This window comes from Labrenzia sp. 011, assembly GCF_003075075.1.
In the GTDB taxonomy this organism is placed as follows: Bacteria; Pseudomonadota; Alphaproteobacteria; order Rhizobiales; family Stappiaceae; genus Roseibium.
The window spans coordinates 56,839-113,632 of record NZ_QCYM01000001.1 but is presented as its reverse complement, the minus strand read 5'-3'; the positions used below and the strand labels follow the sequence as shown (position 1 = coordinate 113,632).

Annotated in this window: 51 protein-coding genes and 2 tRNA genes (1 of these 53 cut by a window edge); 31 read left to right on the top strand and 22 right to left on the bottom strand. The window is 61.2% G+C overall.

The window, feature by feature from the left end; translation table 11 throughout:
• Nucleotides 1-232 precede the first annotated feature (232 nt).
• The gene (locus DCO57_RS00540) at nt 233-1,615 is read right to left on the bottom strand and encodes a 3-deoxy-7-phosphoheptulonate synthase class II (protein ID WP_116696911.1); all 1,383 of its coding nucleotides are present in this window, start codon (nt 1,613-1,615) and stop codon (nt 233-235) included.
• Between the two features lie 313 nt (nt 1,616-1,928).
• On the opposite strand from DCO57_RS00540, the gene DCO57_RS00530 reads away from it, so the two are divergent.
• Nucleotides 1,929-2,660, top strand: coding sequence for a VIT1/CCC1 transporter family protein (locus DCO57_RS00530; RefSeq protein ID WP_116696909.1), 732 nt, complete (start codon nt 1,929-1,931; stop codon nt 2,658-2,660).
• A 1-nt stretch (nt 2,661) separates the two neighbouring features.
• Here the strand turns inward: DCO57_RS00530 and DCO57_RS00525 are convergent, their stop codons facing one another.
• Nucleotides 2,662-3,291, bottom strand: coding sequence for a gamma-glutamylcyclotransferase family protein (locus DCO57_RS00525; RefSeq protein ID WP_116696908.1), 630 nt, complete (start codon nt 3,289-3,291; stop codon nt 2,662-2,664).
• 55 nt (nt 3,292-3,346) lie between these two features.
• Between DCO57_RS00525 and DCO57_RS00520 the strand changes: the two genes are divergently transcribed.
• Together DCO57_RS00520 and DCO57_RS00515 are read left to right on the top strand one after the other, a co-directional pair.
• Complete coding sequence (locus tag DCO57_RS00520) at nt 3,347-4,540, top strand: aminotransferase class V-fold PLP-dependent enzyme (RefSeq protein WP_116696907.1); 1,194 nt, start codon at nt 3,347-3,349, stop codon at nt 4,538-4,540.
• 320 nt (nt 4,541-4,860) lie between these two features.
• Nucleotides 4,861-6,405, top strand: coding sequence for a diguanylate cyclase (locus DCO57_RS00515; RefSeq protein WP_208977709.1), 1,545 nt, complete (start codon nt 4,861-4,863; stop codon nt 6,403-6,405).
• Nucleotides 6,406-6,455: 50 nt separating this feature from the next.
• On the opposite strand, the gene gor is transcribed toward DCO57_RS00515, so the two are convergent.
• The 3 genes from gor to rpiA form a co-directional block, all read right to left on the bottom strand.
• Nucleotides 6,456-7,832 carry a glutathione-disulfide reductase gene (gene gor, locus DCO57_RS00510; RefSeq protein WP_116696905.1) on the bottom strand — a complete coding sequence of 459 codons (1,377 nt, stop codon included), beginning with the start codon at nt 7,830-7,832 and terminating at the stop codon, nt 6,456-6,458.
• A gap of 260 nt (nt 7,833-8,092) precedes the next feature.
• A complete protein-coding gene (locus tag DCO57_RS00505; protein WP_208977708.1) occupies nt 8,093-8,608 on the bottom strand; it encodes a DUF2059 domain-containing protein in 516 nt (171 codons plus the stop codon).
• A 45-nt stretch (nt 8,609-8,653) separates the two neighbouring features.
• Nucleotides 8,654-9,355: a ribose-5-phosphate isomerase RpiA gene (gene rpiA, locus DCO57_RS00500; protein WP_116696903.1), complete on the bottom strand. Its 702-nt coding sequence runs from the start codon at nt 9,353-9,355 to the stop codon at nt 8,654-8,656.
• A gap of 411 nt (nt 9,356-9,766) precedes the next feature.
• Here rpiA and DCO57_RS24040 point away from each other — a divergent pair, with 411 nt between their 5' ends.
• Together DCO57_RS24040 and DCO57_RS00490 are read left to right on the top strand one after the other, a co-directional pair.
• A complete protein-coding gene (locus tag DCO57_RS24040; RefSeq protein WP_279629123.1) occupies nt 9,767-11,410 on the top strand; it encodes a methyl-accepting chemotaxis protein in 1,644 nt (547 codons plus the stop codon).
• Between the two features lie 86 nt (nt 11,411-11,496).
• On the top strand, nt 11,497-12,168 hold the full coding sequence (locus DCO57_RS00490; RefSeq protein WP_116696901.1) for an HAD family hydrolase: 672 nt from the start codon (nt 11,497-11,499) through the stop codon (nt 12,166-12,168).
• A gap of 52 nt (nt 12,169-12,220) precedes the next feature.
• Here DCO57_RS00490 and DCO57_RS00485 read toward each other — a convergent pair whose 3' ends face one another.
• Nucleotides 12,221-14,203, bottom strand: a complete 1,983-nt coding sequence (locus tag DCO57_RS00485; RefSeq protein WP_165814590.1) for a DUF4139 domain-containing protein — start codon at nt 14,201-14,203, stop codon at nt 12,221-12,223.
• A gap of 211 nt (nt 14,204-14,414) precedes the next feature.
• On the opposite strand from DCO57_RS00485, the gene DCO57_RS00480 reads away from it, so the two are divergent.
• Nucleotides 14,415-14,489: transfer RNA gene (locus DCO57_RS00480), tRNA-Val, on the top strand.
• 197 nt (nt 14,490-14,686) lie between these two features.
• Nucleotides 14,687-16,540 (top strand): tetratricopeptide repeat protein, encoded by a 1,854-nt coding sequence (locus DCO57_RS00475; RefSeq protein ID WP_116696899.1) that lies wholly within the window; start codon nt 14,687-14,689, stop codon nt 16,538-16,540.
• Between the two features lie 76 nt (nt 16,541-16,616).
• Here the strand turns inward: DCO57_RS00475 and DCO57_RS00470 are convergent, their stop codons facing one another.
• From DCO57_RS00470 to DCO57_RS23435, 6 genes are all read right to left on the bottom strand, one after another.
• A complete protein-coding gene (locus DCO57_RS00470; protein ID WP_116696898.1) occupies nt 16,617-17,495 on the bottom strand; it encodes a class I SAM-dependent methyltransferase in 879 nt (292 codons plus the stop codon).
• Between the two features lie 116 nt (nt 17,496-17,611).
• The gene (locus DCO57_RS00465; RefSeq protein WP_116696897.1) at nt 17,612-18,343 is read right to left on the bottom strand and encodes an acylneuraminate cytidylyltransferase family protein; all 732 of its coding nucleotides are present in this window, start codon (nt 18,341-18,343) and stop codon (nt 17,612-17,614) included.
• A 20-nt stretch (nt 18,344-18,363) separates the two neighbouring features.
• Nucleotides 18,364-19,395, bottom strand: coding sequence for a GDP-mannose 4,6-dehydratase (locus DCO57_RS00460; protein ID WP_116696896.1), 1,032 nt, complete (start codon nt 19,393-19,395; stop codon nt 18,364-18,366).
• Nucleotides 19,388-21,211: an N-acetylneuraminate synthase family protein gene (locus DCO57_RS00455; protein ID WP_133192603.1), complete on the bottom strand. Its 1,824-nt coding sequence runs from the start codon at nt 21,209-21,211 to the stop codon at nt 19,388-19,390. Before DCO57_RS00455 ends, DCO57_RS00460 begins: the two co-directional genes overlap by 8 nt.
• Before the next feature lie 289 nt (nt 21,212-21,500).
• On the bottom strand, nt 21,501-22,313 hold the full coding sequence (locus DCO57_RS00450; protein WP_116696894.1) for a ferredoxin--NADP reductase: 813 nt from the start codon (nt 22,311-22,313) through the stop codon (nt 21,501-21,503).
• A gap of 275 nt (nt 22,314-22,588) precedes the next feature.
• A complete protein-coding gene (locus DCO57_RS23435; protein ID WP_165814584.1) occupies nt 22,589-22,918 on the bottom strand; it encodes a hypothetical protein in 330 nt (109 codons plus the stop codon).
• Between DCO57_RS23435 and DCO57_RS00445 the strand changes: the two genes are divergently transcribed.
• The 3 genes from DCO57_RS00445 to DCO57_RS00435 all read left to right on the top strand — a co-directional run bounded on the left by DCO57_RS00445 (nt 22,830) and on the right by DCO57_RS00435 (nt 25,580).
• Entirely contained in the window at nt 22,830-23,864 is a 1,035-nt protein-coding gene (locus tag DCO57_RS00445) for a GlxA family transcriptional regulator (protein ID WP_116696893.1), read from the top strand. The genes DCO57_RS23435 and DCO57_RS00445 overlap by 89 nt on opposite strands.
• 220 nt (nt 23,865-24,084) lie before the next feature.
• The gene (locus tag DCO57_RS00440) at nt 24,085-25,293 is read left to right on the top strand and encodes a crosslink repair DNA glycosylase YcaQ family protein (RefSeq protein ID WP_116696892.1); all 1,209 of its coding nucleotides are present in this window, start codon (nt 24,085-24,087) and stop codon (nt 25,291-25,293) included.
• 83 nt (nt 25,294-25,376) lie between these two features.
• Nucleotides 25,377-25,580 (top strand): DUF2892 domain-containing protein, encoded by a 204-nt coding sequence (locus tag DCO57_RS00435; RefSeq protein ID WP_116696891.1) that lies wholly within the window; start codon nt 25,377-25,379, stop codon nt 25,578-25,580.
• Nucleotides 25,581-25,774: 194 nt separating this feature from the next.
• Here DCO57_RS00435 and tdh read toward each other — a convergent pair whose 3' ends face one another.
• The 3 genes from tdh to DCO57_RS00420 form a co-directional block, all read right to left on the bottom strand.
• Nucleotides 25,775-26,815, bottom strand: a complete 1,041-nt coding sequence (gene tdh / locus DCO57_RS00430; protein ID WP_116696890.1) for an L-threonine 3-dehydrogenase — start codon at nt 26,813-26,815, stop codon at nt 25,775-25,777.
• Nucleotides 26,812-27,999: a glycine C-acetyltransferase gene (locus DCO57_RS00425; RefSeq protein ID WP_116696889.1), complete on the bottom strand. Its 1,188-nt coding sequence runs from the start codon at nt 27,997-27,999 to the stop codon at nt 26,812-26,814. Before DCO57_RS00425 ends, tdh begins: the two co-directional genes overlap by 4 nt.
• Before the next feature lie 107 nt (nt 28,000-28,106).
• Complete coding sequence (locus DCO57_RS00420; protein ID WP_116696888.1) at nt 28,107-28,667, bottom strand: XRE family transcriptional regulator; 561 nt, start codon at nt 28,665-28,667, stop codon at nt 28,107-28,109.
• 140 nt (nt 28,668-28,807) lie between these two features.
• On the opposite strand from DCO57_RS00420, the gene DCO57_RS00415 reads away from it, so the two are divergent.
• Both DCO57_RS00415 and DCO57_RS00410 read left to right on the top strand, forming a co-directional pair.
• Entirely contained in the window at nt 28,808-29,176 is a 369-nt protein-coding gene (locus tag DCO57_RS00415; protein WP_116696887.1) for a hypothetical protein, read from the top strand.
• Nucleotides 29,177-29,414: 238 nt separating this feature from the next.
• On the top strand, nt 29,415-31,085 hold the full coding sequence (locus tag DCO57_RS00410) for a formate--tetrahydrofolate ligase (protein WP_116696886.1): 1,671 nt from the start codon (nt 29,415-29,417) through the stop codon (nt 31,083-31,085).
• 37 nt (nt 31,086-31,122) lie between these two features.
• On the opposite strand, the gene DCO57_RS00405 is transcribed toward DCO57_RS00410, so the two are convergent.
• The gene (locus tag DCO57_RS00405) at nt 31,123-31,644 is read right to left on the bottom strand and encodes a hypothetical protein (RefSeq protein ID WP_116696885.1); all 522 of its coding nucleotides are present in this window, start codon (nt 31,642-31,644) and stop codon (nt 31,123-31,125) included.
• Between the two features lie 191 nt (nt 31,645-31,835).
• Here DCO57_RS00405 and DCO57_RS00400 point away from each other — a divergent pair, with 191 nt between their 5' ends.
• The 6 genes from DCO57_RS00400 (at nt 31,836) to DCO57_RS00375 (ending at nt 37,640) form a co-directional block, all read left to right on the top strand.
• Nucleotides 31,836-32,537: a B12-binding domain-containing protein gene (locus tag DCO57_RS00400; RefSeq protein ID WP_116696884.1), complete on the top strand. Its 702-nt coding sequence runs from the start codon at nt 31,836-31,838 to the stop codon at nt 32,535-32,537.
• Nucleotides 32,538-32,542: 5 nt separating this feature from the next.
• Complete coding sequence (locus DCO57_RS00395; protein ID WP_116696883.1) at nt 32,543-33,211, top strand: DUF1638 domain-containing protein; 669 nt, start codon at nt 32,543-32,545, stop codon at nt 33,209-33,211.
• A gap of 113 nt (nt 33,212-33,324) precedes the next feature.
• Entirely contained in the window at nt 33,325-33,627 is a 303-nt protein-coding gene (locus tag DCO57_RS00390; RefSeq protein WP_116696882.1) for a virulence factor, read from the top strand.
• Nucleotides 33,620-34,513, top strand: coding sequence for a methylenetetrahydrofolate reductase (locus tag DCO57_RS00385; RefSeq protein ID WP_116696881.1), 894 nt, complete (start codon nt 33,620-33,622; stop codon nt 34,511-34,513). The genes DCO57_RS00390 and DCO57_RS00385 overlap by 8 nt, the downstream gene beginning before the upstream one ends.
• Complete coding sequence (locus DCO57_RS00380; protein WP_116696880.1) at nt 34,514-35,470, top strand: methyltetrahydrofolate cobalamin methyltransferase; 957 nt, start codon at nt 34,514-34,516, stop codon at nt 35,468-35,470.
• A 124-nt stretch (nt 35,471-35,594) separates the two neighbouring features.
• A complete protein-coding gene (locus tag DCO57_RS00375) occupies nt 35,595-37,640 on the top strand; it encodes an ASKHA domain-containing protein (protein ID WP_116696879.1) in 2,046 nt (681 codons plus the stop codon).
• 9 nt (nt 37,641-37,649) lie between these two features.
• On the opposite strand, the gene DCO57_RS00370 is transcribed toward DCO57_RS00375, so the two are convergent.
• A complete protein-coding gene (locus DCO57_RS00370; RefSeq protein WP_116696878.1) occupies nt 37,650-38,477 on the bottom strand; it encodes a DUF1194 domain-containing protein in 828 nt (275 codons plus the stop codon).
• 162 nt (nt 38,478-38,639) lie between these two features.
• Here DCO57_RS00370 and DCO57_RS00365 point away from each other — a divergent pair, with 162 nt between their 5' ends.
• The 4 genes from DCO57_RS00365 to DCO57_RS00350 all read left to right on the top strand — a co-directional run bounded on the left by DCO57_RS00365 (nt 38,640) and on the right by DCO57_RS00350 (nt 42,356).
• Entirely contained in the window at nt 38,640-39,461 is an 822-nt protein-coding gene (locus tag DCO57_RS00365) for an enoyl-CoA hydratase (protein ID WP_116696877.1), read from the top strand.
• 316 nt (nt 39,462-39,777) lie between these two features.
• On the top strand, nt 39,778-40,308 hold the full coding sequence (locus DCO57_RS00360) for a CoA-binding protein (protein ID WP_116696876.1): 531 nt from the start codon (nt 39,778-39,780) through the stop codon (nt 40,306-40,308).
• Nucleotides 40,309-40,409: 101 nt separating this feature from the next.
• Nucleotides 40,410-40,610, top strand: a complete 201-nt coding sequence (locus DCO57_RS00355; RefSeq protein WP_116696875.1) for a hypothetical protein — start codon at nt 40,410-40,412, stop codon at nt 40,608-40,610.
• A gap of 465 nt (nt 40,611-41,075) precedes the next feature.
• Nucleotides 41,076-42,356 carry an O-acetylhomoserine aminocarboxypropyltransferase gene (locus DCO57_RS00350; RefSeq protein ID WP_116696874.1) on the top strand — a complete coding sequence of 427 codons (1,281 nt, stop codon included), beginning with the start codon at nt 41,076-41,078 and terminating at the stop codon, nt 42,354-42,356.
• A 141-nt stretch (nt 42,357-42,497) separates the two neighbouring features.
• Here DCO57_RS00350 and DCO57_RS00345 read toward each other — a convergent pair whose 3' ends face one another.
• Nucleotides 42,498-43,595: a COX15/CtaA family protein gene (locus tag DCO57_RS00345; protein WP_116696873.1), complete on the bottom strand. Its 1,098-nt coding sequence runs from the start codon at nt 43,593-43,595 to the stop codon at nt 42,498-42,500.
• Nucleotides 43,596-44,000: 405 nt separating this feature from the next.
• On the opposite strand from DCO57_RS00345, the gene DCO57_RS00340 reads away from it, so the two are divergent.
• Nucleotides 44,001-44,216 (top strand): DUF2842 domain-containing protein, encoded by a 216-nt coding sequence (locus DCO57_RS00340; protein ID WP_116697306.1) that lies wholly within the window; start codon nt 44,001-44,003, stop codon nt 44,214-44,216.
• Here DCO57_RS00340 and DCO57_RS00335 read toward each other — a convergent pair.
• Nucleotides 44,176-45,276: a polysaccharide deacetylase family protein gene (locus DCO57_RS00335; protein WP_116696872.1), complete on the bottom strand. Its 1,101-nt coding sequence runs from the start codon at nt 45,274-45,276 to the stop codon at nt 44,176-44,178. The genes DCO57_RS00340 and DCO57_RS00335 overlap by 41 nt on opposite strands.
• 191 nt (nt 45,277-45,467) lie before the next feature.
• Here DCO57_RS00335 and DCO57_RS00330 point away from each other — a divergent pair, with 191 nt between their 5' ends.
• A complete protein-coding gene (locus DCO57_RS00330; RefSeq protein ID WP_165814589.1) occupies nt 45,468-46,613 on the top strand; it encodes a GNAT family N-acetyltransferase in 1,146 nt (381 codons plus the stop codon).
• Nucleotides 46,614-46,628: 15 nt separating this feature from the next.
• Here the strand turns inward: DCO57_RS00330 and DCO57_RS00325 are convergent, their stop codons facing one another.
• Nucleotides 46,629-49,067 carry an exopolysaccharide transport family protein gene (locus tag DCO57_RS00325; protein WP_116696870.1) on the bottom strand — a complete coding sequence of 813 codons (2,439 nt, stop codon included), beginning with the start codon at nt 49,065-49,067 and terminating at the stop codon, nt 46,629-46,631.
• A 194-nt stretch (nt 49,068-49,261) separates the two neighbouring features.
• Between DCO57_RS00325 and DCO57_RS00320 the strand changes: the two genes are divergently transcribed.
• From DCO57_RS00320 to DCO57_RS00290, 7 genes are all read left to right on the top strand, one after another.
• Complete coding sequence (locus DCO57_RS00320) at nt 49,262-49,819, top strand: polysaccharide biosynthesis/export family protein (protein WP_116696869.1); 558 nt, start codon at nt 49,262-49,264, stop codon at nt 49,817-49,819.
• A 105-nt stretch (nt 49,820-49,924) separates the two neighbouring features.
• Nucleotides 49,925-51,157 carry a glycosyltransferase gene (locus DCO57_RS00315; protein ID WP_165814588.1) on the top strand — a complete coding sequence of 411 codons (1,233 nt, stop codon included), beginning with the start codon at nt 49,925-49,927 and terminating at the stop codon, nt 51,155-51,157.
• A complete protein-coding gene (locus DCO57_RS00310; protein WP_116696868.1) occupies nt 51,154-52,761 on the top strand; it encodes an undecaprenyl-phosphate glucose phosphotransferase in 1,608 nt (535 codons plus the stop codon). Before DCO57_RS00315 ends, DCO57_RS00310 begins: the two co-directional genes overlap by 4 nt.
• Nucleotides 52,758-54,047 carry an O-antigen ligase family protein gene (locus DCO57_RS00305; RefSeq protein ID WP_116696867.1) on the top strand — a complete coding sequence of 430 codons (1,290 nt, stop codon included), beginning with the start codon at nt 52,758-52,760 and terminating at the stop codon, nt 54,045-54,047. The genes DCO57_RS00310 and DCO57_RS00305 overlap by 4 nt, the downstream gene beginning before the upstream one ends.
• A 50-nt stretch (nt 54,048-54,097) precedes the next feature.
• Nucleotides 54,098-54,174, top strand: a tRNA-Pro gene (locus DCO57_RS00300).
• Between the two features lie 292 nt (nt 54,175-54,466).
• The gene (locus DCO57_RS23430; protein WP_165814583.1) at nt 54,467-54,805 is read left to right on the top strand and encodes a hypothetical protein; all 339 of its coding nucleotides are present in this window, start codon (nt 54,467-54,469) and stop codon (nt 54,803-54,805) included.
• A 77-nt stretch (nt 54,806-54,882) separates the two neighbouring features.
• Nucleotides 54,883-55,620: a lysophospholipid acyltransferase family protein gene (locus DCO57_RS00290; protein ID WP_244287862.1), complete on the top strand. Its 738-nt coding sequence runs from the start codon at nt 54,883-54,885 to the stop codon at nt 55,618-55,620.
• A 371-nt stretch (nt 55,621-55,991) separates the two neighbouring features.
• Here DCO57_RS00290 and DCO57_RS00285 read toward each other — a convergent pair whose 3' ends face one another.
• The gene (locus tag DCO57_RS00285; protein WP_116696864.1) at nt 55,992-56,537 is read right to left on the bottom strand and encodes a nucleoside-diphosphate kinase; all 546 of its coding nucleotides are present in this window, start codon (nt 56,535-56,537) and stop codon (nt 55,992-55,994) included.
• A 145-nt stretch (nt 56,538-56,682) separates the two neighbouring features.
• Nucleotides 56,683-56,794: the end of a nucleoside diphosphate kinase regulator gene (gene rnk, locus DCO57_RS00280; RefSeq protein WP_116696863.1), read on the bottom strand. It continues 335 nt past the right edge of the window; only the last 112 of its 447 coding nucleotides appear in the window; its start codon lies beyond the right edge, outside the window — the gene reads right to left on this strand; its stop codon occupies nt 56,683-56,685.

The window sequence follows — 56,794 nt, the reverse complement described above, 5'->3', positions numbered from 1 at the left end:
TGCCGCCACCAGGTAGGGAGGTAGCACCCCGGTTGTTAAACGAGCCTTACCGAATGGCCGGAATTTCAGAAAAATTCTACCCTTGCGTGCAGTCGCTCACCGCTCTCGATTGCATTCCACCGGTCAGGACTCTTTCCCGACCCCGGGAAATCCGCCTCTCGGCGAGGTCTGCGCGACACAAAAGGGCGGCCCCGAGGCCGCCCTTTTCCTATTGCACAAATTTCATTCACCCTTACGCGTTGGCGGCAAGGGGATCCGACTGACGGCCGTCGCGCTCCGTCTTCAGGTTCTCGGCGATCAGGAAGGCAAGCTCCAGCGCCTGATCCGCGTTCAGGCGCGGATCGCAATGGGTGTGGTACCGGTCGCCGAGCTGATCAGCCGTCAGCGCGCGGGCACCGCCGGTGCATTCCGTGACGTTCCGGCCGGTCATTTCGACATGCACACCGCCCGCATGGCTGCCCTCGGCCCGATGGACCTCGAAGAAGGCTTCCACTTCCTTGAGGATACGGTCGAACGGACGGGTCTTGTAGCCACCGGCCGTGATCGTGTTGCCATGCATGGGATCACAGGACCAGACGACGGTCTTGCCTTCGCGCTCGACGGCGCGGATCAGCTGCGGCAGATGATCGAAGACCTTGTCGGCACCGAAGCGGGCGATCAGGGTGAGACGGCCCGGCTCATTGTCCGGGTTCAGAATGTCGATCAGCTCCAGCAGTCCGTCCGGGCTGAGAGAAGGTCCGCATTTCAGACCGAGGGGGTTCTTGATGCCGCGGCAGAATTCCACATGGGCATGGTCCGGCTGACGGGTCCGGTCGCCGATCCAGATCATGTGGCCGGAGGTCGCATACCATTCACCGGAGGTGGAATCGACGCGCGTCAGCGCCTCCTCGTAGCCCAGAAGGAGCGCTTCGTGGCTGGTGAAGAAATCCGTCGAGCGCAACTGCGGGACGCTGTCGGCATTGATGCCGCAGGCCTTCATGAAGTTCAGCGCCTCGGAGATCCGGTCGGCCAGTTCCTGGTAACGGTGGCCCTGGGGGCTGTCGGAAATGAAGCCGAGCATCCAGCGGTGCACTTGGTCCAGATTGGCGAAACCGCCCTGGGCGAAGGCACGCAGCAGGTTCAGGGTCGCCGCGGACTGGCGGTAGGCCATGGCCATGCGGCTCGGATCGGGAACACGGCTTTCCGGCGTGAAATGGATGTCATTGATGATGTCGCCGCGATAGCTCGGCAGCTCCACATCGTCCTTTTTCTCGAAATTGGACGAGCGCGGCTTGGCGAACTGACCGGCGATACGGCCGACCTTGACCACCGGCTGGCTGGCCGCATAGGTCAGGACAACAGCCATCTGCAGGAACACGCGGAAGAAATCGCGGATGTGATCGGGATGATGCTCGGCAAAGCTTTCGGCGCAGTCGCCGCCCTGGAGCAGAAAACCGTTGCCCTGGGCGATATTCGCGAGCTGGTTTTTCAGCGCCCGTGCCTCACCAGCAAAAACGAGCGGCGGATATGTCGACAGGCGTTGTTCAACATCCGCCACAGCCTCTAGATCCGGGTATTCCGGGACCTGAAGGATCGGTTTAGACCTCCAGCTGTCCGGGCTCCACTTGTCCGCCATACTTCCTACTCCTCACTGGACCCGCAGGCTGTTTTCCGATCCGTCCGCGTTGCCGGGAACGCGTCATTCAGCCGGTCGCGGTGCCGCGGTCCGCGGTGTCCTTGTTCGCAAAAGCTTGCTCACACAGAGCAAACGTGCGGCCTTATACACCCCGATAGCTGTTAAGGCCACCGCTCAGTCCCGCAATTATACTTCGAAATGCAGCCGTCGCATCCCGGTTGCTCCATTAGCGGAAAGCGGACGTTTTGAGGCTGGTCAAGGTGAGGTATGCTTTTCGCGGATTATACCCGGACATATTCGACAGGACACAGCCATGCCACGCCAAAGACTGGAACACAGCCACCGTCCGGCCGACATTGCCACCCGACTGGCCTCGGGACCGGATGCGAGCTATCTGCGCGACTGGATCTACGGCGGTATTGACGGCGCCGTCACCACCTTTGCCGTTGTCGCCGGCTCGCTGGGCGCCGACCTTTCCTCAAAAGTCATCCTGATCCTCGGGGTCGCCAATCTTCTGGCGGACGGATTTTCCATGGCTGCGGCCAATTACAGCGGCTCGGAATCCGAAAATGAGGACTATACCCGGCTCAAGGCGGTGGAAGAGAAGCATATCGCGGTCGCGCCGGAGGGGGAAAGAGAGGAAATCCGCCAGATCTTCCTGTCGAAGGGCTTCAAGGGCGATGATCTGGAAGCGATCGTGCGGCTGATCACCTCCAACAGGGCAACCTGGATCGAAACCATGATGCAGGGAGAATACGGAATGACGTATGCCTCCCGCACCCCCATGAAAGCTGCGCTCTACACGTTCGCCGCTTTCATCGTGTTCGGCTCGATCCCGCTCCTGCCCTTCGTCCTGGCCCTTCCGGCCAGCGCCATCACGGCGACCTCCCTGACGGCCCTGGCCTTTTTCACCATCGGTTCCCTGCGCGCGAGCTGGTCGCAAAGGCACTGGATTTCCTGCGGTCTGGAAACGACGGCCATCGGCATGCTGGCGGCGGGCATCGCCTATGCGGCCGGGCACGGGCTGCAGACCCTGCTTGGTTAGGTCACGAACGCATTTCCGAAACGGTCTCCCGACGCTGATCTTCCGCCGTCAGATATCTGACGGCGAGCGCTGCCAGTTTCCGGTCGATCAGGCATGCCAGGTCCGGGTCCGGAACGATCTTCCTCGGGTAACGCGGGCTGTCCCGGTCCTGCAGCACCGGAACGTGCCAGCCGTCCGTGGTCCGGATGAAGTGGTCGATCCCCTCCTCGCCCCAGATCCGGTAATATCCGGCAAGAACGCAGTCCAGATAGCTCTGCAGGATCGGATGGCTATCCGTTCCCCAACGATGGTGATCGGGCGACGCCCTGAAGAGAAACATGTCCCCTGCCCCCGGCTGGTGCGCCGCGTCACAGCGAAATGCCGCTCCGATCCCTTCCACCTTGTGGTAGCGCTGCTCCCGCAGCTCGAGCTTCTTCAGGCCGGCGCGCGGTTCCCGGGCCATCACGCCGCGAATTTCACTGCCCTCGTCCTCCCGCACGGACAGGGCACAGCGGCCCAGACCATCCTCGCCCTCGCCGCAAACCTTCCATTCGCGCCTCCACCCGTGCAGGACACCAGGAACGACCTGCGTGGCAGCGGGAATGGTATCGATGTTGACGAGTGAACCGTAGCCGAAATATGTGATCGTCATGTTGCGCTAAACGTGATTGTGTAAATTTCAACCCGCACGAAGCCCCGGGGGCCCCATGACCGTTCCTTCCCTCTCCCAGCACGACGTCGACCTTTTGAGGAAAGACACTCCCGGTGTAAGCCAGCTGATCCACTTTAACAATGCCGGCACGGGTCTTGCCCCGGCACCGGTTCTTGATGCGGTCAAGCAGCATCTGGATCTCGAGGCCCGGCTGGGTGGCTATGAAGCCGCGGCCCATGCGAGCACGGACATGGAGGCCTTTTACACCGGCCTCGCTGCGCTGATCGGCTGCAAGCCCCATGAAATCGCCTATGTGGAAAATGCCACACGCGCCTGGGACATGGCGTTCTACGGTATCGATTTCCGCGAGGGGGACCGGATCGTGACAGGCCGGGCGGAATATGTTTCCAACTATGTTGCCTTCCTGCAGATGAAGCGCCGTAAAGGCATCGAAATCGACATTGTCGAGGACGACGCGAGCGGACAGATCGACCCGAAAGGCGTCAAGGCCGCCATCGGGGCGCGCACGCGTCTGATCGCCCTGACTCATATTCCGACCTTTTCCGGACTGATCAACCCGGCGGAAGACATCGGCGAAATCGCACGATCGGCCAAGGTCCTCTACCTGCTGGATGCCTGCCAGTCCGCGGGGCAGATACCGGTCGATGTCGGCGAGATCGGCTGCGACATGCTCTCCGGCACCGGCCGGAAATATCTGCGCGGGCCGCGCGGCACGGGTTTCCTGTATGTCAGTGACGACGTCCTCGACCAGATCGACCCGCCCTTTGTCGATCTCCAGGCCGCCAACTGGATCGACGAATTCACCTATGAACTCGTCCCCCACGCGCAACGCTTCGAAACCTGGGAGCGCTATGTCGCCGGCCAGATCGGCCTCGGCGTTGGCGTCAACTACGCAATCGGCTTCGGAATGGAGCAGATCGGCAACAGGGTCTGTGCCCTAGGAGACCAGTTGAGATCGGAGCTTTCCCGCCTGGATGGTGTTGGCGTGCACGACAAGGGCCAGAGAAAGGGCGGCATCGTGACTTTCACCCTTGACGGCGAGACGCCAGCCCAGACGAAAGCCCGCCTCTCGGCGGCGCAAATCAACGTGTCGGTGAGCAACGCAAGCTCTGCCCGCATCGACCTGCCCCATCGTGATCTGGAAGCCGTCGTGCGCGCCTCCGTGCATGCCTTCAATACGGAAACCGAGATAGAGACATTCGTCAAAGTGCTCGCAGACCAAACCTGAATCCGCGATTTTGCGCAGCAAGAGCATATGGCCGCACATCGGACCGGCACACGACAGCCAGCCGACAGAAGATGTAAACCCACGCTCGACAACTTACGCATGCGCCGCACACATAGACAAACCGCCCTCTCTCGATATATTTCGCATACCGAGAATTGGAATTAGTTAAAATTTTACTGATCAAACTTTGAGATAGATATGTAAATTACCTATGTAATACCACCGATTCTCTCATAAATTATTTCTCCATATATTCCCCATTACATAGGAAATGGATGAGAGAGTCCGCTAAGCAGCGCAGACTCCAACAGGGTTTCAGATTGACCGAATTCCGGCGGAGATACAGTGATCAGCCCGTTCCCGTAACGCGGCACCATATTTCGCGGCTTGCATTTCTTCTTGCCGGTCTCCTGATTGCTGTCACCTCCGCTTCCCTGCTGTTCGTCGGTCTCATCGCCTCGCAGGCCTCGACCGAGCAGGCAATTGCCAATGAGCAGCGATTGTTCCGCAATACGCTGGCGGAGCGCATGCGTGCCCTGGTGCGCGAACAGATTACCGTCACATCGTCAGACCAGTCGGTGGCCGGGCTGGTGCTGAACTTCGATCCTGAATACGCCTATCGGGCCATCGACACGCTCTGGTCAGACTACCGGCACAGCAAGGTCATGGTGATCTCGGGGAACGGCGACGTTCTGGCGGAGTCCTTCGAACACTACACGCATATCCTGCAGCGCCCGATTTTCGAAACGCCTGAACTTGAAGACCTGTTCGGCAAGATCTCACGCCTGTTCGAGAAGAACAGGGTGCGTGTTCCCGGCGGCTACGGCCATCGCTCCCTGCAAGGGCTGGAGCCGGACGAATATGCGCTGATGGGGTTCACCCGCATCGATGGAAAGCCGGCCATGTTCGGTGCAATGCCGGTGATTCCGGATGATTATGAGCAGGTGCTTCCGGACGGTCCGCCAACCGTGGTTCTGTCTGCCCACTACATCGACGACGCCTTGATCGCACATGTGAATGCCCAGCTTAATTTTGCATCCCTGACCTTCGCGAGTGAAGTGCCTGCAGCAGGTTCCGGAGCGTTTCATGAAGTGTCGGATCCGGACGGGGCCTCCATCGGCGCCTTCACGTGGCACAGCCAGACCATCGGCAACGCCATCTGGCCGACCATTATCCCGGTCATCGCGGTGCTGAGCATTGCCCTGGCGGCGCTGGCCTTCGGCATTGCGTGGAGAATCGGACAGCTGACTTCCTCGCTGCAGGCAAGCGAACAGCAGAACCGTCATCTTGCCCTGCACGACACCCTGACAGGCCTGGCGAACAGGCTTCAGTTCAACCGTGTACTGGCAACTTCCGTGCAATCGCTGCCGCAAAAACCCTTCGCCGTTCTCCATTGCGACCTGGACAAGTTCAAGTCGGTCAACGACACATTCGGACATGCGGCGGGCGATCTGGTCATCAAGACCATGGCCGGGCGCCTGAAGACCGTGATCGGCCGCGAGGGCCTCGTGTGCCGTGTCGGAGGCGATGAGTTCATGATCATCTACCGGAAATCGACGAACGGCGCGGCCCTGCACGATCTGTGCATGGCGCTGGTGGAAACGGCCAATGTGCCGATCGCGATCCGGGACGAAGGAATGGCGCATGTCGGCCTGAGCATCGGGGTCGCAATCGCGCCCGAGGACGGCACGACGGCCGAGAGCCTCGTCGCACGATCCGACGCGGCACTCTATCAATCGAAAAACCTCGGCCGGAACCGCCATTCCCTGTTTTCCGATTTCTTCGACAGCAGCAGCGACCCGGGCGAACCACCGCTTTCCCTCGAAGATCCGAAACCCTATGTCCGCGTGGGAAAGACCGGGTAGAGATCTCCACCCGGTGCGTTCCCGTTTCCCGGGTCCGGACCTGACGGGACCTAGCCGCGCAGGCGCTCCGTCGGCTCGCGCATGGTCACAAGCTCCTCCGCGGCCGTCGGATGGACGGCGATTGTGCGGTCGAAATCCGCCTTGGTCGCTCCCATCTGCAGGGTCACGCCAAGGATCTGCGCCAGTTCGCCCGCATCGGGTCCGACGATGTGCACGCCCAGTACTTTCTGACTGTCCGCGTCCACGATCATCTTCATGAGCATCTTTTCGTCCCTGCCGGACAAGGTATGCTTCATGGGCCGGAAACCGGACTTGTAGATGTCCAGATTGGGCGTCCGGTTCAGTGCTTCTTCCTGTGTCAGTCCGACCGTGCCCATCTCCGGCTGCGAGAAAACCGCAGTGGCGATCAGGCTGTGGTCCACCGTCCACGGATTGCCACCGAACACGGTATCAGCGAAGGCATGACCTTCGCGGATTGCAACCGGTGTCAGATTGGCGCGGTTGGTCACATCGCCGACCGCATAAATGGACTCGACGCTGGTCCGGGAGTCCGCGCCGACGCGAATCGCACCGGAGGCATCCATCTCGACACCGGCCTTTTCCAGACCGAGGTCTCTGGTGTGCGGGTTGCGGCCGATGGCAAACATGATCTGGCCGGCCTGCAGCGTTTCACCGGCTCGGGTCTTGCCGGTCAGTGTGCCGTCAGCCTGCTTCTCGATGCCGGTGAAGACGTCATTCAGGATGACCCTGATACCCTTCTTCTCCATTTCCTGGCGAACCATGGTCCGCAAGTCCATGTCGAAACCGCGCAGGATTTCCTCACCGCGGTAAATCAGCGTCGTGTCGACCCCGAGGCCGTTGAAGATGCCGGCAAACTCGACGGCGATATAACCGCCTCCGGCGACCACGATCTTCTCCGGAAGCTCATCGAGATGAAACGCCTCGTTGGAGGTGATGACGTGCTGAACGCCCGGCAGGTCGGTGTCGACATTCGGAGAAGCTCCGACTGCGACGAGAATGTATTTGGCGGTCACCTCCTGCCCGGTGGTCAGAAGACGCACCGTGTGAGGCCCCTCGATGACGGCCCGGCTGTCATGCACTTCAACGTCGGTGCGTTCCAGATTGCGCCGGTAAATGCCTTCCAGACGGGTGATCTCCTGGTCCTTGGCGGCGACCAGCTTGCTCCAGGAAAAGCCGCGCTCGCCGACCGACCAGCCAAATCCTTCCGCGTCTTCGAATTCCTCGGAAAACTTGGAGGCGTAAACAAAGAGCTTTTTGGGCACGCAACCGCGAATCACACAGGTTCCGCCGTACCTGTATTCCTCGGCGATCCCCACACGGGCACCGTGGGTTGCCGCTATCCGCGCGGCACGGACACCGCCGGAGCCGCCGCCAATAACAAAAAGATCGTAGTCGTACTCGCTCATTTCACGCCTCTTGATATGTCTTCCGCGCCCGGATGATCCGCAAGGCGCCCTTCCCGGCCTGCTCCCACATAAGCGGTTGCCGCCGCCATGCAAGAGCGGCGGAGGCTTGCGCTCCGCCGCCTGGGCCGGACAAAATCCCGCGACAAAACGGATCGGGCCGCTTTCGCGGCCCGCAGACCGGCAATCAAGGCGGTCTCACTATCTCGTGTGCGCGTCACGTTTCGGCAAAAGCATGGTGCGATTGCCCGAAACGCGGTCCATCACTCCACGACGTTCCGCTTCGCCAGTTCTTCCTGAACCATCGTGACCATTTCCGTGGAAATCCGGTCCTGCCATTCGCGGGCCGCACCGACGGAATACTGGGTGATGGCCGGAATGGAATTGGTCAGCTTCTGACCGAGTTCCGTGCTGTAGAATTCGGCAAGCTCATTGAGCTCGGCCTCGGTGAAGGAGTCCGCCCAGGCCTTGTAGACGAGTTCGTTCAGTTCAGCGCGCTGAGGTGCCAGCTTGAGGGCAACTTCCTGCGTGACTTCAATGATCTCTTCCGCACGGGTCGGATCGGTCTGGATGAAGGCCGTACGGGTCTGTTCGGCGAGGATCGGCAGAATATCGTCGAAAGGTTCCAGAACCTTCGTTGCAGCGGCCACTTTCTTCGCGGCAGCCATATGGCTTTCGGAAACAGCGTCCTGCGCAAAAACGGCGGTGGAAAGAAATCCGGCGGCAATCATGGCTGCGCCCACTACAGCTGCTCGCTGGAAAGTCTTGACAAGTTTCATTTTTCTACTCCTAGACGGCTTTCATCGCTCGTTCGGAAAGCCAAATCACACCACTTGGATGGGCAAGACGGTCTTTACCCCATCTGCGCCGGCCACGTAAGCTTTTGTTGCAAGATTGATGAAGAGGCCGTGCTCGACGACGCCGGGAATTGCCACGAGGCGGTCAGCCAGAACTTCGGCTTCCGGGATTTTCTGAAGACGCGCGTCCAGAATGAAGTGGCCGCCATCCGTTCTGAAGGGCCGGTCCGGACCACCACGCAAGTCCAGTTCCAGGGGCAGGCCCAGCCCCTCCAGAACCGCCAGGATCGCATGTCTGGTCGCTTCCAGTCCGAACGGAACGACTTCAATCGGCAGGGGAAACCGCCCGAGCGTGTCCACCTGCTTGCCACTGTCGGCGATGACAATCATCTGTGCGGAAGCCGCCGCAACGATCTTTTCTCGCAGGAGTGCGCCGCCGCCGCCCTTGATCAGCGCCAGATGCGGATCAAGTTCGTCGGCACCGTCCACCGTCAGGTCCAGTTGCGGCATTTCGTCCAGTGTCGTCAATCTGATGCCCAGACCGGATGCCAGCTCTGCGGTCCGTTCGGATGTGGGCACGCCGATCACGTCCAGCCCGTCCCTGACGCGCGCCGCCAGCGCATGGACGAAAAACTCGGCCGTCGACCCTGTCCCGATTCCCAGGCGCATGCCGGAAGTGACATCTTCCGCAGCGCGGTCAGCGGCTTGTTTCTTGAACTGGTCGCTCATTCAACGTTCCTCCGGCCCCATCCTTTCCGGCACGCAAGCCGGTCCAACGAGGCCCTGTTTCATCGTCCAGCCCGGTCGGATACCCGTTCAGGACCAAGGCAGATCATCTTGTTTTGGCCGCCGGGTGCTTAACATGGCCGGGCTTTGCCGGTCCAGTGAGATTCCCAATTCGCCACGGGAAAGAAAGCACCTTCCGGCCGCTGAAGCCATGGTTAACGATAACTTCAGACTGACCAAGCATATTGAACAAAATCGTCTGGGGATCGGAAAGAAAAGAAGCAAATGAATATTCTTCGACTTGGTTCGCGGCAGAAACATCATAGCAATTTCGCCCATGACAATTTGCCTGCCCCTGAGGCACCTACCGATGCGGGTATCTCCGATCCTGATGGAGCCGCTTCCTCAGACCGGATGAGTTTTGTCCTGGACAGTCTGGAGGACGACCTGACCGTCGCGGCACGGGCCATCAGCACCGCAGCGGGAAAGGTTCAGGACCAGCTCGACAGCCAGATGGACAAACTGGAAACCATTCGCGGCGACAGCCAGTCGCTGGCGGACCAGTCGGCAGTCGCGGGCGACAACGCCTCCGGGTTGGCGAATTCGATTCAGGCGCTGTCGACGTCGAGTGGCGAGATCGGCAACCAGGTAGGTCTTTCCAATCAGCTTGCCAACGAAGCCCGCGATGTGGCCGATCAGGCCAACAGCGGCGTCCTGGACCTCAAGCAGGCCATCGAGGATATCGCCAATGTGGTCAACCTGATTTCGGATATCGCCAAACAGACCAATCTTCTGGCGCTCAATGCCACCATCGAGGCCGCCCGGGCCGGAGAAGCCGGCAGGGGCTTTTCCGTCGTCGCGAGCGAGGTCAAGGCGCTGTCGGTCGAAACCCAGTCGGCAACGGAACAGATCGTCGCGAACATCGAGCGGCTGAACCAGTCCGCCGAAAGCAGCCTCGGGTCGGTCAACCGGATCATCGACGTCATCGGCCGCATCCGGCCGAGCTTTGCCGCCGTCGAGGAGGCCGTGCAGACCCAGGTGGAAACGACCAATCTGATCGGAGGACAGGCACAGCAGACCGCGGACTTCGTCCAGGAAGTGGTGTGCAAGGTCCGGACGATTACCGAATCCGCGACCGCCGCCGAAGAAGGCGGACAGCTGGCCCGGTCACTGGGGACGGAGATGAGCGACGCCGCCCATTCGCTGCAGTCGCGTTTCACCATGATGATCCGGCAGACCGAAATCGGCGACCGGAGGCAGCATGACAGGCTTCCCGTCAAGCTGGCAGGCACCACCACAAGTGGCGGAACGGCCGCAAAAATCGAAACCCTGGACATTTCCGAAGGCGGCGTGTTGTTCAAGACGGACCGGGACGGGCTGCTGCAAAGCGGCAGCAAGGCCCGCCTTGACCTTGACGGTATCGGGACAGTCGACATCACCATTGTCGCCGTTTCGGAATATGGCTGCCATTCCCGTTTCGACGATCCCGGCGACAGCTTCCGCGAGAAGCTTGCTGCGAAGATCGCCTCCGTTCACGCCGCCCACGCCAGGGAAGTGACCCTGGCACAGTCCGGCGCCGCGCGGATCATTGCCGCCATGGAGGACCTTCTGGCCAGGCGCAAGCTGACCCAGGACGACCTGTTCGACACCAACTATGAGCCCATCGAAGGCACCGATCCCCTGCAGGTTTCGACCCGCGCGCTGGCCCAGCTGGAAAATATCCTGCCGGACATCCAGGAATCCGTCCTGGGCGACGGCAACAACATGGTCTTTTGCGTCGCCGTCGACAGGAACGGCTATCTGCCCGTGCACAACCTGATCTATTCCAAACCGCAAAGGCCGGACGATCCGGCATGGAACACGGCCAATTGCAGGAACAGGCGGATTTTCGACGACCGGGCAGGCCTCAGCGCCGCCCGCAACACAAGACCCTTCCTCATCCAGTCCTACGCCCGCGACATGGGCGGCGGAAATGTCGTCTGGATGAAGGAAATCGATACCCCGATCATCATCGAGGGACGCCACTGGGGCGGCTTCAGGACGGCATACAAGCTTTAGGGTGTGAACTCATCATGGAAAGCCCCCTTGCGACGGCCCGCCGATGCGGTTAGGCAAGGTTTCCTTTCGTCTTTGCCGGAGTTCTCATGTCTGTTCTGGTGTTCGATCTCGACGGCACGCTGGTGTCCTCCATGGAGGATCTGGTTGCCACGCTGAATGTCGTGATGACCACGGCCGGCCATTCCGCGATCCCGCAGGAAGATATCGCCAACATGGTCGGACTGGGGGCCAGGGTCCTCATTCAGCGCGGGCTGGACTATAACGGCGTGTCCTGGACAGAAGACGACATCGCTCCGCTCTTCAGCCATTTTCTCGATCACTACGCGGCCAACATCGCCGTGCACACCCGGCCCTTCGAAGGCGTGCTCCCGGCTCTGGAATCCTTCCGTCAGGACGGCTGGAAACTGGCCGTCTGCACCAACAAGGCCGAACGGCTGACCCTGCCGCTGCTGGAAAAGCTCGATCTGGGAAAATATTTCGACGCCGTGGTCGGCGGCGACACCTATTCCGTTGCCAAGCCCCATGCGAAACCGGTTCACGGCGCCATCGAACGCGCCGGTGGCCAGGTGGCGGGTTCCATCATGATCGGCGACAGCGGTACCGACATCAGCGCGGCGCGCAATGCGGGCATCCCGGTGATCGCGGTGGATTTCGGCTACACCCCCGTGCCGGTGCGCGACCTTGACCCCGACCGGGTGATCTCCCACTTCGACGAACTGGCCGGCGCCGTGACGGAACTGTCTCCGACAGGATCCTGAACCGCCTGACACCAGCCGCAACGGGGTGCGGCAGGTCCGGCGCGCAGCGACTTCAGAACGTCCTGATCGCCTCACCCAGCGTCGCGCGGATTTCCGCCTGCCGCTCCTTCAGAGAGGCCATCTCCGTGTCGATTTCCTCGATACGGGTTTCGGAGTCGGCCAGATTGCGCGCCGCACGCTTGTAGAGATCGGCCCCCGGCTGAACGGCGCTCAGGTTTGAGCGATGGCGTTCCTGATCCCGGGTCTCCTCGTCCTTGCGCTCGCGCAATTGCCGCACCTGCCATTCGATCCGGGAGATCTCCGCCTGCAGACCGGCCAAGTCCCGCAGCTTGGCTGCGGTTTCCGCGTCCGGGGAGCGCCCGGCGAGATCGAGCAGCATGTGTTCATCGCTCGACATCAGCGCGTGGGTTTCCGAAATCGTGCGTTCGGCAAGCGCCGTCACCGTTTCGGTCGCCCCCTCCGGCACCTCGACCCTGAGACGGTGATGGGTGGCGGTCGATTCCATTTCCTGCGGCGAGGAAAACGCCCAGCCCGGGCGTTTGGGATGTTCGATGATGATTGTGCGATCCCCGTCCGGAGCGCCCTTGATCGCATAGACGGTTTCGGAGCGCTGGCGGACGGAGGCGGTCAGAACACCGTCAGCGACCTTTATGGAAACGATAGTGTCGTCCGGCTGGGTCCTCTGCGCGATGCGCACCTTGCGGTCGGTTGCGAAGCTGGCCATGCGGCCCTCACCGGCGGGCATGCCGCCGATCTGCGCATCGCCGACATAGCCTTCGCGCTGGTCATAGACGGTCAGAATCCCCTTCGGCAGGCTGGTGTCAGTCTCGTTCTCGATCAGAATTGCCGCGACCGGATGCGGCAGGCCGCTTTCCGGCTGAAACACGGAAACCGTTTCGGCACTCACCACCTGATCGACGATCGGCGCCGAAAGCGTATCGCCGCTTTGCAGGCTCACCGGATACGGCAGCGTGAAGGAGGCCGTGACCGCGCCCTCGACCGCCTCGCCCACACTGGTGGCGGCGAGGCCCTCCGGCACTTCCCTTACGGGAGCCGGAGCCGCAAGGAAACTGGCTGCGGCAACGCCCCTTCTTTTCATGCCGGCCTCGGACTCGGCCATGTCAAACACCGGTTCGGCGCCGCTGTCCGGTCTGGGTACATACCCCTGGGAAACATCGACGGGAATCTCGCGCCGCTCCTTCCAGTAAAGATCGTGCAGGCGCTGCTTCAACGTGACCGGCGCACCGGAAGACAGGGTGACGCTCACATTTTCCCAGTCCTCTCCGCTGGCGTTTTCCAGCACCGCCCAGGCCTGCAGCCGCGCCTTGCCCTGCGGCAGGGTCACCACCCGGTAGGCGGTTTTCCAGATCGGCGCCGGAACCACATAGGAGACAGCCACCTGGCGCTCGCCCTCCCCGGCCAGCTTCAGGGCGACGGTGCGTGTGCCGTCCGACTTGCCGTCGCCGACCGCGGCCAGCGCCCTGGCGACCTGCTGGCGGATGTTGTCTTCAAGGAAGGAAATTTCCGTCTCCGGGGTCAGCTCCACGCCGACGATCCGCCCATCACTCAGCACGGAGACCACATCCGCCTGCCCCCCGTCGCCCAGGTCCTTCACGGAAACGCCAAGCACAAGCCCCTCGACTGTCGTACCCGCCTTTTCCACGCGCACACGGGTGCCCTGCAGTTGCGCCAGGAGGCGCGCGGGAGACTGAAGATCCGCCTGGGAAAACGACAGGGTCTTGAAGGTTTCGGAAAGCGGATCCGGACCGGGAAGCGTGATACCCTCCACGACACCCTTTTCGTCATAGACGACGATGCTCTTGAGGACATCGTTCACCTGATCGAGCGGCACGGTCATCTCGACAAGGCCGGAGCTGCCGACATCGGCCTCGCGGACCACCTCGGCAAGACCGCCGGAGGACAGCGTGATACTGGTGACCGGCCCGTTGCCGGCAGCCCAGCCACTTGCGGGCAGGACCAGGAAAACAAGGGTGGCGGGGGAAAAAATGGCAGCGGAAAATGTGCGAAAACCCATTAAAGCAACTCCTGTGACCACTCGGAAAGAGCAGAAAGAACGGACAATCGGATAGGCAGACATTGCGGCTATTCTACGAATTGGCCTGCTTGGGCGCGTCGAGCCAGGCTCCCGTAGCCGACCGGGTCTGAAAATGGCCGTCATGGTCACAAAAGGTCTTGCCAAGTTCCGCCGCTTCCCTTAGACACCCGCCATCCAGATTGCGATTTTGGGGCGATTAGCTCAGCGGGAGAGCACTCCCTTCACACGGGAGGGGTCACTGGTTCAATCCCAGTATCGCCCACCATTTTCCTATTTCTTCGATCCGACCACCGGCCGGCAGATCTTGTCGCTGGCGTTGCTGCGGGTCAGTGTCTTTCGCAAAACCTATGCGTCTCCCTGTCCGCAATCCCCAGCCGATTTGGCGCAAAGTGCCGGCAAACCTTTGTTTCCGGCGGGTGCCTGCTATTCTTCGGATCATGATTCCATGAGGATAGAGACAAGATGGCCACGCAATCCGCCCCGAACCCTGTCCGGGAGAAGATGCTGAAGGGACTTGCCTTTCAACAGGCGGGCGACGTCAGGCAGGCGCAGCGGTGCTACAAGCAGGTCCTCAAGAAAGCGCCCAACAATGCGGATGCACTCAATCTGCTCGGGGTGACCTACAGGCAGCTCGGCTTTCCCAAGCGTGCCATGGAGTACATTCAGAAAGCCATCGCCGCCAACAACAATCAGGCCCCGTTTTACGCCAATCTGGCGCGGGCCATGATGGACGTGGGAACGGACTTCGAAAGCCTGTTGCTGGTTTGCGACAAGGCCCTGTCCATCAACCCGAAAGAGCGCGAAGCGCGCAACATGAAGGCGATCGCTCTTACCAAGCTGAAGAGATTCGAAGAGGCCGAACTTATCCTGCAGTCCCTGATCGTGGAGGATCCGGAGTATCTGGATGCCTACCAGAACTACGGGATGCTGCTCGTGGATGCCGACAAGACCGAGCATGCGATCACCTTCTTCACCAAGTCGATCCTGCTCGCCCCGGACTCGCCCAACAATTTCGTTCAAAGGGCCAGGTGCCGGCTGAAGCTGCAGCAATACGAGCCTTCCCAGTATGAACTGACCGAGGCCCTGGAGCGCTTTCCCGGCAACAGCGATGTGGAGCACGAGGCGGCCCGCCTGCTTTTCAGCATGAACGAGACCGCAAAGGCGATTATCTATGCGCGGCAGTGCTTTGAGGGAGACCCGCGCAATTTCCACAAGTGTGTGACCCTGGGCGTGGTCCTGCTGATGCATGGCGAACACGCGGAAGCGCTCGAAATGATGAAGCTGGCGCACAAGCTGTCGGGCGGCTCCAACGAGTCCGTCTCGTGGAACCTGTCGCTCGCCTATCTTGCCAATGGCGACCTGGAAAACGGCTGGCGGCTGCACAGATCGCGCTTCGGCGATCCGGCGGCCAAGGTCACGCGCAGGAAATTCGAGGTTCCTGCCTGGGAGGGGGAAGATATTTCCGGCAAGAGGGTTCTTGTCTGGGCCGATCAGGGGCTGGGCGATGCGCTCAAGGCCGGCACGATGCTGCCGCAGCTGATCGAAAAGGCCGGAAAGGTCATCGTCGAAGTCTCCCAGAAGGGCGCGCAGTTCATGCAGCACTCCTTTCCCGAGGCCGAGTGCCGGCCCGCCCAGATGAACGCGGACTTCGAGGCAACCACCTCGGATTTCGATGTGACCGCCAATATCAGCGACCTTGTCGAATTCTTCCGTCCGGATCTCGAATCCTTCCGCTCGGCCCCCTGCCCGGTCTATTCCTTCGAAAAGGACCGGGCGAGAGAGTATCTGAGCCGCTTGCAGGGATACGGGGACAAACCGGTCATAGGCTTTTCCTGGCGGTCCAAGAACCTGGCCGCGAACAGGGCGCGCTATTATCTCTCCGCGCCTGCCATCTCGCCAATTCTGGAATCCCGGGACGCGATCTTCGTGAACCTGCAATACAAGGCCGTTCCCAAGGAAATCGAGTTCTTCCAGGGCAGATTTCCCGAAAAGTTCCGGTTTTTCGAGGATGTCGACCTGTTCGACGACCTGCTGGGAGCCGCGGCCCTGACCGCGATCTGCGATTTCGTCGTCTCCGCCAACACCAGCGTCGCGGACATGGCCGGGATTCTCGACGTCCCGAGCATCCGCTTTGGCCAGGAGGAGCCCGCCCTGCTTCTCGGCCAGAAGAACCCGCCCTGGTATCCGTCCATGACCTATATGCGCCCCTACAAGGACCGGCCCTGCGCGGAATTCGTTCCGGAGATCATCGCGGAACTGGATCGCCAGCTGGAAAACTGGACGCCGGAGCCGAGGAACAAGCGGCTCGGTCTTTAGGGCGGCGCAACAGGCCTCAATCGGCCAGATCCGGCGATCGAGGGCCCCGCGCGCGAAAGACATGCCGCTGTCCCGTTCAGCCTGGATTTCTCGCAACGGCCAGAAGTGTATCCGTCGCATCGATCCTGTTCAGGGCCGCCTCATAGGCGGACAGGAGATCGGGCGTGTCCAGGGCTGCCAGCGCCGACTTGTGGCCGCCGGGCCGGCCGTCCGACAGCCAGGTCAGGTGATTGGACAACGGATAGCGCTGGACGCCTTCCACGATGGCATTTTCAAATCCCGATGCCGTCAGGAGCCGGCGCAGACTGTCGCGGGTGTGCAGAACCAGATGCTGGCTCCACAAGGTGAATGCCTTGAAGGCGTCGCTTTTCAGCTCCCGCAGCAGCATGTCGCCGGCATGGGGAACTTCAATGACAAGAAACCCGCCGGGCTTGAGCACGCGCCGCAGATCCCGCAGCACCGGCAGCGGATCGGGCAGATGTTCCAGGACGTGAAAACTGAGCGCCGTGTCCATGCTGCCGTCTTCGAGTTCCGCAAGGGACGTGTGGCAGGCGATGCCCTCGCTCCTGAGCGCCTGGACATAGTCCCTTTGCAGCTCCACGCCGCCGCAGGAGGCGGTTTCCTGCTGCACCTGGCGGAGAAAACTGCCGTCGCCGCAGCCGAAATCGACAATATGGCGGCCGCAGACGAAGGGTTTGCAGGCCGAGGCCCGGCGCAAGGCATCGCGCGTGATCTCGTAGTCGCGCGATCCGGTTTTCGCCAGATTGACCTCCCTGTAGCCCCCCTCCTCGTAGATTTCGTCGCCGCCATAGAACCCGTCGATGTAGATCACCCCCGACTGGCTGTCCCTGTAGACGACCACATCGTCACGGTCCCTTGTTCCGGTGGCAAAGACCTCCCGATGCGCTTCGCTCGCCGCACCGATCACCGACAGGGTTTCGAATATGTTTGTCATCGCAGCAGGCCTCGCCGGGCATTCGTTTGACGGGTTGAAATGGAGCCGAACATCCTGTTCGCGGTCAATCGGAACCGGGATGCCCCGGCAGTTCAGGGTTCATGAATCCCAGGCCTTCACCCGTCGCCGACTGAAGGGTCCTTGATCCGGCTGACGTTTCGCGGTCCACGTCCGGAGGCCACAGCAAAGGCCTCCAGGGCAATCCAATCCCGCGGCGTGTCGAGATCTATTTCCGTTGCCTCCGGGAGAACGACCGGCACGCTCTTGCCGAAAAACCTCTGCCGCGCTTTAAGAAACCCGCTCTTGCGCAGCGCATAGATCGCCCCGGTCTCCCGGAACTGGTGCGGTCGGTCCTGGCGGCGTTGCCGGGGTTTCGACGCATCGTGGTTGACGCCGATCCCCGTGCCGTCGGGTGCGATTTCCCAGAGAAACGCATGCACTTCAACGACGGAAAAGGCCGTGTCGGCTGCCAGGCGCTCCCGGGCACGCACCACCAGATCGATCTCATCCTGCGTGGTCAGCGGCGAGGTGCATTGCAGGAACACGAGCGTTTCAGCATCGTCACATGCCCGGCAGGCACCGGCCGCATGGAGCAGGGCCGCTTCTGAGGACGCCTCGTCACCGGAAATATCCTCAGGCCGCAATACCCCCGTCGCGCCGGCTTTCTCGGCAACCTCGAGAATCCGGGAATCATCGCTGGAGACAACCACATCGGCAACGGTCTGCGCGGCCAGCGCGGCGCGTATGGAATGCACGATCAGAGGGACGCCCAGGAACGGCTTGAGGTTCTTTCCCGGTATTCCCTTGGATCCGCCCCGTGCGGGAATGATCGCAACCGCGCGTGTCATGGTTTTAGTCCCATGCTTCGTCAAAGGCCCGGGCTGCTGACGGCGGCCTTTTTCAGATCAAAGATCGCCATGCGGCGGGCGATTTCCGGCGCCAGGATTTCCGGTTTCCAGCCAAGCAGTTCCTGCGCCTTGCTGTTGTCGCCGCGCAGATACACCACGTCCGAGGCCCGGAAATAGCGGGGATCCACATAGGCGACCAGCCTGTTCGTCTTCCGGTCGTAGCACTTCTCCTCAAGGCCCTCGCCTTCGGAGTAGAGATCGAACCCCACTTCCTGCGCCGCCATGAAGAGGAAATCCCGGACCGAATATTCGGTGTTCGTGGAAATGACGAAGTCGTCCGGCTGCCCGTGATCCAGCATCTTGATCATCATGTCGGTGTATTCGGGCGCATAGCCCCAGTCGCGCACGCTGGCGAGATTTCCCAGCGGCATGGCTTCAGCGTCCTGCAGCTTGATGCGGGCGAGCCAGCTGGTGATTTTGCGTGTGACGAACTCGTAGCCACGCAGCTCGGATTCGTGATTGAACAGGATGCCGGACGTGGCGAACATGTTGTAAGCCTGCCGGTAGTTCACCACCAGCGAATGGGCGGCCAGCTTCGACACCGCATAGGGGCTGAGCGGGTTGAAGGGTGTCTTTTCCGACTGGGGCTTTTCCAGAACGTCGCCGTACATTTCCGATGTCGAGGCCTGATACAGTCTGGCATCCAGCTTCAGCAGCCGCATGGCCTCCAGAATGTTCAGCACGCCCATGTAATTCACATCGGAGGTGTAGTGCGGGAACTGAAAACTGTCGGCAACGAAACTCTGGGCGGCAAGATTGAAAATCATGTCCGGCCGGATTTCGTTGAGGACGTTTTGCACATTGGCGAATTCCGTGACCTCCAGGGTGCACAGTTTCACCTTTTCGCGGATGCCGAGCTCCTTCAGACGACCGGTCTTGGAGGTGCTGCCCCGCCGCATGGCGCCATAGACCTCGTCGCCGCGCTCAAGCAGGGTGCGCGCCAGAAAAGCACCATCCTGCCCGGAAATGCCGGTAATCAGTACCTTAGCCATGTTGTTCTCCCAGTTGCAGGATCGCTTTTTCAAAGCCGTCACCTTCGGACAGATGACCCTGCCAGACTTCCAGCACCTTGCGGCCCGGACCGTCGATGTAGGCGCGCGGGTCTCCGAGGTCGCCCTTGCCGAATTCAATACCTTCGCCGTCAATGCCGACCGCATCGGCTATATGCAGGTGCCGGGCAAGCGGAACGAGCCGTTCATACCACCCGTGCCAGTCCTGTTTCGCATGGTTCGCCGACAAGATGAGATGGGACAGATCCAAGCAAAGCTCCATGCCGATATCATTGACGATGTCGATGTCGTCGGCTCCGCAGAACATGTCCAGAATGTCGGCGCCGCCAAAGTACCATGCAATGCGCGGCAGCCACTGGGGATAGATCGGGATGCCCCGTTGCCGTCCGGTCCGCTCCAGATAGGCCTGCAGTTGTGCATAGGTCTCCCGCTTGCCTTCCGGTCGCAGTCTGGAAAAACTGCCGACGACGGGAACCGGCGCACCGGTCCTTGCTTCCAGTTCCAGCGCCAGGTCCACGCAGGCACTGATGACCTGATCGCTTCCCGTGCGGGTCGCCTCGTCGACCGAAAGTGGATCAATCAGCGTCTTGCTGTCGATATAGTCGGGTATGTGAATGGAATAGTGGCGCGACAGGTTCAGCTGCGAAAGCCCCTCCTCCATCGCTGAGCGGAAGGACCCGACCTCTTCATAGGAAAGGTGCAGCTCGTTGTTCTGTATGGGAAACCGGCTCTGCAGAATTTTCGCGTCATGCAGGCGAACCGGGATGGACAGCTGCTTTTCATTGCAGAAGTCGATCAGCTTGCCGCTCAGCGGCGGTTTGGGGCCGGTAAAATGGAGGTCGGAAACCGCCGCGCCCTCGGCGACCGGTCGCTTGACCGCCGTCAGCCCGCGGCGCTTCAGGTCCGACCAGGTAAGACCCTTGCGCGGAGCCTTGACCACGGTATTCGTCTCGTCGAGCACTTCGCCCGCTGCAATTGTCCTGCGCGCATAGAGCGACGAGCCGAGGTTCTGCATATTGATGCGCTCCCCCTGGTTCACCTCGCGCCGGCCGTTCCCCTGGACCGTGTCATAGGCATTCAGGAGTTTGCACAGGCGGCGAAATTCGGCAGGATCCGAACTCGAGCTGTCGTCGATGCCCTTGCCGAATTTGTCCAGGGTCAGATGACGTTCGAAAACGGTCGCGCCGTTCGCCGCGGCGATCAGGCAGACCTCCCAGTCCTGGTCGTGACTGGAATATCCGACAGGTCCCCCGGTTCGTTCCTTCAAGGTGCGCAGGAATGCCATCTGCTGGTTGCCGAGCAGGACCGGGTAGTTGGAAATGCAGTGCAGATAGACGACATCCGGAATGGACCGGGTCTTTTCGACCGCGCTGAAGATGTCCTCCTCGCTGTGGCCGCCGGTGCTCAGGATCAGGGGCTTTCCGAAGCCCGCCATGGCGGAGATCAGGTCTTCGTTGAGCAGTTCGGCCGAAGGGACCTTGAAGAAATCGAAGCGGTCGATGTCCGCGCCGAAATCGGCGGCGTCCGAGGATTTGAAGAAACTGATTCCTGCGGCCATTCCCTGGCGCTTGATCAGGTCCACCAGATGCAACACCCGCTCGGGCGGAATGTAATTCTCATCGATTTCCCTGGAGAGGATCTCGTCGCCGATCTCGTGGGTCGCCTGATAGAAACCGTGCTCTGCCCGGTACTGGAACTTGACGCCCCAGGCACCGGCCTCTGCGGCGATTTCGATGAGCTGCCCGGCAATCTCGGTAGACCCGCGGTGGTTGATGCCAAGTTCAGCAATGATTTTCATTTCAAGCAACCCAAACCAAAACACGCACCGTCAAGTTGGGATCCATGTTTTTCAAAGCAGATTCGTCCCAGACTATTGCAAGCCACATACAGTTGATATTGATCCGCCCGCCCCAGGCACGGCCTTCCACAGATAATACCCGCCATCGTCAAACGGGGATCTGTCCGACCGCTTCGGGAAACTGTTCGGCAAGAGCCACGCAGGTGCCCGCCCGGCCTGCCGGAAGACAAACAGCAAAAAGGCCGGGCGAAGCCGGCCTTTCAGGTCTTTCTTCCGTTCTGAATGCGGCTCAGCCGACGAACGCCCGTTCGACCACGAATTCGGCGGGCTTGTTGTTGGCGCCTTCCGTCAGTCCGGCTTCTTCGAGAAGGGCTTTCGTGTCGCGCAGCATGTCCATGGAACCGCAGATCATGCCGCGATCAATGGCCGGGTCGAGCGGCGGAATGCCGAGATCCTCGAACAGCTTGCCGGATCTGATCAGGTCGGTGATCCGGCCCTTGCGCGCAAACTCCTCGCGCGTCACCGACGTGTAATGCACCAGCTTGTCCTTCGCGAACTCGCCGATCAGCGGATCATTGATGGTCTCCCGGACCAGATCCTCGCCGTATTTCAGTTCAGCGACTTCCCGGCAGGTGTGGGTAAGGATGACCTGATCGAATTTCTCGTAGGTATCCGGGTCGCGGATCAGGCTGGCGAAGGGAGCGATGCCGGTTCCGGTGGAGAACATATAGACCCGCTTGCCGGGCACGAGCGCGTCATTGACGAGCGTGCCGGTGGGTTTTTTCTTCATCAGAATGGCGTCGCCCGGCTGGATCTTCTGCAAATGCGATGTCAGCGGACCTTCCGGAACCTTGATCGAGAAGAATTCCAGTTCCTCATCCCAGGCCGGGCTTGCGATGGAATAGGCCCGGTAGAGCGGCTTGCCGTCGATCATCAGGCCGATCATGACGAATTCGCCGGACCGGAACCGGAAACTGGCCGGGCGGCTCATGCGGAAGCGAAACAGGTGGTCCGTGTAATGCTGGACGGTCTTCACTTCCTCGACGAAAGCACCGGCGGGTGCGGCGGCTTCCAGGTCTGCGGGCTTGGCAAGTACATTCATTTCAATCGGTGTCCGTGGGTCATCGCTCAATTCACTTGATGCTTCATGTACCACCACTCGCGCCTTGACTTGAAGCAACCCTGATCCATGAAATCGCTGTTACGCAAAAAAATCATTCTAATTATGCCCCTGTTCGCGATGTCGGGGCAGCCTTCAGGACGAAATCCTCCGGATTCGGCCGAACCCACCGCCCCTTCCCTGTCCAGGGCCACAGGAACGCGGGCATTCCGCCTTATTTGACAGGACGATCATGCACATCCTTCGCGCGGGGACATTCACGCGACCGGACAAGCGAGCGCCGCCACCTTGACGCCGGAACAGGTCAAAAAAACGGCATCACGCGATGAAAAACTTTCCAACGGGCTTCCCGCCTGTGCAGAGAGGCAGGTCGAATTGTGACCATTTCGAGAATGTTTGGAATTATCTCGTTTTTTATTTGACAGATAAATAGAAATTGCAAAACTTACTGATATCAAAAGATAATAAGAAATAATACCTTCCAACGAGGCTAAGTAAATGTCCGGACGTGCCCACGAAGAAACAGGCCAGACAATAGCATTCGTGCTGATGGATCGGTTTTCCATGAACGCATTCGCCAGCGTCATCGAACCGCTCCGAATAGCAAACAGGTTGCTGGGCCGAGATTATTATGCATGGACAACTTATTCCCTTGACGGGAATTCAGTCGTTGCAAGTAACTCATGTGAAGTTTCTGTAAACAAGTCTATTCGCGAACTTCACGATGCCGATGTTACGCTTCTGTGTACTGGAATCGACGTGGAGCGCCTGCCGCTGGATCCCGATCTCGGCAGCAAGCTGCGCCGCCTGAACGCCATGGGCCGGACCTTCGGTGCGATCTGCACCGGGGCCTATCTGCTCGCCCGCTACAATCTTCTGGACGGGCGCCGCTGCACCATTCACTGGGAAAATCTGCGCTCGCTCAGGGAAGAATTTCCGGACGTGGAAGTCACCTCCGACATTTTCGCCATCGACCGCAACTGCATAACCTGCGCCGGCGGCATGGCCTCGCTGGACATGATGCTACGGCTGATCGCCATCCAGCATGGCGCCTATCTCGCCCATGAAGTGGCCGAGGTCGCGCTTTACCAGAACATGCGGTCAGGCGAATCCGCTCAGCGGCACGACATAGAGGCGCGCACCGGCATCTCCAACGCGAAGATCCTCGATGCCATCCGCATCATGGACCTGCATATCGAGGATCCGCTGAGCTGCCAGCAACTTGCCATGACGGTCAGCCTGTCCCCGCGCCAGCTGGAGCGGCTGTTCCGCCGTCATTTCAACTGCACGCCGGGCCAGTACTACCTGCGCCTGCGGCTGGAAACGGCACGTGACCTGCTGCGCCGGACCAGTCGTCCGGTTCTGGACGTCGCTCTGGCCTGCGGCTTCGCCTCGACCTCGCATTTCACCAAATGTTACCGGGAGCGCTTCCTGTGCACCCCGACCGAGGAACGCCAGTCCTATCAATGGGCCAACACCAAGCCGACCTCCGGCGTCGGCACGGCAACACCGATGCGTCTCGTCGCCAAATAGGCGTTGCCCGCCAGTCCTGCGATCGGAGAGGATCATAAAGGAAAGCCCCGGCCCTGAGCCGGGGCCACATGCAGGTCCCGGCTCAGGGCCGGGACAGCGCGGAGTGCGCCTTCCCTCACACCGGTCGGGCCTGAACCGCCCCCATTCGCGCCTGAAAGACTATTCGGGAAGGAGACTGCCGGAGTTTCCCCTCCTGCGCGAAGCTGCTAGCTTCGCCGTCATGACACCCTCGACCTTTCCCAGACTGGCGAATGCTTCCGCCCGGCGGCTCTTCCTCGACAAACACGGACTTGGCAGCGCTCCGAAAGGCAGTGGCAAGGGCGATGATCTGGCGGCTGTCATCGACAGGCTCGGCTTCGTCCAGGTGGACAGCATCAACACGGTCGCCCGGGCCCATCACATGATCCTTGCGGCTCGCAGACCCGCCTACAAGGAAAAGAACCTGAAGCATCTGCTGGAGCGGGACCGGCATCTGTTCGAGCACTGGACCCACGATGCATCGGTGATCCCGGCGGCTTTCTTTCCCCATTGGCGCCTGAGGTTTGCGCGCGACAAGGAGAGGCTCATCGGACGCTGGCGGATCTGGCGGCGCAACGGGTTCGAGGAAAAATTCGATGAAGTTCTCAAACAGATCAGCACGCACGGACCGGTCACCTCGGCAACGGTCGGCGAAGACGAAAAGCGCAGCAGCGGCGGCTGGTGGGACTGGCACCCGTCGAAGACCGCGCTGGAATTCCTGTGGCGTACGGGTGAATTGTCCGTCTGCGGGCGGGACGGTTTCAGGAAGGTCTATGATCTGACGGAACGTGTCATTCCGCCGGATCATCTGGCGACGCGCTTCGACACGCAGGAGACGATCGACTGGGCCGCCCGCTCGGCGCTCGACCGGCTCGGCTTCGCCTCCTCCGGCGAAATTGCTGCCTTCTGGGACCTGATCACGCCGCAGGAGGCTAAACTGTGGTGCCAGAACGCCCTGGAGACAGGATCCATCGTGGAGATCGAAATCGAGTGCGTCGACGGAACGCCGCGCAAGACCTTTGCCTGTCCAGAAACTCTGGAGACGCTGGACGCCCTTGCCGATCCTCCGGCGCGGGTTCGTATTCTGTCGCCCTTCGACCCGGCTCTGCGCGACCGGAAACGGGCGGAGCGCCTGTTCGGCTTCTCCTACCGGATCGAGATTTTCGTTCCCGAGCCCAAGCGCAAATACGGCTATTATGTCTTTCCGGTCCTGGAGCGCGACAGGCTGATCGGCCGGATCGACATGAAGGCACTCCGCAGTGAAGAGCGGCTTCACATCCGCGCCTTCTGGCCGGAAGACGGCATCCGCATGACCAAGGGGCGCCTTGCTCGGCTGGAAGCCGAACTCGGCAGGACCGCCCGGTTTTCCGGCTGCACGGACATCAGTTTCGAGCCGGGCTGGCTGCGCTGAAATGGCGCGCCGAATGACTGGCATTTCTCCGCAGAAAGGAATAGTTTCAATATATCGAATTTATTCATCGAACGGAGGCTGTCATGACAGTGGAACGTGGAATTATGTTGGTTGTCGGCGTGCTGGTGCTCGCTTCGGTACTGCTGGCCGTCTACGTCAACATCAACTGGCTCTGGCTGACCGGCATCCTGGGCGCCCACCTGATACAGGCGTCCTTCACGGGCCTTTGCCCGGTCGTGATGATCCTGAAGAAGATGGGTCTGCCGCAGAAGGCAGGGTTCTCCTGACATAACGCCGGCTGACGGGTATCCGGACCTCAATCGACAAGAGACATGCCGGCTGCGGTCCCAGCGCCGGCACGTCATAGCGGAAACACAGCCGGAACCACTGGGCGAAAATCGCCAGTGTCTGGTGAGAGGCGTGCCGGGTCGGACAAATCACGGCACGCGAGCGGCCCTTCCGAGGCGCTGCGAAGACGTCCTCATCTCCAGTTGAGGACCACCTTGCCGGTCGCGCCCGATTTCATCGCGGCAAAGCCCTGTTCGAAGTCATCGACGGCGAAACGGTGGGTGATGACGTTGCGCACATCGAGGCCGTTCTGGAGCATGGCGATCATCTTGTACCAGGTCTCGAAGATCTCGCGGCCGTAGACGCCCTTGAGGGTGATCGCCTTGAAGACGATCTTCGACCAGTCCACCGGCGATTTTCCGGGTGGTATGCCGAGCAGCGCGATCCGACCGCCCATGACGAGATTGTCGACCATCTGATCAAGAGCAGCCTGACTTCCGGACATCTCCAGCCCGACATCGAAGCCCTCGCGCATGCCCAGTTTCTTCTCGATGCCCTTGAGATCGTCTTCGGCGACATTGACCGGCACCACATCCGTGACCCGGGCCGCCAGATCGAGGCGCGCCTGATTGATGTCGGTGATGACCACGTTGCGGGCGCCGACATGGCGGGCAACCGCCGCGGCCATGATGCCGATCGGACCTGCCCCGGTAATCAGCACGTCCTCTCCGATCAGGTCGAAGCTGAGCGCCGTATGTACCGCGTTGCCGAGCGGATCGAGTATGGCGCCGATCTCGTCGTCGATTTCATCCGGCAGCGGCACGACATTGAAGGCCGGCAGGCGCAGATATTCGGCAAAGGCCCCCTGCTCGTTGACGCCGATGCCCCGGGTTTCCGGATCCAGGTGAAACTTGCCCGCCCGTGACTGTCGGGAGTTCTTGCCGATCAGATGGCCCTCGCCGGAACAGCGCTGACCGATCTGGAAATCCGTGACGTTTCTGCCGAGCTCGACGATCTCACCGGCAAATTCATGGCCGGTGATCAGCGGCACGGGGACAGTGCGCGCGGCCCATTCATCCCAGTTCCAGATATGGATGTCGGTGCCGCAGATGCCGGTCTTGTTGACCCTGATCAGTACGTCGTCCGGGCCGATTTCCGGCACCGGCGCCCGTGTCATCCAAAGGCCCTCCTTCGGCTCGGATTTGCAAAGCGCCTTCATCTGGTTGCTGCTCATGACAGGACTCCCGTCGCCTTGCCGGCCTTTTCGAAGGCCTCCAGCGCGCGGTCCAGATCGTTTCCGGTCAGCGCCGCATTCATCTGTGTGCGGATACGCGCCTGGCCGCGCGGCACCACAGGGAAGAAGAAACCGGAGACATAGACGCCTTCCTCGAAGAGCTGCGAGGCCATCGCCTGCGCCAGATGCGCTTCGCCCAGCATCACCGGCACGATCGGGTGTTCGCCCGGCAGCAGCGTGAACCCCAGATTTTCCAGGCCGGTGCGCCAGTAGCGGGTGTTGTCGAAGAGTTGCCGGCGCAGGTCGCCGCCTTCTTCCACCAGCCGGATCGCCTCGAGACCGCTCATGACGACCGCCGGCGGCAGGGAATTGGAAAACAGATAGGGCCTTGCCCGCTGACGCAGAAGGTCGATGACCGGCTGCGGCCCGGCAATGTAGCCGCCGATACCGCCGCCCAGCGCCTTGCCGAGCGTTCCCGTGAGAATATCGACATCGACACCGAAATGGGCGGGCGTGCCCTCGCCCTTCGGCCCCATGAAACCGGTCGCATGGCAATCGTCGACCATCACCACGGCGTCATAGCGTCTGGCCAGCTCGGTGATGCCCGGGAGATTGGCCAGATAGCCGTCCATCGAGAAGACGCCGTCGGTGGCGATCATGATGTGGCGGCAGCCCGCCGCCCGCGCTTCCTTCAGCTTCGCCTCGAGATCCGCCATGTCGGAATTGGCGTAGCGGAAGCGTTTGGCCTTGCACAGTCGGATGCCGTCGATGATCGAGGCATGATTGAGCGCGTCCGATATGATCGCGTCCTCCGGACCGAGCAGCGGCTCGAACAGCCCGCCATTGGCGTCGAAACAGGCTGCGAAGAGAATGGAATCGTCCTTGCCCAGAAATTTTGCCAGACGCTGCTCGAGGTCTCGATGAATGTCCTGGGTCCCGCAGATGAAGCGCACGGAGGCCATGCCGTAGCCCTTGGGGCCGAGCGCCTTGCGTGCCGCCTCTTCCAGGGCCGGATGATCGGCCAGACCGAGATAGTTGTTGGCGCAAAGGTTGATCACCTCCTGCCCGCCGACCGTGATCCGCCCGCCCTGCGGCGAGGTGATCAGCCGCTCGCGTTTGTACAGGCCTTCCGCCTCGATCTCTTTCAGGGTCTCGGCGATATGGGTCAGGAATGCATCGGACACGGGATTTCTCCGTCAAGATGGAACTTTTGTCCACTATGCCGGATTTTCATTCGGAATAAAAGATTCCATTTCCGATATGACGGAAACTTGTTTCCGGAGATCACACCCTAGACTTTCACCACCAGCAATATGGCCCGGGCAGGTCCGTTCACCGCCTCGATGCGATGGGGCACGTCGGCGGCGTAGCGGGCGGTGTCGCCCTTGCTGATGACGCCGCTGGCGACGCCGGAGGTCACCTGCAACTGCCCGTCCTCGGCGATCAGCTGCTCGCGCGTTCCGCGCTCGTGCGGTTTGCTGTCGAGCATGCCGCCCTCGGCAAATATCAACTCGTAGACTTCGTAGCGCCCGGCGTCCTGCGGCGGCGAGAGAATACGGATCCGGCAGCCGTCCCCCGTCCGGTCCAGCGCCGGGGTCTGGTCTTCATGCAGGATCTCGACCCGGTCTTCGGCGGTTTCCTCGCCGAGCAGTCCGGCGAAATCAACATTCAGCGCCCGGGTGAGATTGAGCAGGGTCGCGACCGTGGGATTGGATTCGCCGCGCTCGATCTGGCTCACCATGGAGCGGGAGACCCCCGAAAGCTTTTCAACCGCCTCAAGCGAAAGCCCCTGGGCACGGCGGGCTTTCCTGAGACGGGCGGGCAGGCGCGAAAGGATATGCTTATCTGTCATGACGGAAGTAAAATCCGTTCTGCCGGATTATGCAATTGCTCTTTTTCAATAGCTGGACCACTGGAAACCATGATATTTTTCACGAGTGCCGCGAGGACGGATTATTGACATCGCGGCATTTTTTTCAGGAGGGAAGTATTATGTCATTCATACCACGCATGTTTTTTGTGTCCGCCGTCATCTTTGCACTGATCGGAATGCTCTGGGGCATTCACATGTCGATGACTGCCGATCACGTCCTGGCACCGGCCCACGGGCATCTCAATCTGATCGGCTTCGTTGCAATGGCGGTTTTCGGTACCTATTACGCTCTCGTCCCCAAGGCCGCGTCAGGACGCCTTGCCATCGTTCATTTCGTCCTGGCCCTTCTGACCGTCCTGGTGCTGGTGCCCGGCATCGTGCTTGCCATCAACGAGGATGGCGAAGCGCTCGCCAAGATCGGGTCCGTTCTTGCAGTTCTCACCATGCTGCTGTTTCTCACCACCGTGCTTCGCCACAGGGCGCACTGACCGCCGGGGAGCCGGCCAGACCGATTGCGCGGCGTCGCGACGGTGTGGCCACTCCTGCCGGCCGGAGATATCGGCTTCACCTGAAGTTGCCGGAAACCGTCGTTTCCGGAGCCCAGCCTGTCGCATATGAAACAATTGCTGCACCGCGCTCGCCCGTAGCGTTTATACAAAGGGGAGCAAAGCAGTCTCGTACCACTCACCCCCGATAAAAATCCGGAAACGCTTGGAGCAACACCCCATGGCCAGCGACATCGACATTGCCCGTGCCGCCAGCATGAAACCCATCTTTGAAATCGGCGCGCGGCTGAATATTCCCGATGAAGCGCTCCTGCCCTATGGCCGCACGAAGGCCAAGATCTCCGCGGATTTCCTCAAAGACCTGAATGGCCGAAAGGACGGCAAGCTGATCCTGGTCACGGCCATCAACCCGACCCCGGCCGGCGAAGGCAAGACCACCACCACCGTCGGCCTTGGCGACGGGCTCAACCGGATCGGCAGGAACGCGATGATCTGCCTGCGGGAGCCTTCGCTCGGCCCGTGTTTCGGAATGAAGGGGGGCGCGGCGGGCGGCGGCCATGCCCAGGTCGTGCCGATGGAAGACATCAACCTGCATTTCACCGGTGATTTTCATGCCATAACCTCGGCCCACAACCTGCTCGCGGCGCTGATCGAAAATCATATCTACTGGGGCAATGCGCTGGACATTGACCAGCGCCGGGTCACCTGGCGCCGCGTCCTGGACATGAACGACCGGGCGCTTCGCTCCATCGTCTGTTCGCTCGGAGGTGTCGCCAACGGTTTCCCGCGCGAATCCGGGTTCGACATCACCGTGGCTTCGGAAATCATGGCGATCCTGTGCCTGGCGACCGATCTGGAAGACCTGCAGCGGCGCCTGGGCAACATCATCGTCGCCTACCGGCGCGACCGCACTGCGGTGACCGCCCGGGAACTGGAAGCGGACGGTGCCATGACCGTTCTCCTGAAGGAAGCGCTGCAGCCGAACCTGGTCCAGACTCTGGAAAACAACCCGGCCTTCATCCACGGCGGCCCCTTCGCCAATATCGCCCATGGCTGCAACTCGGTCACCGCCACCAGAACCGCCCTGAAACTGGCCGACTTCGTTGTCACCGAAGCCGGATTCGGTGCCGACCTGGGCGCGGAGAAATTCTTCGACATCAAGTGCCGCAAGGCCGGACTGCATCCGGATGCCGCAGTCATCGTCGCGACCATCCGGGCGCTGAAGATGAATGGCGGCGTCGGCAAGGATGACCTGGCGGCCGAGAACGTGCAGGCCGTTCTCAAAGGCTGCGCCAACCTCGGCCGGCACATCGAGAACATCAAGCAGTTCGGCGTTCCAGCGGTTGTGGCCATCAACCACTTCACGGCGGACACGGAGGCGGAGGTCCGGGCGGTGAAAGACTATTGCGCCGAACTCGGCGTCGAGGCGATCCTCGCCACCCACTGGGCCGACGGCTCCGCGGGCACAGAGGATCTGGCAGGACATGTCGCGGCGCTCGCCGAAAGCGGCACGGCCCAGTTCGCCCCGCTCTACGACGACACCCTGTCCCTGTTCGAGAAGATCGAAACCGTTGCCAAGCGGATCTACCGGGCCGACGAGGTTCTGGCGGACAAGACCGTGCGCGATCAGCTCAGCCGCTGGGAGGCCGACGGGTTCGGCCATCTGCCGGTGTGCATGGCCAAGACCCAGTATTCCTTTTCGACAGACCCGCACCTGCGCGGCGCTCCGACCGGCCACAGCGTGCCGGTGCGCGAAGTGCGCCTGGCCGCCGGCGCCGGCTTCATCGTCGCCATCTGCGGCGACATCATGACCATGCCCGGCCTGCCGAGCGTGCCGTCGGCCAACCATATCGGTCTGGATGACGACGGACAGATCGTCGGTCTGTTTTAAGTTTTCAGGTACCCAAACAGCCCGATTGATCTTGGCGTCAAGGCATCAACTCATTGAACATGTACTCAGAGAATCCACAGATGTCCTTGGGAAGCTGGTGTCGGAAAACCCTATTCATATCCAAGCCAGTCGGCTCCAACCACATGTACTCCTGCTTATATCGAGCTGGCGAAAGATCTGGCACGATGTAACCCTGCGCGTCATTCCATTGGATGGCAACAAACGCAGATGGCGCAGATGGCCCCAAAGTTACCCGAACGTTCTGATATCGAGGGCCACCGGAACTCATTGTCACGTGGTAGCCAACCACGATTAGTACACCGAGCCCTGATCTTTCATCCAATCGTTTTTTGACGGATGCTTGGAAGGCTGAATCCTCGAACTGCTTTATCAGATGAGCCCGAAGAGCTCTCTCATACAATTCGGAGGAAATGTGGCTGAGCGCCTCGCCAAGAGCTCCGAATTGCATGGATTTTTGGCGGTTTGAAATATAGACGGAACGAGGAACACCTAACTTATTTTCAAAAGCTACTATTTTCCAGTTCATGTTTTCGGCCATGCTCGCTCTGTTTCCTTTAAAAAACAAATTGTTAACACCGCTATGTCGAGCGCGTGTCTTTTCAAGAATTTCACAACGGACATGCTGTCGCGAAAACGACTAGCCGTGTCGTAATGAGGATATCGACTAATCCAGGTTGCAGCATAAGGTTTTTTAGTTGATGGCCTTGATGCGCCTTGCTGGAGCTGCCTATGTCCGATGACGATATCGATCTCGCCTCCCTGTCCGACGACGAACTCGTCGAACAGATGCATGACGACCTCTATGACGGTCTGCAGGAGGAAATCGAGGAAGGGGTCAATATCCTGCTGGAACGCGGCTGGACCCCCTATGACGTTCTGACCAAGGCCCTCGTGGAAGGCATGCGGATCGTCGGGATCGACTTCCGCGACGGCATTCTCTTCGTGCCCGAAGTGCTGCTGTCGGCCAATGCCATGAAGGCGGGCATGGGCATCCTGCGCCCGCTGCTGGTGGAAACCGGCGCGCCCAAGGTCGGCAAGATGGTGATCGGCACCGTCAAGGGCGACATCCACGACATCGGCAAGAACCTGGTGTCCATGATGATGGAAGGCGCCGGCTTCGAGGTGATCGACATCGGCATCAACAATCCGGTCGAGAACTATCTGGCGGCCATCGAGGAACATCAGCCCGACATCGTCGGCATGTCCGCCCTGCTGACCACCACCATGCCCTACATGAAGGTCGTCATCGACGAGATGAAGGCCAAGGGCATCCGGGACGATTATATCGTGCTCGTCGGCGGCGCGCCGCTGAACCAGGAATTCGGCGACGCGGTCGGTGCGGACGGCTATTGCCGGGATGCGGCGGTCGCGGTGGAAATGGCCAAGGACCTGATCGCCCGGCGTCACAACCGGCTTGCCAACAAGGGTTAGCGACCATGTTCCAGGAGGCTGCCGATATGAATGCGGGGGAGCCTCTTTTTCCGGTTGATGGCGATTATGGCGCGGACGATGAAATCGGTCGTGTGCTCGTCATTGCCTGCGGCGCCCTTGCACGGGAAATCGTCGCCATCCGCAACATGAACGGTCTGGACCATATCGACCTGACCTGCCTGCCCGCCAAGCTGCACAATTCGCCGGAGAAGATTCCGGGCGAGGTGCGTCGCACGATCCTGGCGAACCGGGACGCCTATTCGGACATACTGGTGGCTTATGGCGATTGCGGCACCGGCGGCCTTCTCGACCAGGTGCTGGAGGAAACCGGCGCACGCCGGATCGCGGGCGCCCATTGCTACGCCTTCTTTTCCGAACCGGAAGCCTTCGACCGGATGGAGGATGACCAGCTGGGAACCTTCTATCTGACGGATTTCCTCGCCCGGCATTTCCAGACCATGGTGATCGAACCGCTCGGCCTCGACTGGCATCCGCAGCTGCGAGACATGTATTTCGCCCATTACACACGGGTGCTCTACCTCGCCCAGACCGACGACCCCGCCCTGGAAGAGGCCGCCCGGCAGGCCGCCGAGCGTCTGAGCCTGCCTTTCGAGATGCGCCGCACCGGATACGGCCTGCTGGCTCCGTTCCTGGAAACCGGCGCCCGAACCTGAAACATCCTGCAAACGCCTTTGGACAAGTCGGTTTTTCACGTGTTTCTGCCGCTATCGGGCCGACCGGAAACCTGCGTTTCCTGCATTGATATTCTCAAGGGGATGAAAAGACCATGGCGCAGAAGATCATTGTCTACTGGCGGGATATCCCGGCACAGATCCTGGTGAAAAAGGGTCGCAAGTCCGCGCGCCGCGAAATGCCGCCGGTGTTCATGGAAGCGATCGACGCCTGTGCCATGCGCAGCGGTGCGAAGGACAGCGACGCCTATATGGCCGAATGGCGCCGCGCCGCACCGGTCGATGTCTCCGACGATCTCGAGGCCGAAGCGGAAGCCGCCCTGAACGACATGGTTGCCGCATACCCCAAAGAGCGATTGAAAACCCTGCTTGCAAGCGGAGGCACGGAAAATGAGTGATCAGCACCCGTCGGCGACCGGGCGGCTTGCCGCCTCCACCGAAATGTCCCCCAGGCAGGTGGTCGAGAAGACCGAACTGCTCGCCCATATTCCCGCAGGCACGCAGGTCTATGTCACGGATCTGGGCAACGCGCCGGAAGACATGATCGTTGCCGCGGCCCGCACGCTGAACGAAAACAGCCTTGTCGCCGTGCCGCATATGGCCGCGCGGCGCTATCCGGATTTCGCGGCTTTCGAGCGCCGGATCAAGCGTCTCGTTCTGGAGGCCGGCGTCACCGAAGTCCTGGCGATCGCCGGCGAAGCGGAAACTCCCGGCCCCCTCACCTCGTCGGTCGACCTCCTGGAATCCGGTCTCTTCGACAGGCTGGGAATCCTCAAGATCGCCGTCGCCGGCCACCCGGAGGGCGCGCCAGATATCCGTCCGGAGGTGATCCGGTCCTTCCTCACTCGCAAGCACGAGATCGCCGCTGGAAGCGACGCGGAGTTCCGGATCGTCACCCAGTTCGGCTTCGATCCGCACCGTGTCAGCCTGTGGCTGGACGAACTGCGCGCCTGGGGCAACAGGTTTCCGGTTCACGTCGGCGTAGCCGGACCGGCCAAGATGACGACACTGCTCAAATACGCAGCCTTCGCCGGGGTCGAGAACTCGCTGAACTTTCTCAAGAAGCGCGGCGGTGCCGTCGTTTCCCTGATGGCGGGCTATGATCCGGAAACCATGGTCGATCCGCTCGAGAACCGCCTCATGAGCCAGCCGGAATGCCAGCTTGCGCAGATCCATGTCTATCCGTTCGGCGGCATCGAAAAGACCGCCAACTGGCTCCATGCCCGCAAGAGCTGGTCTTTTTGCTCGCCTTCCTCATCCCTGACCGTCACTGAGAGCGCCTAAATGACACGCACCCTCGTCGCCTCCGCCACCAAGGAAGTCATCATCGGCTTCGACCAGCCGTTCTGCGTCATCGGGGAGCGGATCAATCCGACCGGACGCAAGAAGCTGGCCGCCGAAATGATCGAGGGCAATTTCGACACGGTCAGGGCGGATGCGCTGGCCCAGGTCGCTGCCGGCGCTACCATGCTGGATATCAATGCCGGTGTGACGGCGGTCAATCCGAACGAGACAGAGCCTCCCCTGATGGTCAAGACTCTTGAGATTGTTCAAGAGCTTACGGATGTTCCCCTATCCATCGATTCCTCCGTTTCCGCCGCGATCAAGGCGGGGCTCGAGGTCGCCAGGGGCCGCCCGCTGGTCAATTCGGTCACGGGTGAGATAGAAAAGCTGGAAGCGATCCTGCCGCTCATCAAGAAATACAATGTGCCGGTTGTCGCAATCTCCAATGACGAGACCGGTATTTCCGAAGACCCGGACGTGCGCTTTGCCGTGGCCAAGAGGATCGTCGAGCACGCGGCCGATTACGGCATCCCCGCACATGACATCGTCGTAGACCCGCTGGTGATGCCGATCGGCGCCATGGGAACGGCCGGCAAGCAGGTCTTCCATCTTCTGCGCCGCCTGCGCGAGGAACTGAAGGTCAATACGACCTGCGGCCTGTCCAACATCTCCTTCGGCCTGCCGCACCGCCACGGCATCAACGCCGGCTTCATTCCGATGGTGATCGGTGCCGGCATGACGTCCGCCATCATGAACCCCTGCCGTCCGCAGGAAATGGAGGCGGTGCGCGCCGCGAATGTCCTGAACGGCACCGATCCGAATTGCCAGCAATGGATCACCACCTACCGGGATCATCAGCCGGCGGCTCCGGGCACAAGTGCCGCAGCGCAGGAAACCCCTGCCGGTACGGGCGGACGCCGCAGGGGCGGCCGGGCCGGACGGCGGGCCGCGAGTTAACGGACGCCGGGGCCGGCAAGGCCGCACAGGAAGCAATTCCCCCCTGCCCGCCCGTTCCGGGACAGGCCGGGGAGGCTCCGCTCCAAGATTCAGGGACCATGCCGGAACCGGCGACATCGCAACCATGACCGAAACCGCCAAACTCGCCAAAGTCGTCTTCCAGCCCAGCGGCCGCCGGGGAATGTTTCCGCTCGGAACGCCGCTGCTCGATGCGGCGCGCTCGCTCGGGGTCTATGTGGAATCGGTGTGCGGCGGGCGCGGGATTTGCGGACGCTGTCAGATTTCGGTTTCCGAAGGCTCCTTCGCCAAGGAAAATCTCACCAGTTCGGCCGATCACCTGGAAGGCGCCACGGAGGCGGAACTGCGCTACGGCAGCTTGCGCAATCTGGCCGCCGACCGGCGCCTGTCGTGTCAGGCGAAGATCCTGGGCGACCTGGTGGTGGATATCCCCACCGATGCGCAGACCAACCGTCAGGTGGTGCGCAAGCGGGCGGAAGCCCGGCAGATCGAACCGGACAGCGCGATTTCCCTGGTCAGGATCGCGATTTCCGAACCGGACATGGAGACCCCGCGCGGCGACATCGACCGGCTGCGCGAAGCCCTTGTCCGGGAAACCGGCCTGACCGGCCTCACCTTCGATCCGATCCTTCTGCCGCAGGTCCAGTCCATCCTGCGCAAGGGACACTGGCAGGTCACTGCCGCCATCCATCAGGACCTGAACGCGCCTCCCGTTCTGGTCGCGCTCTGGCCCGAAGACAAGGACGCCGTCTACGGTCTTGCCGTCGATATCGGCTCCACCACCATCGCCGCTCACCTTTGCAATCTCCGGAACGGACGGACAGTGGCCTCGGCCGGCACCTCGAACCCGCAGATACGCTTCGGCGAGGATCTGATGTCGCGGGTGTCCTATGTACAGATGAACCCGGAGAAACTGCCGGATCTCACCCGGGCGGTCCGGGAGGCCGTCAATGCGCTGGTCGGCAAGCTGGTCGGCGAAGTGGGGGCCGAGCGCGCCGATGTGCTGGACGCGACCTTTGTCGGCAACCCGGTCATGCACCATCTGTTTCTCGGCATCGACCCGGTGGAACTGGGCGGCGCGCCCTTCGCCCTGGCAGCCTCCGATGCCATGACGCTCAACGCGCGCGATCTCGCCCTGGACCTCAATCCGGGGGCCCGGGTCTACATGCTGCCCTGCATCGCCGGCCATGTGGGCGCTGATGCGGCAGCCGCGACGCTTGCCGAAAGCCCCTATGATCGCGACGACATCACGCTGCTCGTCGATGTCGGCACCAATGCGGAGATCATCCTCGGCAACCGGGACCGCCTGCTCGCAGCCTCCTCCCCCACCGGACCGGCCTTCGAGGGAGCCGAGATTTCCTCCGGCCAGCGGGCAGCGCCCGGAGCCATCGAGCGCATCCGCATCGACAGGGAGACGCTTGAGCCGCGTTTCAAGGTGATCGGCGTCGACGAATGGTCGGACGAGGACGGTTTCCATGAAAAGATCGACAGCGTCGGCGTGACCGGCATTTGCGGGTCGGGCATCATCGAGGCGGTGGCCGAGATGTTTCTGGCCGGCCTCATCACCGAAGACGGCGTCATCGACGGTTCCATGGCGGAGCGGACCGCACGGGTGTACTCCCGAGGCCGGACATTCGCCTACCGGATTTCGGATGACGGCATCGAGATTTCCGTCCAGCAGACCGACATCCGCGCGATCCAGCTCGCCAAGGGCGCGCTCTATGCCGGCATAAAGCTTCTGCAGGACAAGCTCGGCATCTATCACCTCGACCGCATTCGCCTGGCCGGGGCCTTCGGCAGCTATATCGATCCGAAATACGCGATGATCCTGGGCCTCATCCCGGATTGTCCGCTCGACGGCGTTGCCGGTGTCGGCAACGCGGCGGGAACCGGCGCGCGCATGGCGCTGCTGAACCGCGGTCACCGCCGGGAGGTCGAGCAGACCGTCAGGGATATCGAAAAGATCGAAACTGCTCTGGAGCCGAAATTCCAGGAGCATTTCGTCAATGCCATGGCTCTGCCGAACAAGGTGGATGCATTCCCGCACCTGAGACAAGCTGTCGAGATTCCCGAACCAAGGTCCGTGTCCGAAGGTGACGGATCCGGTGGCGAGCGGCGCAGACGACGGCGGCGAAACGGGAACCGGGATTGAGTAAAGCGCCTATTGATCCCAGAAATACTGCTGGCGCATCTGCTGCCAGATCCGTTCTCCGATCAGGCAGTCGTAAGGCTCCCCGAAGGTAATTTGAGCGGGAATGACCCTGGGAACCTCGGCCGGCACCAGTCCGCCGATCTCCAGGATCAACTTCCGCCGGACGGCCTCGGGAAACTGGGCCCAGTTGTTGACCGGGATCACGAAGCTTGCCGGTCCGCCGATCACGCAGCGCCGGTAATATTCGTCGAGATCCGGGATGTTGAACCGGAAGCCGCCACCGCCTCTGGTCATCAGGGGCAGGCCGTTGATGACCAGACCGCTTGCGACAGCCGCGTCACGCGCCATGGTCACCGGGACACCCTGATTGTTCGGGCCGTCCCCGGATATGTCGATGACGCGCCTGTCGGCGGCATAGGGCGCGTCCTTCAGAAGAGCTGCAGCATGCCGGATCGCGCCCGAAATGGAGGTGCGGCGCTGGCCGTATGTGGTGTCGGCCAGGATCTTTTCGGCAAAGCCGGTCGCATCGGCCTGACTTGCGATCACCGACCAGGCGACGATCTCGCGGGCATGGCCGTCGTGAGCCCATTCGAACATCATCATCGCGATCCGGCCGTAGGCACCAAGTTCGATGGCGCGCACGACGTCCGGGCTGGAAACCGCCGCCGCATAGCCCTTGCGCTGGATAAGAAGTTCTTCCGGTGACATGGAGCGCGACACATCGACCGCGAGCACGAGCGCGACGTCCACCTGTTCCCCTGCCCTGGCGGGAGACAGGGCAAGAAAGACGCCCAGAAGTGCGCAGAACGGAAAGCGGAAGTCGGCAAACCAGCACATGACCGAAAGGATAGCCCATTGCCGGAGAACTGCCAGCCGCTTGACGCCCGACGCCGATAAACGATCTGTGATCGGCTGTCGGCAAGACGCCATCCTGTCTATCGCGCCGGAGGATTCACAGGCTATATTATCCGGCAACACAAAGATCATCAGGAGTGTTTCATGTCCGACACCGCCGCGAACGACGACGTCCAGAAGCCCATGCTCTCGACCCTTCTGCATGAAGGCGTCTACCGGATCGTGATGCAGCGTCCGGACCGGATGAATGCCCTGTCGACGGACATGATGACGGCGCTTTCCGCCGAACTCGCCAAGGCCGCGGATGATGCGCAGGTGCGCGTCATTCTTCTCGGGGCGGAGGGCAAGGTGTTCTGCGCGGGACATGACCTGAAGGAACTGACCACCGCGCGGGCCGAGACCGATGGCGGCAAGGCCACCTATGAACGGATCATGCGGCAATGCTCCGATCTGATGCAGCAGATCGTCCGCCTGCCGAAACCGGTGATCGCCGTCGTCACGGGCGTTGCCACGGCGGCGGGCTGCCAGCTCGTGGCCTCCTGCGATCTGGCCATCGCCACCGACACGGCCACCTTCTGCACGCCCGGTGTCAATATCGGCCTGTTCTGCTCGACACCCATGGTGGCCCTGTCCCGCAATGTCGCGCCCAAACAGGCCATGGAAATGCTGCTGACCGGCGAAAGCATCGATGCGTCGACCGCCAAGGAATTCGGACTCATCAACCGGATCGTGCCGGCAGACTATCTCGAGCAGGTCGTGCAGAAATACGCGGCGGCGATCGCATCCAAATCGGCCAAGACGGTCAGAATCGGCAAGGAAGCCTTCTACCGCCAGCTCGAAATGCCGCTCTCCGAGGCCTATGACTTCGCTGCCCAGACCATGGTGGACAACATGATGGCCAGGGATGCGGAAGAAGGCATTTCCGCCTTCCTCCAGAAGCGCAAGCCGGAATGGACCGACAGCTGATGCGCCGGGCGGGCTATTCCGGTAGCCCCTTTCGGCCAAGCCGGCCTGCCGATGGAACTTGTGGATGTGAGGGCCTGCGCGGTTGATGCCGTCTGGTCGGTCCTGAAGCGGATGATCCGCAAGGAACTGAGGGCCGATCAGACGCCCAGGCCGGGCCACTGTACCATCCGTCTTCTCATTCGCCCTCTTCACACCGGCCCGCGACAAGCCCGATGCAAGAGCGTTCTGCCTTGTGACCTTTTGCACACCGGGATGGCCTTGCGGCGCCGCCCGATTTGGCATTGGATGATGCGGCCTACCGAAGGATCTTCCGCACATGAATCACGACAGCTATTCCGACACCTACATCAAGAGCATTCTGGACGAGGTCAGAACGATCGCGATGGTGGGCGCCAGCGCCAACAATGTCCGGCCGTCCTATTTCGTGCTGAAATACCTGCTGTCGAAGGGCTACGAGGTCTGGCCGGTCAATCCCGGACAGGCGGGCAAGGAGATCCTGGGTCAGAAGGTCTACGCCTCCCTGGACGATCTGCCGGGCACTGCGGACATGATCGACATCTTCCGCAATTCCGACGCCGCCGGACAGATCGTCGATCAGGTTCTGGCCGGAGACCGGCTGCCGAAGGTGATCTGGATGCAGCTTACCGTGCGCCACGAAGACGCAGCCAGGCAGGCCGAAGACGCCGGCATCAAGGTCGTCATGGACCGTTGCCCGAAGATAGAATACGGCCGCCTGTCCGGCGAAATCGGCTGGGCGGGCGTCAATTCCAGGACCCTGTCGTCCAAACGTCCGTCCCTCAAGTCCGGCTTCCAGCACCGCGGTCTTTCCGGGAACAAGGCCGACTGATCTTCCTTTTGCGCCAGCTTCGCACAATTCCCGGCTGATAGCCCGGTAACCGGGTTCGCCCACCGGACCTGAGATCGGAATTGTCTGCTAGCGAGCGTAAAATGACACAGGACCCGACCCTGTTTACCGCCATTGAATGGGTGTTGATGGCGATGGCCGGCCTGATCGCCCTGGTCCTGTTCGCGGTGGTTCATCGCGCCGAGCCGGGTTCTCCCTTCGCCGAACGGGAAGAACACTGGTCACGGGACGAGCGCGCCGCGCGGGACCAGGAAGAAAACCGCAGCAGCAGCATGCTTCAGTGAACGAAAAACACCTGCGACGCGGGATATCCGCCCGCTGCCTGAAAGTTTTCCGTGAAGCGGCAGACGCGGCTTTTCAGCGAGGCGAATCTTTCTTTCATTAAAACATTCAATTAATTAGCAGAAATTTCTCTCGATCCGCTTCCGGTTTCCTATATCTCCGACCGGTAAGAATCCTCCGGGGCAAAAACAATGCCCCTGGAGACCCTCGTGCTTATTGTGCTCGCAAACACCGCTCCGTTGGCCTGGTGCCTGCCCCTGCTGGCCACCGTTCTGCTGTTTGGTGTCTATATTCTTGCGAAAGCCGACATCCGCAAAAGGCCTCAAAGCCGCCACCATCCCGGTGATCGCCCCTAACCCATTGACGCCAAATTTTTTTCCGGTGATTGCCAAAAGCGGAATTTCCTGCTTTGACCTCCCCCTGCGCTTCGGCCAAACTGGCCGCAATTCAAACAGGGAGGTTTTCCGATGAGCGACAAAATCCCGGGTTTTTCAACCCTTGCCATTCACGCCGGGGCTGCGCCCGATCCCTCGACAGGCGCGCGCACCACGCCGATCTATCAGACGACTTCCTTCGTGTTCGACGACGTCGATCATGCCGCCTCCCTGTTCGGCCTGCAGGCTTTCGGCAACATCTACACGCGGATCACCAACCCGACGACCGCCGTTCTGGAAGAACGGGTCGCGGCGCTTGAAGGCGGCACCGCGGCGCTTGCCGCCGCATCGGGCCATTCAGCCCAGCTCCTGTGTTTCCACACCATGATGCAGCCGGGCGACAATATCGTCGCAGCGAACAAGCTGTACGGCGGCTCGATCAATCAGCTCAACCATTCCTTCAAGAACTTCGGCTGGAACGTGAAATGGGCCGACCCTGAAGATATCAGCACCTTCGAGGCGGCCATCGACGATCGGACCCGGGCGATCTTCATCGAGAGCCTCGCCAATCCGGGCGGTATCGTCGTCGACATCGAGGCGATTTCCGCGGTCGCAAAGGCCAGGGGCATTCCGCTGGTTGTCGACAACACGATGGCGACTCCCTATCTGTGCCGTCCGATCGAACATGGCGCGGACATCGTTCTGCACTCGCTCACCAAATTCATGGGCGGTCACGGCAATTCCATGGGCGGTATCATTGTCGACGGCGGCAGCTTCGACTGGTCCGCCAACGGTAATTACCCGATGCTGTCCCAGCCACGTCCCGAGTATCAGGGCATCGTGCTTCACGAGACCTTCGGCAATTTCGCCTTCGCGATCGCCTGCCGGGTTCTCGGCCTGCGCGATCTCGGTCCGGCGATTTCTCCGTTCAATTCCTTCATGATCCTGACAGGCATCGAAACATTGCCGTTGCGCATGCAACGTCACTCGGACAATGCCAAGAAGGTGGCGCTCCACCTGTCCGGCCATGACAAGGTCAAATGGGTGTCCTACGCCGCCCTGCCCGAGGACAAGCATCACGCCCTGCAGCAGAAATACATGCCCAAGGGCGCAGGCGCGGTCTTCACCTTCGGTGTGGAGGGCGGCTACGAAGCCGGGGTCAATCTGGTGTCCAAGGTGGAGCTGTTCTCGCATCTCGCCAATATTGGCGACACCCGCAGCCTGATCATCCACCCCGCCTCGACTACGCACCGTCAGCTCTCGGACGAGCAGAAGACGGCGGCGGGTGCCGGACCGGATGTGGTGCGGCTCTCCGTCGGGCTGGAAGAAGTCGACGACATCATCGCCGATCTGGATCAGGCGCTGTCGAGCTGATCCGGAAGAACAGCATCCCAAAACAAAAGCCCGCCAATCCGGCGGGCCTTATCTCCGGAACCTTCCGCGTTCAGCACAACGCGGGAGGTTCTGACGTTTCCGGCCCTGTTCGAAGACCGGCCATTTCGCAAGTCTTCCCGCCTACCCCCTGATGGGGAACGGCCCTTTCAGGATGGCGAGGTAGTCTATTGCCGCGGCCAGAACAATCACCGCGAATCCCTGGTGGAGCAGTGCGACCGGGAGAGGCACCATCCAGACCAGGGTCAGAATTCCCAGAACCGCCTGAAGCAGAACGAAGCCGCCGACATGCGCCCCCGCCCGCCGCAATTCCGCACGGCCGCTCACCCTGAAGGTGCCATAGGCCAGAGCAACGCCGATGAGGACGAGAAGATAGGCGGTCATGCGGTGCTGGAACTGGACCGTCATCACGTTTTCAAAGAAATTCAGCCAGACCGGCTGCATGATGAAAAGTCCCTGGGGAATGATACGCCCGTCCATCAGGGGCCAGGTATTGAACGTAAGGCCGGCATTGAGGCCGGCGACCAGCCCGCCCAGAAACATCTGCAGAAAGACCAGTCCGAGAAACAGTCCGCCGAGGCCGGCAAGACGCCCCCTCTCGTCCGGATCCGCTTCGGGCAATGGCGCCAGACGGCGGGCGATCCAGAACAGATAGGCGAAAATGAACAGCGCCAGCGTCAGATGCACGGCGAGACGATACTGGCTGACGTCCACGCGCTCGACGAGACCGGAGGCGACCATCCACCAGCCGACGAATCCCTGCAGCCCTCCCAGCGCAAGCCCGATCAGAAGCCTGGGCTTCAACCAGGGTTCGATCCGCCCGGCAACCCAGAACCCGAGCATCGGGACAAAAAACGCGATGCCGATGAAGCGTCCCAGAAGGCGATGCGCCCATTCCCACCAGAAAATGAACTTGAACTCTTCAAGGCTCATGCCCTTGTTGATGAGCTGGTATTCCGGGATCTGCCGGTATTTTTCCAGCTCGTCTTCCCACTCCGCCTCGCTGAGTGGCGGGATGACGCCGTGGATGGGCTTCCACTCCGTGATCGACAGGCCGGACTCGGTCAGACGGGTCGCTCCCCCGACCACGACCATGGCCAGAATCAACAGGCAGACACCATAGAGCCACCAGCGGATCAGTTTCCGGTTCTGCCTTATGCGTGCCAGCCTGACCGGAGACACGGATGTCGCCGCGCCATTTGTGTCTGCCGCTGCCGTCATGTTTCTTCTCCGGCCCACTTGCTCTCAATCTGGAGCATGTCTCGTTGAATTGAGTTCAGGAAGACGCCCGAACGCATTTGCGATGCAAAGGCTGCCTCGGGCGTCTTCCTGAAGCCATGAGCCCGCTTGAACGCGACACGCTCCAGGGAGCCGAAATATAGAGGCAATCGGGAAACGGCAAGAGCCACTGGGCGCTTTGCGGCAATCTGCCTCTCGCATGAAGTTCCCTTTTCGGGCGCGCCCATACCGCTCCGGCATGAAATCCGGGCGTTGCGACCCGGCAGGCAAGCAGGCTATAAGCGCCGCCAGACCGATCCGCTTTCCTCGGCAAGCGCAACAGGTGTTCACAACCGGCAGGCCAGGTCACTGTCTCAATTCCGATTCACTGCAACGGATATCTTCCTCATGGTCCCCTCGTTCAGAAAATTCGTCGGCATGGTGGTTCTGGTCGTTTTCGTCGTGGTCTATGCCCTGATCGCCATGGTGATCGGCGACATGACCCTCCAGAACGCATCGACGCTGGTGCGTTTCATCTATTTCGCCATTGCCGGACTGATCTGGGTGATCCCGGCCGGCGCGATTATCTGGTGGATGGAAAAAGGCGGGAAAACCCCGACCTGACGCCGAAGCCCGAAGCAACCCAGCGGGCCGCCCGGTACAGCGCGAAGGGCGCTCCGGTCAGATACTGATCGACCACCGCCGGGTCCTGGAAACGTCCGTTCAGCGAAACCCGCGGCAACATCATCAGGTCGCGCGCATTGACCGACTGAAGCACGCCGGGAGCCGTCGTCACCGAAGAGGCAAAACCGACTTCGCGCAAGATGCCCGCATCACGCTGGCTGACCGCATGCGACTTTCCGTACGGATAGGCGAAATGCTTCGGCCGCAGGCCGATTTCCTGCTCCAGACGCGACACCCCCTTGAGAACGTCCGCCCGCGCCGCGCTGTCCTGCAGCCGTGCCAGGGCGAAATGATCGTGGGTATGCGCGCCGATGGTCACCAGAGGATCGGACGCGAGTTCGCGGACCTCGTCCCAGCTCATCATCAGTTCATCGGCCAGCGCCTGCAGATCGACACCATAGGTCTCACACAGGGCACGGATGATCTGCCTCTGGTCCGGCTCCTCGACCTCCAGCGTCAGATAGTCGGCCAGTCGCCGGAAACAGGACTCCTTTTCCGCAACGCTCCCGCAGGGCACACCACCTGTTTCGCCATCGTCCGAAAAGACGACCTCATCGTTCCCGGCGATGATGCGCTCAAGCGCGGTCCACCAGAGTTCCGTCGTGCGGTCCACAAGGCCGCTGGCAACGAACACCGTGAAGGGCGCCTCCAGCGCCTTCAGGACGGGATAGGCGATTTCCAGATTGTCGCGATAGCCGTCATCGAACGTCAGGACCGCGTAGCGCTGATCCCCGTAGCCGGTTTTCAGAAGGTCGATCGCCTCATCCAGAGCGATGATCTCGTAGCCGTTCGCCCGGATCCGCTCAACGGCCTGGCGCAGGAATTCCGGCGTGATTTCCAGGTGACGGTTCGGCTGGAATGCGTCGGGCCGCGCCTCCCGGACATGGTGCATCATGAAAAGCGCACCACAGCCCCGGGTAAATGGTGCCAGCAGCCGACTGAGCCCCGTTTTTTCCAGAACACCGAAGGCGTGTGAGATTGCGTTTTGACCCATGCTCATGCGTTGGCGACATCCAAATCTGAAACGGATCCCAGTTAGGCACGGTTTCTTTAATATTTATTGCTAAATCTATCGAGATTTCGCCCGATCCCCTGCAACACTCCCCGTGTGTTCCCATGTCAGTCCAGAACCGTTTGTCTCACGCCGAAACCCCGTCGTTTCCCGCCTCTGCAAGGACAGACCAGGAGATTTTGAAAGGTGACGCCCCCGTGCTGCAGGTCTCCATGTTCACCCAGCTTTCCGACGCAAGGGCCGACTGGCAGCACCTCAAGGAAACGGGCTGCGTCAACCCGTATCAGTCCTATGAATGGGCCTCGGCATGGTATGAAACCCTGGGCAGGGAACACGGGATAGACGCCGTGATCGGCGTGGTGCAGCAGGGTGGCAAACCGGTACTCATCCTGCCCATGGGCATCGAAAGCTCCGCCGGGATCAGGACCCTGTGCTTTCTGGGTCACCAGAACGGCAACCAGAATACAGGATGCTGGGACGCGGACTTCTATGCCCGGGCCAGCCGGGAGGACATCGAGGGCATTCTTGTCAGTCTCTGCAGGCAGGCCGGCACGGACCTTCTCGCGCTTCACAATGTTCCGGAAACCTGGCACGGGCGCCCGCATCCCTTCGTGCTCCAGGGAGCTGCGCCCAGTCCGAGCCCGGTTTTCATGCGCCCCCTTCCCGCGGATTTCCAGGTTCTGTTCACGGACACCCACAGCAAGTCCGCGCGCAAGAAATTGCTGCGCAAGGAAAGACTCCTGCGGGAGGCGGGAGACTACAGGGTCGTCAAGGCACGCACGCGGGAAGAAATCCGCCAGGGTCTTGATGCCTTTGTCGAGCAGCGCACGAAACGGGCGGCGAAGGCCGGGATACCCAATGCCTTTTCCACGCCCGTTGCCATCGACTTTCTCTCGCGCCTGCTCAATGCGGAGACCGAGGACCGGCCGCTCGATGTCTGGTTCCTGGAAACCGCAGGAGCGATCCGCGCAACCTATCTGTGCATCGAACAGGCCGGTACGATCTATTCCTACAGCAACAGCATTTCCCACGACGACATGGAGGCCAACAGCCCCGGAAATATCCTGTTCCTGGAAATCCTGCGCTACGCCTGCGCGGACGAGAGACTGAACATGCTGGATTTTGGTCTCGGCGCGGAACCCTACAAGAAAGCCTGGGCAGATCCTGTCGCCCTGAAGGACAGCTTCATTGCCGTCACCTGGAAGGGCGCTCTGAAAAAAGGGCTCGACAGGGCCCGCACCCATGCGAAGGCCGCCATCCGGAATTCCCGCTACCTGTGGCCGCTGGTTCGCCGGGTGCGAAAGTGGAAGGCCGGCCTGGGCTGAGCCTTCGCCGCCCCTCTATGCGGCGTGACCGTCATCATTGCGGCGCGGATCGGACCCGGGACCTCCCGAAATCACGACTTCAACCCTGGCGCCCGTGTTGTGGGCAAGCAGATTCGCGGCGCTCTGCAGTTCATGGCTGTGGTCGGGCGCGCTCGCGGCGATCAGGACACGGTCGGCAAAACTCAGCATGCGGGCACTGGCCAGCGATCCGTCGATCGCGCCCAGGTCGACCACTATGGCCTGATAGGTGGATCTGATCGCCTCGAGGGCGAGCTTGAAGCGCTCCGAATTGACCATGTCGTCGGTGATCGCCAGACGGCCGGCCTCGATGATATGGGCCCTGGTCGCCGCATCCCTGTAGACCACCTTCGCAAAAGGCGCGTCACCGGCGATAATGTCGGAAAACCCTTCCGCCGCCTTGTCGTCATGCTGCTCGGGAAACACTTCCATGATCAGCGCCGTTTTGCCGGAATTCGCCGCCTTGCGCACCAGATCGAATGCAAGATCGTGGGACAGGGCGTCGTCATCGACGCTCAGGACCACAATGCGCCCGGCGGCCTCGACATCCTCCGCCAAGGTTGTCGGTATGGCGTCCCCTGCTCCTGCCTCCGGCAGATCGGCCTCGCGGACCACGCTTTCCGCTTCGGGCTCCGGCGGCGCCTCCGGTTCCCTGCCTCCGGTCTTGCCGATGCCCCGCCCCCAGTTGCGCGCCCATTCGGGAGCCCAGTCCGGGGCAACGTCCTGATCGTAACGTGCCTTATCACCGCGACGCTTCTTCCGCTCGAGAACCGTCTTGAACGCGGAGAGCGGCCCTGACTTTTCGGTCTCCGCCTGGTCGGTCCTTTCGGGCTCGACCTGGTCGGATTTTTCCTCGATGCCGGGATGCTTTTCCTCTTCCAGCGTGGCCGGCGACACCGGAGGAGCCGGAATTTCCGGGCCCATCCGGTAATGCGCATAGCTCTGGGAATAGCCCTGGTCCCAGCCCATCCCCTCGCCCCGAGTTGCGACCGGCATCTCCCGCGGGTGGACGCCGGCGGCGCCGTTCATGCGGTAAAGCGCATTGCCGCTCAGGAACTCGCGCATCAGCACGAAGGCGCATCCGAGAATGAAGGTCACCAGCGCCGCGATGATCGTGCTGGAGACAATTCTGGGCGAATAGGGCTCGGCCGGAACACTTGCACGGGAAATGATGCGCGCGTCGGCGGGCAGAACCTGCGCTCTCAGGCGGGAATCGGCTTCCTGATAGCTCAGCATCAGCTGATCCAGCTGGGCGGCCTTGGCGTTGGCCTCGCGTTCCAGCTCGCTCAGTCGGGCCTGATCCGCATTCGAACGGGCCGCTGCGGTTTTCAGCTCTTCCAGACGTTTTTCCAGGGCCAGGGCCTGCTGGTTGGCGACCTTGGCGTCATTTTCCAGCCCCTGCAGGATCCGGCGCGCCTCGTTCCTGATCTGCCGGTCGTAATCGCCGAGCTGGGACTGCAGCGCCTTGAGCTGCGGGTGGTTCGGCAACAGTGTGATGGACAGTTCGGCGATGTTCGACTGGATTTCGACCTGGCGCTCGCGCAGCCGCTGGATCAGCGCCGACCCGAGAACTTCGCTGGCGCTTTCCAGCGACCCGCCGGAATTCAGAAGCTCACGGATCAGATCGGCCTTGGCCTGCGCTTCCGCCTTGGCGGCCTGGGCGGCGGAATAGTCGCTGCTCGTTTCCGCCAGCTGTTGCTGGTTGAGCGGAATGTTGCCGGCTCCGATCAGCAGATCGGCCCGCGCCCTGAAATCGGAGACGGCCTTGCGGGCGGCCTGCACTTCCTTGCGCAACTCGACGATCTGGGGTTCGAGGGCAGCGGAGGCCTGCTCGGTGGTCGCCCGCTTCGCGCTCGACTGAACGGAGAGATATTCATCGACAATGCTATTGGCGACCCTTGCCGCCAGAACCGGGTTCTCGGCCTTGTAATCGACGGCAATGACGCGCGAGCCTTCCAGGCGGTAGATTTCAAGGTGCTCGTAGAAATGCTTGAGGACCCGCTCCTCCTGATTGTTGCCCGGATCATTCTCCCCGAGACCGACCAGGGACATGAGGCGGCTCACAAGCGAACCGGCGCCCCTGGCATCGAATTCGGGAATGGCTGCAAGATTGAGCTTGTTCGCCACCCGCCGCGCCAGATCGGCGGACATCAGCAGCTGGACCTGGCTGGCGACCCCCTCGCTGTCGAGAAGCGCCCTTTCCTCTTCCACCCCGCGGGAGCCGCCGGGAAAGTTGTTGTCGGTGCTCTCTATGAGAATCCGGGCTTCGGCCTTGTATTTCGGTGCGACGAATTGCAGGCCCACAAACACGGCGACCGCCACGAACAATGTCAGCGGCAGCAGCCAGCCCATGGAGTGACCGATCGTCCGCAGGAGACCACCCAGGTCCACCGCCATGTCATCGTCGGAAAATGTCTGCCGCTCGGCATTCTTCATAGGAATCTCCACAACTCCGGCAAACTATGTCGAATTAGGGTAAGCGATCGGTTAAGGCACATGCAATTGCACAAAGACGCCCGTTAATTAGTACATGCGCAATTTTCACGATGTGTGCGGAGAAGATTTTGCGCCATTCACCGTCGATTAACCATAGCGCGCGATGCTGTCTGCGAATTGTAGGAGAGTCGTAGATGCGAATGAGAGCGCTTGTTGTCCTGGGCCTCTGCCTGGGTCTCGTTGCGTGCAGCGGGTACAGGCAGCCACCGACAGCTTTTCACGAGACGCTGACACAGCCTTATCGCCTGGACTCAAGCGACAAGCTGCGCATCATCGTGTTCGGACAGGACGACCTTTCAAACACCTATGTCATTGATCAGGCTGGATATATTTCATTCCCGCTGGTGGGAAGCATTGCCGCGCGCGGCAAGACCCAGCAAGGCCTGGCCGCCGAAATCGCCACCAAGCTGCGGCAAGGCTACATCCGCGATCCGGACGTCTCCGTCGAGATCGACACCTACCGGCCGATCTTTGTCATGGGGGAAGTGCAAAACTCGGGCCAATACAATTACGTCGCCGGCATGACCGTGCAGAACGCCATCGCGACCGCGGGCGGATTCAGCGCCAGGGCACGGCAGGCCGATGTGGATATCACCCGCCAGATCAACGGGGAAATCCTAAACGGTCGTGTGCCCATTTCGGACCCGGTGCGTCCCGGCGACACGATTTACGTCCGCGAACGCTATTTCTAGAGGGGCCACCGGTTAACCGGAGACTCACCTCCCCCTGCTAGGGTGCAGCTACCAAACCTCACAGGTCATAAAAGAACCTGGAAGTGGTAACAGGGATACTGCACCATGACGACCACCCCCATGCGGATCGTTCATTGTGTCCGGTCGCCTATCGGCGGAATCTTTCGCCATATTCGCGATTTGGCCACCGCCCAGGCGGAAGCCGGACATGATGTCGGACTTATCTGCGACAGCAGCACCGGCAGCACTTTCGACAACCGGTTCCTGGACGAACTGCGGCCGAAGCTGACCCTTGGTCTGGCGCGCTTTCCCATGCAGCGCCAGCTAACGCCCAAGGACATGTCGGCGACCCTGGCAATCTACCGCCATATCCGCGACCTCGAGCCGGACATTCTGCACGGACATGGCGCCAAGGGCGGCGCCTATGTCCGCCTGATCGGCAGCAGCCTCAGATTCTTCGGCCGCAAGGTGTCCCGTGTCTATTGTCCGCACGGCGGCAGCCTGCACTATGATCCCAACCGCCTGGAAGGACGCGTCTATCATACCCTGGAACGCCTGCTCGGGCGCCTCACGGACGGCCTGATCTTCGTTTCCGATTATGAATATGCGGCCTACGAGAGCAAGGTGGGGCATCCCAGGGCCAAGTCGCGGATCGTCTACAACGGACTGACACCGGAAGAATTCGCGCCCGTCACCGTGAACGAGGACGCCAGCGACTTTCTCTACATCGGCATGCTCCGCGATCTGAAGGGGCCGGACCTGTTCATCGAGGCGCTCTACAATATCCGCCTGAAAACCGGCACCGCGCCCCGGGCGCATATCGTCGGCGAAGGTCCGCAGGAAGAACGCTACCGCAATCTGGTGCGGAAACTCGGCCTGGAGGATGACATCACCTTCCACGGCGCCCTGCCGGCACGCGAAGCCTTCAAGCTTGCCCGCAACGTGGTCATACCTTCCCGTGCGGAGGCCATGCCCTATATCATTCTGGAGGCGGTCGCGGCACAGCGTCCGCTCATTGCCACACGTGTCGGCGGCATTCCGGAGATTTTCGGCCGCTATTCGAACCGGCTGATCGAACCGGGCCATATCGGCAAGCTGACGGTCGCCATGGAAGAGGCGCTTGAAGACCCCGTCCGGATGGAACGGGAAGCCGGCGAACTGCAAAGATGCCTGGCGGCGACCTTCTCCACCGACCTGATGAACGACAGGATCACCACCCTATATCAGGACCTGCAGGGCCTTGCGCCTGCCGACGACGCCACACCCCAGGCGGTGGAAGGCACGCCGGCCGACCGCAGCGCCCAGTCGGTCTATGCCCGATCAGGCAACAGGTCATGAGCAACCAGGTATTCAATTCGACTGATCCGGCCAATCCGACACCGCTCACCGGCGACGACTCCGGCTTGCGGCGCCGGCTGGAAACCCATCTGCGCAAGACGGTCGGCAGCGCCGTCGGCTCGACGAACGTCGAGATCCTGTCCTCCACCAATACCAGCCTGACCCCGGAAGCCTGCGAGATCGCGCAGGGTCTCGGCGGCAAGGGGGTGTCCATTCCCGTGCTGACCGGAATGGTGCGCCTGATCGATATTCTCCTGATCGCGGCCAGCGCGCTGATCGCCGCCTATGGCAGCTCAAACCCGGCCAGCTTCAGTCTGGCGCAGGGATTTGCAACGGGCTGTTCGATCCTCTTCGCGCTCGCCTTCTTTCAGGCGGCCGACTGCTATCAGGTGCCCGTCATGCGCCAGAGCCTGTCGCAGATCGGGCGCGTCGCGGCGGGCTGGACGCTGGTGTTCGCCATGTTCGCGGTTCTCAGATCGACGACCGGCATCGGCGCCGCCCTTCCGGATGCATGGATCGGGTCCTGGTTCGCGCTCAGCCTGACCGGCCTGTGCGTCTCGCGGCTCGCCGTCTTCCTGCTGGTGCGCCACTGGATGAATTCCGGCCGCCTGGAACGGCGCGCCATCATCGTCGGCGGCGGCACGGCCGCGGCCGAGCTGATCCATGACATGGAAGCCCAGGCCGGCAACGACATCCGCATCTGCGGCATCTTCGACGACCGGTCCAACGACCGCTCGCCGCCGGTGGTGGCAGGCTACCCCAAACTCGGCAACATCAACGCGCTGGTCGAGTTCGCCCGCCTCGCCCGCATCGACATGCTGATCGTCTGCATTCCCCTGCGCGCGGAAAAGCGGGTACTGGAGCTGCTGCGCAAACTCTGGGTCCTGCCGGTCGACATCCGTCTGTCCGCCCATACGGACAAGGTCCGCTTCCGTAACCGCGGCGCCTCCTTCATCGGTACGGTGCCGTTCGTCGACGTGGTCGAAAAGCCGATCGCCGACTGGGATCTGCTCGCCAAGCGGATCTTCGACCTGGTGTTCGCGACGATCGCACTGGTGACACTGTTCCCGGTGATGATCGCCGCGGCTATCGCCATCAAGCTGGACAGCAAGGGACCGGTCCTTTTCCGTCAGAAACGCTATGGCTTCAACAACGAGATCATAGAAATCCTGAAGTTCCGCTCCATGTATGTGGAACAGGCCGATCCGGAAGCGAAGAAGGCCGTGACGAAGGGAGATCCGCGCGTGACAAGGGTTGGCCGGTTCATCCGCAAGACATCGATCGATGAACTGCCGCAGATCTTCAACGTGCTGACAGGCAAGCTGTCCCTGGTCGGCCCGCGCCCCCATGCGGTCAATGCCCATACCGACAACAAGTCCTGGGACAATGTGGTCGACGGCTATTTCGCCCGTCACAAGGTCAAACCCGGTGTTACCGGCTGGGCGCAGATCAACGGCTGGCGCGGCGAGGTGGACACGCCGGAAAAGATCCAGCATCGCGTGGAATGCGATGTCTACTACATCGAGAACTGGTCGATCCTGTTCGATCTGAAAATCCTGATGATAACGCCCTTCCGGCTGTTCGATACGGAGAACGCCTATTGAGCATCGCGGCCGGCCCTTATGGCGGCCCGCATCTTGCGCGCGCGCCGGCCGGTCTCCCGGCCAGAAGCCTGGGCAACGGCGCCCTGTGGCTGGCGGCGTTCCTGTCGGGCTTCGTCATCGAGGAACCCGCGCCCTATGAACTCTACATGGCGCTGGTCACCGTCGTCTGGCTCGCCTGCGGTCTCAAGCTGCGGCGCGAATTCGGCCCGCTGATCATCTGCCTGATGCTCTATATCGCCGGTGGCATGGCCTCCATTCCCCTCGCCCGGGAAATGGGCGAAGCGATGATGTATATCGCCATCTCCGGCTTTCTGGCGGTCACGGCCATCTTCTACGCCGCGGTGCTGGCAGATGATCCGGACAGGTTCCGGATCATCCAGAGCGGGTACACCATCAGCGCGGTGCTGGTCGCGGCCATCGGCATCGCCGGCTATTTCCAGCTGTTCCCCGGCGCCGGCTATTTCACGCTGTATGACCGGGCGCGCGGCACCTTTCAGGACCCGAATGTCTTCGGCCCGTTTCTCGTCCTGCCGACCGTCCTGCTGCTGCAGCGGCTCCTGAAGGACTCCGTCCTGAGAAACCTGCACCTGCTGGTGCCGCTCGCCATCCTGCTGCTCGCCGTTTTCCTGAGTTTCTCGCGCGGGGCCTGGGGGCTTCTGGTGGCCGCCGTCCTGACGGTCTATCTGCTGGCGCTGATTACGGAACAGACACCCAGGCGGCGCGCGCGGCTGATCTTTCTGGGCGTGACCGGGACCCTGGCCGTCGTCGCCCTGATCGCGGCAGCCCTGTCCATCGACAGCGTCGCGGAGATGTTCAGCCAGCGGGCCAGACTCGTCCAGGAATATGACGGCGCCCGCCTCGGCCGCTTCGCCCGCTACTCGCTCGGCTTCCAGATGGTCATGGACCATCCCCTCGGCATCGGCGCACTGGAATTCAACAAGTATTTTCCGGAAGACGAGCACAATGTCTACCTTAAGGGGTTCACGACCTACGGCTGGCTCGGCGGCACCGTCTATATCATTCTGGCACTGTGGACCCTCGCCGCCTTGGTGCCGCTGCTGTTCAAGTCGCGGCCGTGGACGGCCTTCACCCAGTCGATCTTCGCGGTTTTCGGCGCCCATCTGGTTCTTTCGGTGTTCATCGACACCGACCACTGGCGGCATATGTACATGCTCTACGGGCTTGCCTGGGGCATGATCGCCACGGATGCGATGGAACGCAGACGGCACCGCAAACAGCTTTTCGCCAGCCGCACGGCCCGTCAGTCAGCCCGGTGGACAACCTGAGCAACAAGCCGCTTGCGCTCGGCAGACGAACAAGCTAGGTAGAAGCCGTTCGGGCAGTAGCGCAGCCTGGTAGCGCACTTCACTGGGGGTGAAGGGGTCGTCGGTTCAAATCCGGCCTGCCCGACCATTTCAGGCAAATGATTTCATTGTCTGAAATCTGGCCTTTCTGGCCATCAATTTCCGATTGGACATGCTGTTGCTCCCGCTCCGGGATGTTGAGCCCCAACTTCGGTGGGTATCTAGATTTCGGATGAGCCCAAGCGCATTCAGCCACGTTACCTTTTCGACGTGCCCGGATTCGGCGGAGACACTATCCCTCTGTGATGGCCTCTTTCCAAGTGGCGGGACGACAGCGAAATTGATTTATCCGGCGCCCGATGCTACGTCCAAGCAATGGAAACGTTCCGTGCGCGAATGGCATGCTGTCAGGAGCCGGCGCGCCGGCATGTTCGAAGACCGTTTCCAAATGGCGTAAGAAAACGCGGCTGCGGGCCAGTCCCTCACAGTTTCCCTGGGGGGCATGGACGCTTTTTCTTTCAGGAATGCCCGGAAAAAGAAGCACTCCGGCATCCCGAAGTCCGCCGGAATTAAGCTATGTACAAGCCATCACCACGGTTTTCTTCAGCGGTGCAACCAACGACCCGGCAATGGCAACATGGGTCGTCACGCGAATTCAACCACAGCTCGATCCGCGAATTCAGGAAGCGCCGCACATGTTCAACAAAAAAATCAATCGAGGCCAGTTTTGCGAATTATAATGTCGGCACGATCCGCCACGAACACACTGGCACACTGTCTACAACACGGAAAACTGTCCAAGAGCCGTTCTGCTGTGATGCAATATGTCCGCACCAAAATCTTCATCGTTCTGTTGGCAGCCTGGACGGCCCTTTTCGGGTTGCCCATCCTGTGGGACGCACTCGTAACGCTTCGGCCACGCACCATCCGATGGCTGAGCAGGCGCTGGGCGCATGGGTTTCTGTTCCTGTGCCGGTACGTGCTGAGGCTGACCTACAAGGTCGAAGGCCAGGAACACCTGCCCGAAGAGCCCATCATCATCGTCTCAAATCACCAGTCTGTCTGGGAGACGATCGCTTTCCTGATCCTGTTTCCGGATGTGAACATTATTGCCAAGGACAGCCTCTACCAAATTCCGGTGTTCGGTTGGTACCTGCGCCGCTCTCCCATGATGAAGGTCATCCGGGACCAGCCCGGCACGAACATTCGCAGCATCATCAAGGGATCCAAACTCTCCGCTCAGGAAGGCAGAACCATCGCGATCTTTCCCGAAGGCACGCGCGCTCCCGTTTATGGCCGTCAGAAATACGAAAGAGGCCTGTCCGCCATACAGAAAGCAACCGGTTATCCGCTTGTCCCCGTGGTTCTGAACACCGGTGTTTTCTGGAACTCCAAATACAATGTGATTCACGCGGGAGAAATCACCGTCCGCTATCTCCCCCCGATCTCTCCGTCATCCGACCTTTATAACGAGCTCGATCGCATCGAGGACGACATAAATCTGCACAAGGACCAGATGGTCAAGGACATGAATATCGACAAGTGGCTCAAGTGAACCGCTGGACGCTGTGCAAGCAGATGTTTTCCTTACGTCGTCTGGTCCCTATTGCCTGCAACTGATCGGTGCCGGCCATATGGAGACCGACCCGTCAATCCTGGAGGCCTACTGGCCTGGGGGGTAGGACAAAAGAAATGGCCTCGTTTCGGAAGACCGCCCTACCGGCGACCGGTCAGGTTCGTTTTTTCAGGTTTACTGGAATTTTAGCCAACTAACTCCATCGGTAAAACTTACACGCAGTAGCCGTTTGTTAGTCCGCATATGCAATCATGGGCATGACGCCCACACTCTTGTCCCGCAACCGCGCCAATGAGTGGCGCGGCGCGGATCGTTTCAGCAGAATGCTCCGGCGCAAATGGTTCCCGGCATCAGGCCACGGAGGGGCCGGGATCGTCGTGACCATCCGGAACGGCCCGCAAATCCCGGGCCTTGTCGTGCGCGCCACCGCGAACCAGCTTCAGCACAGGCCTCTGCCGTCGTACAGGGCGCGCGGATGGATCAGCTCCGGCTGTTTTTTCCCGCCGCGCCGCTTCCGGCTGATAGTGCACCTTCTCCAGCAGGATCGTCTCACGGACGCCCTGATCGGTCCTCAGGACGAACTCCTGCCCCTCCGCAAGCCCGAGCAAAGCCAGGCCGCGTAGGGTGGTTATCGGCAGGAACATGCCGACAGGCGCCACCATGCGCTCCAGGGACAGGACGCGGGTATCGGAATCGCCGGTGTTGACCACATAGGTGATGCGGCTGTTCACGCTGGCGATATTCGCAGGCAGGTCCTCCCGGAACACGACCTGAACGCCGTCCAGTTTCCGCGTCAGGATCGCCGCAAGCGGGTCCTCCCGGCTGGCACAGCGGTTCCGCATGGCCTCCAGAACGGTGAAATCCTTGGTGGTGAGAATGCAGGTCTCTTTTGACATCGCAGGTCTCCGTCGCCCCGTCGAGGGGCGGATAGATTGGATCGGATTCTTGAGAGTCCCCTGGCCCATGGGCGCAGGGGCTAAAGTCCTGCGATGAGACATCCTCCGAACAGCGCGAGGCGGGGCCTTGGCCCGAGCCTCGTCATCACGAGACCCGAAGCGCGGCGGGCTCGGCAAGGTCCGGCGCCTCCTGCGGCACGCCGACAGATTGCACGGTCAGACGGTGGACCCGGCCACCGCGATCCTCCCAGTCGATC

Excerpts from the sequence above, each read along its gene's own strand:
- DCO57_RS00285 (WP_116696864.1), bottom strand. The coding sequence starts at position 56,537 with ATGTCAAAAGAGACCTGCATTCTCACCACCAAGGATTTCACCGTTCTG.
- DCO57_RS00315 (WP_165814588.1), top strand. The coding sequence starts at position 49,925 with ATGACGACCACCCCCATGCGGATCGTTCATTGTGTCCGGTCGCCTATC.
- DCO57_RS00385 (WP_116696881.1), top strand. The coding sequence starts at position 33,620 with ATGAGTGATCAGCACCCGTCGGCGACCGGGCGGCTTGCCGCCTCCACC.
- DCO57_RS00440 (WP_116696892.1), top strand. The coding sequence starts at position 24,085 with ATGACACCCTCGACCTTTCCCAGACTGGCGAATGCTTCCGCCCGGCGG.
- DCO57_RS00345 (WP_116696873.1), bottom strand. The coding sequence starts at position 43,595 with ATGACGGCAGCGGCAGACACAAATGGCGCGGCGACATCCGTGTCTCCG.
- DCO57_RS00335 (WP_116696872.1), bottom strand. The coding sequence starts at position 45,276 with ATGAGCATGGGTCAAAACGCAATCTCACACGCCTTCGGTGTTCTGGAA.
- DCO57_RS00395 (WP_116696883.1), top strand. The coding sequence starts at position 32,543 with ATGTTCCAGGAGGCTGCCGATATGAATGCGGGGGAGCCTCTTTTTCCG.
- DCO57_RS00420 (WP_116696888.1), bottom strand. The coding sequence starts at position 28,667 with ATGACAGATAAGCATATCCTTTCGCGCCTGCCCGCCCGTCTCAGGAAA.
- DCO57_RS00360 (WP_116696876.1), top strand. The coding sequence starts at position 39,778 with ATGAATCACGACAGCTATTCCGACACCTACATCAAGAGCATTCTGGAC.
- rpiA (WP_116696903.1), bottom strand. The coding sequence starts at position 9,355 with ATGAGCGACCAGTTCAAGAAACAAGCCGCTGACCGCGCTGCGGAAGAT.
- DCO57_RS00310 (WP_116696868.1), top strand. The coding sequence starts at position 51,154 with ATGAGCAACCAGGTATTCAATTCGACTGATCCGGCCAATCCGACACCG.
- DCO57_RS00415 (WP_116696887.1), top strand. The coding sequence starts at position 28,808 with ATGTCATTCATACCACGCATGTTTTTTGTGTCCGCCGTCATCTTTGCA.
- gor (WP_116696905.1), bottom strand. The coding sequence starts at position 7,832 with ATGAGCGAGTACGACTACGATCTTTTTGTTATTGGCGGCGGCTCCGGC.
- DCO57_RS00540 (WP_116696911.1), bottom strand. The coding sequence starts at position 1,615 with ATGGCGGACAAGTGGAGCCCGGACAGCTGGAGGTCTAAACCGATCCTT.
- DCO57_RS00460 (WP_116696896.1), bottom strand. The coding sequence starts at position 19,395 with ATGGCTAAGGTACTGATTACCGGCATTTCCGGGCAGGATGGTGCTTTT.
- DCO57_RS00320 (WP_116696869.1), top strand. The coding sequence starts at position 49,262 with ATGCGAATGAGAGCGCTTGTTGTCCTGGGCCTCTGCCTGGGTCTCGTT.
- DCO57_RS00470 (WP_116696898.1), bottom strand. The coding sequence starts at position 17,495 with ATGACAAACATATTCGAAACCCTGTCGGTGATCGGTGCGGCGAGCGAA.
- DCO57_RS00450 (WP_116696894.1), bottom strand. The coding sequence starts at position 22,313 with ATGAATGTACTTGCCAAGCCCGCAGACCTGGAAGCCGCCGCACCCGCC.
- DCO57_RS00465 (WP_116696897.1), bottom strand. The coding sequence starts at position 18,343 with ATGACACGCGCGGTTGCGATCATTCCCGCACGGGGCGGATCCAAGGGA.
- DCO57_RS00490 (WP_116696901.1), top strand. The coding sequence starts at position 11,497 with ATGTCTGTTCTGGTGTTCGATCTCGACGGCACGCTGGTGTCCTCCATG.
- DCO57_RS23430 (WP_165814583.1), top strand. The coding sequence starts at position 54,467 with ATGCTGTCAGGAGCCGGCGCGCCGGCATGTTCGAAGACCGTTTCCAAA.
- DCO57_RS23435 (WP_165814584.1), bottom strand. The coding sequence starts at position 22,918 with ATGACGCTGGCGAATGCGTTCATGGAAAACCGATCCATCAGCACGAAT.
- DCO57_RS00505 (WP_208977708.1), bottom strand. The coding sequence starts at position 8,608 with ATGAAACTTGTCAAGACTTTCCAGCGAGCAGCTGTAGTGGGCGCAGCC.
- DCO57_RS00525 (WP_116696908.1), bottom strand. The coding sequence starts at position 3,291 with ATGACGATCACATATTTCGGCTACGGTTCACTCGTCAACATCGATACC.
- DCO57_RS00355 (WP_116696875.1), top strand. The coding sequence starts at position 40,410 with ATGACACAGGACCCGACCCTGTTTACCGCCATTGAATGGGTGTTGATG.
- DCO57_RS00390 (WP_116696882.1), top strand. The coding sequence starts at position 33,325 with ATGGCGCAGAAGATCATTGTCTACTGGCGGGATATCCCGGCACAGATC.
- DCO57_RS00435 (WP_116696891.1), top strand. The coding sequence starts at position 25,377 with ATGACAGTGGAACGTGGAATTATGTTGGTTGTCGGCGTGCTGGTGCTC.
- DCO57_RS00405 (WP_116696885.1), bottom strand. The coding sequence starts at position 31,644 with ATGGCCGAAAACATGAACTGGAAAATAGTAGCTTTTGAAAATAAGTTA.
- DCO57_RS00290 (WP_244287862.1), top strand. The coding sequence starts at position 54,883 with ATGCAATATGTCCGCACCAAAATCTTCATCGTTCTGTTGGCAGCCTGG.
- DCO57_RS00375 (WP_116696879.1), top strand. The coding sequence starts at position 35,595 with ATGACCGAAACCGCCAAACTCGCCAAAGTCGTCTTCCAGCCCAGCGGC.
- DCO57_RS00475 (WP_116696899.1), top strand. The coding sequence starts at position 14,687 with ATGGCCACGCAATCCGCCCCGAACCCTGTCCGGGAGAAGATGCTGAAG.
- DCO57_RS00380 (WP_116696880.1), top strand. The coding sequence starts at position 34,514 with ATGACACGCACCCTCGTCGCCTCCGCCACCAAGGAAGTCATCATCGGC.
- DCO57_RS00530 (WP_116696909.1), top strand. The coding sequence starts at position 1,929 with ATGCCACGCCAAAGACTGGAACACAGCCACCGTCCGGCCGACATTGCC.
- DCO57_RS00350 (WP_116696874.1), top strand. The coding sequence starts at position 41,076 with ATGAGCGACAAAATCCCGGGTTTTTCAACCCTTGCCATTCACGCCGGG.
- DCO57_RS00410 (WP_116696886.1), top strand. The coding sequence starts at position 29,415 with ATGGCCAGCGACATCGACATTGCCCGTGCCGCCAGCATGAAACCCATC.
- tdh (WP_116696890.1), bottom strand. The coding sequence starts at position 26,815 with ATGAGCAGCAACCAGATGAAGGCGCTTTGCAAATCCGAGCCGAAGGAG.
- DCO57_RS00340 (WP_116697306.1), top strand. The coding sequence starts at position 44,001 with ATGGTCCCCTCGTTCAGAAAATTCGTCGGCATGGTGGTTCTGGTCGTT.
- DCO57_RS00365 (WP_116696877.1), top strand. The coding sequence starts at position 38,640 with ATGTCCGACACCGCCGCGAACGACGACGTCCAGAAGCCCATGCTCTCG.
- DCO57_RS24040 (WP_279629123.1), top strand. The coding sequence starts at position 9,767 with ATGAGTTTTGTCCTGGACAGTCTGGAGGACGACCTGACCGTCGCGGCA.
- DCO57_RS00400 (WP_116696884.1), top strand. The coding sequence starts at position 31,836 with ATGTCCGATGACGATATCGATCTCGCCTCCCTGTCCGACGACGAACTC.
- DCO57_RS00445 (WP_116696893.1), top strand. The coding sequence starts at position 22,830 with ATGTCCGGACGTGCCCACGAAGAAACAGGCCAGACAATAGCATTCGTG.
- DCO57_RS00325 (WP_116696870.1), bottom strand. The coding sequence starts at position 49,067 with ATGAAGAATGCCGAGCGGCAGACATTTTCCGACGATGACATGGCGGTG.
- DCO57_RS00520 (WP_116696907.1), top strand. The coding sequence starts at position 3,347 with ATGACCGTTCCTTCCCTCTCCCAGCACGACGTCGACCTTTTGAGGAAA.
- DCO57_RS00370 (WP_116696878.1), bottom strand. The coding sequence starts at position 38,477 with ATGTGCTGGTTTGCCGACTTCCGCTTTCCGTTCTGCGCACTTCTGGGC.
- DCO57_RS00455 (WP_133192603.1), bottom strand. The coding sequence starts at position 21,211 with ATGAAAATCATTGCTGAACTTGGCATCAACCACCGCGGGTCTACCGAG.
- DCO57_RS00485 (WP_165814590.1), bottom strand. The coding sequence starts at position 14,203 with ATGGGTTTTCGCACATTTTCCGCTGCCATTTTTTCCCCCGCCACCCTT.